Origin of the sequence: Streptomyces sp. NPDC102441, assembly GCF_044765585.1 — a bacterium.
Taxonomy (GTDB): Bacteria; Actinomycetota; Actinomycetes; order Streptomycetales; family Streptomycetaceae; genus Streptomyces.
This window is the reverse complement of the sequence record NZ_JBIWKH010000023.1, coordinates 1-56906: the sequence shown is the minus strand read 5'-3', so window position 1 is coordinate 56906 and position 56906 is coordinate 1. Positions and strand designations below refer to the sequence as shown.

The window sequence follows — 56906 nt, the reverse complement described above, 5'->3', positions numbered from 1 at the left end:
TCGCGGTCCCCGGCCTCGGGCACCCAGGGGTCGGTGCGGTCGTGGTCGGTGAGGTGCAGGACCTCTGCGCCGACGGTGTACGGGCCGGTCGGGCGGGGCAGTTCGAGCGTGGCGGAGGCGGGCGTGGCAGGTGCGGGTGCCGGGCCGGATAACGCCTGGGCGGTGGCGACGGGTGTGGCCAGCAGGAGTGTGGCTGCGAGGGCGGCGACGGCCGTCCGTCTGCGGAGTCTGATGGTCATGCCAGGGACACTAGGCGGCGGGATCGGGCGCAGGCATCGGACTCAGGGCTGACCCCTTGGGCTACCAGGGTCGTACGCGGGCTCCCCCGGAGGTCTCTGGACGACTACCGGCCACCGTGGCCGGGTCGCGTTCCGTCCGTACGACGGCGGGCCGGGCCGCGCCGTAGTCTTACCGAGGAGTAGCGCATTGGGGGCGGGAGGGATGTCTGACGTGAGTGCAGTGAAGAGCAAACGGATGCCGCGCGCGGTGCGTGAGCAGCAGATGATGGACGCGGCTGTCCGGACCTTCGCCCAGCGGGGATACCGGGCCGCCTCGATGGACGAGATCGCGGAACTGGCCGGTGTGTCCAAGCCCTTGGTCTATCTGTATCTGAACTCCAAGGAGGAGCTCTTCACCGCCTGCATCCGCCGCGAGTCGAAAGCGCTGGTGGAAGCCGTGCAGGCGGGTGTGGAGCCGGGGATTCCGGCTGACCGGCAACTGTGGTCGGGGCTGCGGGCGTTCTTCACGCACACCGCGGAGAACCCGGACGGCTGGGCGGTGCTGCACCAGCAGGCGAGCTCGCACGGGGAGCCGTTCGTCAGCGAGGTGGGGGCGCTGCGCGAGGAGATCGTTGCGTTCGTGACGGGTCTGATCGGTGCGGCGGCGCGTGAGGCGCACAGCGACCCCGCGCTGCCCGACCGGGATGTGGCGGGGCTCGCTCAGGCGCTGGTGGGGGCGGCGGAGGCGCTCGCCGGGTGGGCGAACGTCACTCCCGGCGTCTCGGCCAAGGAGGCCGCCTCCACCCTGATGAACTTCTCGTGGGCGGGCCTGGAGAACCTCATGCACGGGCGCGGCTGGCAGTCCCGGGGGGCCTGAGCGCGAGCAGAGGTCACTCAGCCGTCCCGGTGAGGTGGACGCGGCTGCCACGGCGCACCTGGAAGGCGGTGCCGTCGGCGGCGTACGTGACGGTGGAGGGAAGCAGGACGGGCGCCTTGAAGTCCGCCCGTACGGACCGGATCCGGCCCGGTCCGCCCGCCTCACCCCTGCCGCCGGCCTCCGCCAGGCAGCGGGCGACGGTCCACATGCCGTGCGCGATGTGCCGGGGGAAGCCGAAGAGCCGGGCCGTCACGGGGTGGAGGTGAATGGGGTTCCGGTCGCCCGAAGCGGCTCCGTAGCGTCGTCCGAGGTCGCCGGGCAGTCGCCATTCGGCCACGGCGGGCAGCTCCTGGGCCGTGTCCCGGGAAGTGGCCGGGCCGGCCGGCGCTCCGGTCGCGTGCCGCGACAGGTAGCCGCTGCGCGACTCCCAGACCAGCTCGCCCGCGAGCCGCGCCTCGGTCACCATCGTGACCTCCGTGCCACGTCGATGGGGCGTCAGTTCACTGGCGTACACGGTGAGTTCGAGCTCGTCCGTCGGTTGCATCGGCCGGTGGCCGGTGATCTCGATCCAGGTGTGGACGAGCCCCAGCACCGGCAGCGGGAAGTCGCGGCCCGTCATCAGCCGCATGGCCGACGGGAAGCCCAGGACATGCGGGTAGGTGAGCGGCAGCGTGCCCGATTCGGCGAAGCCGCAGACCCTGCTGTACGCGGCGAGGGGTCCGGGGGCGATGCGCTCGGGCGGCACCACCTCACGGGTGCCGGGCAGGGTGGCGTCGGGGCGCCCGGCCCGTTTGAAGGGTGAGGTGACGGCCCCGCGGACGAGGGACAGGCTCAGGCCGGTCATGGGTCAGGCCCCCAGCAGGCTCTGGCCGCAGACCCGCACGATCTGGCCGTTGACCGCGCCGGACGCGGGCTGGGCGAACCAGGCGGTGGTCTCGGCGACGTCGACCGGAAGGCCGCCCTGGGACAGGGAGTTCATCCGGCGTCCGGCCTCCCGGATGAGGAGGGGCACTGCGGCGGTCATCTTCGTCTCGATGAAGCCGGGCGCCACGGCGTTGACGGTGACGCCGTGCTCGGCGGCGGCGCGCGGGGCCAGGGAGCGGACCAGGCCGATGATGCCCGCCTTGCTTGCCGCGTAGTTGGTCTGGCCGTTGTTACCCGCGATCCCGGCGATGGACGCGGTGGCGACGATACGGCCGCCGCGGTTCAGGGTGCCCGTCTCCAGCAGGGCGTCCGTGGTGCGCAGGACGCTGTCGAGGTTGACGTCGATGACCGAGGCCCAGCGGTCGGCCGGCATGTTGGCGAGCCGGCGGTCCCGGGTGATGCCCGCGTTGTGGACGAGGATGTCGAGACCGTCGGGGACGGCCGCGGCGATCAGGCCGGCGGCATCGGGTGCGGTGATGTCCAGCGGCAGAGCGGTGGCTCCGAGGCGGTCGGCGGTGCGGGTGAGCTCCTCCTGGGCCTGCGGGACGTCCAGGCAGATCACGTGGGCCCCGTCCCTGGCGAGGACGGAGGCGACGGCCGCGCCGATGCCGCGTGCCGAGCCGGTGACCAGCGCGGTGCGCCCGGACAGAGGGGCGGCCCAGTCGGCGACCTTGCCGGGCGCGTCGGCGGTGAGCTCGACGACCTGGCCGCTGACGTAGGCGGAGCGTGGGGACAGCAGGAAGCGGAGTGTGGACTCGGCCGAGGCGGCGTCAGCTCCGGGGGTGAGCCGGAGCAACTGTGCCGTGACGCCCCGCCCGATCTCCTTGCCGAGCGAGCGTACGAACCCTTCGAGGGCCTGCTGGGCCGCCGCCTGGTGGTGGTCGTCGGGGGACGGCACGGTGCCGAGGACGACGATGCGCCCGCCGCCGGCCAGCGACCGTACGACGGGGTGGAGCGCCGCGTGTACGTCGGCGAGTCCGGCGGCCGTGGTGATGCCGGTGGCGTCCAGGACGACGGCGGCCGGGTGTCCGGCCTGGCCGGTGACCTTCAGGCCGGTCGTGGCGAGCACCGGGCCGAGCGTGCCGGAGAGCGCGGAGCTGCCGGCGGTGAGGTGGAGCAAGGGGCCGTCGAGGGACGGGGTTTCCAGTGTCCAGCGGCGCAGCGGCGCGGGCTGCGGCAGGCCGAGCCTGCGAGTCAGGAACCGGCCGGGAGCCGTGCCGGTGAAGTGCAGATAGCGGTCGGCCATTGTCTGGACTCCTGCTCGGTCGTAGATTTACTCCAGAGTAAGGTTACTCTGGAGTCAGGAGTTGTCGAGATGAGCTGGTCGAGTTGATTCCCCTCGCACTTCCGCAGCCGCGCAGGGTCGCGGTCATCGGTGGCAGTCGTATTCCGTTCGCCCGCTCCGACGGCCCGTACGCGCAGGCGTCGAACCAGGACATGCTGACCGCCGCGCTGGACGGGCTCGTCGAGCGTTTCGGCCTGCGGGGACAGCAGGTCGGCGAGTTCGTCGCCGGTGCGGTCCTCAAGCACAGCCGGGACTTCAACCTGGCCCGCGAGACCGTCCTGGGCTCTGCGCTGGACCCGCGCACGCCCGCGTACGACATCCAGCAGGCCTGCGGCACCGGGCTGCAGGCCGTCGTCGCCGCGGCCAACAAGATCGCGCTCGGAGCGGTCGACTCGGCGATCGCGGGCGGCGCGGACACCACCAGCGACGCGCCCCTGGGCGTCAACGACCGGCTGCGCCGGATCCTGCTGGAGGCGCGCCGGGCCAGGTCCACGGGCGCCAGGATCAAGGCGCTCGCCGCCGTACGCCCCGGGCACCTCGTCCCGGACATCCCCCGCAACGCCGAGCCCCGTACCGGCCTTTCGATGGGTGAGCACGCGGCGGTCACCGCCCGGAAGTGGGGGGTGGCCCGCGAGGACCAGGACCTGCTCGCAGCAACCAGCCACCAGCGGCTCGCCGCGGCGTACGAACGCGGCTTCCTGGACGACCTCGTCGTCCCGTATCTCGGTCTGGACCGTGACCAGAACCTGCGCCCCGGCTCCACCGTGGAGAAACTCGCCACGCTGAAGCCGGTGTTCGGCGCCGGTCACCCCGACGCGACGATGACCGCGGGTAATTCGACCCCGCTCACCGACGGTGCGGCCACCGTGCTGCTCGCGAGCGAGGAGTGGGCCGAGGCGCGTGGTCTGGAACCACTGGCGTATCTGTCGCTGTACGAGACGGCCGCCGTGGACTACGTGAACGGCGAGGACGGGCTGTTGATGGCGCCCGCGTACGCCGTGCCCCGCATGCTGGAGCGCGCCGGGCTGACCACGGAGGACTTCGACCTCTTCGAGATCCACGAGGCCTTCGCCTCCCAGGTGCTCGCCACCCTGGCGTCCTGGGAGAAGCAGGGCCTCGGGCCCGTCGACAGGGACAAGCTGAATGTGGTCGGATCGTCCCTCGCCACCGGCCACCCCTTCGCCGCGACCGGTGCCCGGATCGTGGCGACCCTGGCCAAGCTCCTCGCGGAGCGGGACGCGCCCGGCCGGGGGCTGATCTCGGTCTGCGCCGCCGGCGGCCAGGGGGTCACCGCCATCCTGGAGCGCGCCTGACCTTCCGGGACAGAGACAACTCCGCCCATCCGTACGTGAACGACCCCGCGCACCCAGCAGCCGCCTCGGCACCGGGCCCCAGGGACGGGCCCGGTGCCGGACCCCATGTCGAGGAGCCGCCCGTGTCCACGCCCGCACCCGCCGCCGCATCCGCCGCACCCACCGTTCCGGTCCTGGTCGAGCCGACCAAGGTCAGGGCGGCCGACGGCTCCGTACGGGAAGTCTCCGTGCCGCCGCTCGCCCCGACCGTGCGACGGGGCTCGCTCGCCGAGATCCCCTTCGACAACGCCAGGGAGGCCCCGTCCGAGGCGGTCCTCAGCCGCAAGCAGGCCGACGGCAGCTGGCAGGACGTGACCGCCGCCGAGTTCGCCGCCGAGGTCCTGGCCGTCGCCAAGGGCCTGATGGCGGAGGGCCTCCAGAGCGGCGACCGGGTCGCGATCATGGCCCGTACGACCTACGAGTGGACGCTCTTCGACTTCGCCTCCTGGGCGGCCGGGCTGGTCACCGTGCCCATCTACCCCACCTCGTCGGCCTTCCAGACGCGCTGGATCCTCCAGGACTCCGGAGCCGTCGCCTGCGCCGTGGAGACGAAGGAGCAGGGCCGGCTGGTCAGCCAGGAGCGGCAGCAGCTCGGGGATCTCGACCATCTGTGGCAGTTCGACACGGGTGCGACAGGCCGGCTGAAGTCGCTCGGCAGGGACATACCCGACGCGGCCGTCGCGGCCCGTCGCGACGCCCTGGAGCCGGACAGCCCCGCCACCCTCATCTACACCTCCGGCACCACGGGCCGGCCCAAGGGCTGCGTCCTGACCCACGGGAACTTCTTCGCCGAGGTCGACAACGCCATCGAGCTGCTCCACCCGGTCTTCAAGTCGGTCTCCAAGTACCCCGCGTCCACCCTCCTCTTCCTCCCCCTCTCGCATGTCTTCGGCCGGATGGTGGCGATCGGCTGTCTGCGCGCCCGGGTACGGCTGGGGCACGCTCCGTCCATCCGGACCGAGGACCTGCTCGCGGACCTGGCCGGCTTCAAGCCGTCGTTCCTGCTGGCGATCCCGTACGTCCTGGAGAAGGTCTTCAACACCGGCCGGGCCACCGCCGAGAAGATGGGCCGCGCCTCGTCCTTCGACCGCGCGGCCCGGATCGCCCGGCGTTACGGCGAGGCGGTCGAGGCCGCCGAACACGGCACGGGCCCCGGCCCCGGCCTGGGGCTCCGCGCGGCCCGCGCCCTCTACGACCCGCTGGTCTACCGGCGTATCCGGGCCGCGCTGGGCGGCCACGTCCGTTACGCGATCTGCGGCGGCTCACCCCTGGGACGCAGGCTCGCAGCGTTCTACGCCGGGGCCGGCATGCAGATCTTCGAGGGTTACGGCCTGACCGAGACCACCGCAGCCGCCACGGTCACCCCGCCCCTCAAGCCCCGCCTGGGCACGGTGGGCTGGCCGCTTCCGGGCACCGCCGTGCGGATCGCGGACGACGGAGAGGTGCTGCTCGGCGGGGGCCAGGTCTTCCGGGGCTACTGGGACACCGAGCGCGGCGAGGCCACGCCCCATCTGGTGGACGGCTGGTTCGCGACGGGGGACCTGGGAGCTCTGGACGAGGACGGCTACCTCACGATCACCGGCCGCAAGAAGGACATCATCATCACGTCGGGCGGCAAGAACGTCGCACCCGCACCGCTGGAGGACTGGCTGCGCGCCCATCCGCTGGTCAGCCAGTGCATGGTGGTGGGGGACAACCGGTCGTTCATCAGCGCCCTGATCACCCTGGAGCCCGACGGCCTAGCCCACTGGCGCCGGATGCGGAAGAAGGAAGGCGTCCCTCTGCGTGAGCTCGTCCACGACGAGGAGCTCCGGGCGGCGCTGCAGCGCGCGGTCGACGAGGCCAACCGGCTCGTCTCGCGCGCCGAGTCCATCCGTAAGTTCACCGTCCTGCCGAAGGACTTCACGGAGGGGAGCGGTCACCTCACCCCGTCGCTGAAGCTGAAGCGCGACGCGATCATCCGGGACTTCGACGCGGAGATCGAGGAGCTGTACCGCAAGCAGTAGCGAGGGCCCGCGCACGGGCCGGTAGTCGCTTCCGGAGACGGACCGCCGGGCGGGGCTGTCCCGACCGTACGGACGGACCGGAACACCCGTGGAGCGGAGGCATCATGGCGGTGCTCAAGGGCAGGACGGCGCCACGCACACGACGGGAAAATTTTGAACCGTCGCAAAGTGGACAGGGGTGCGATTCCCGTACGACCCTCCACTCCACCCTCAGACGTCGATCGCAAGGTTCATGTGCTCTGGAGCCTTCGATCGATGGCCCTGAATTCCGCATAGGTAGGACAATTCAAGGGTGAGACGTCGGAGTCTCATCCTCCGGATGTGGAAATCGCAGCGCATAGCGTCCTCTCCATGACTGAGCTGGACGCGCGGCCACAGGCCGGAGAGACGGTACGGGGAAGCACCCCGGCCGACGGCGGCGTACGCGAGAAGGGCCTCGGCGGAAACTCCGTGGGCCTGATGGGCAGCGCCGTCCTCGGGATCTCCACCGTCGCCCCGGTGTACTGCCTGACCTCCACCCTCGGCTCCACCGCCGGTGAGGTCGGGGTGCAGATGCCCGCCGTGTTCCTGGCCGGGTTCCTGCCGATGCTGCTGGTCGCCTTCGCGTACCGGGAGCTCAACAAGGCCGTGCCGGACTGCGGCACCTCGTTCACCTGGACGGTGAAGGCCTTCGGGCCGCGCCTGGGCTGGATGTGCGGCTGGGGTCTGGTGATCGCCACGATCATCGTCCTGTCGAACCTCGCGGGCGTCGCCACCTCCTACTTCTGGCTGCTCGCCGGCGAGATCACCGGCAGCGAACCGGTGGCCGCCCTGGACGACAGCAAACCGGTCCACATCCTCACGTGCCTTCTGCTGATCGCCGCCGCCACGGCGATCAGCTACCGGGGGATGACGGCCACCAAGGGCATCCAGTACACCCTCGTGGCGCTCCAGCTCGTGGTCCTCGCGGTGTTCGTCGCGATGGCCGTGCAGAAGGCGGGCAGCGGCGACTTCGCCACGACGGCCACGGACTTCTCCTGGTCCTGGCTGAACCCCTTCGCCGTCCGGTCCTTCGCCGCCTTCACGGCCGGACTGTCCCTCTCGATCTTCATGTTCTGGGGCTGGGACACCTGTCTCACCGCCAACGAGGAGACCACCGGAGCCGACAGGACGCCCGGCCGGGCCGCACTCATCGCCATGGTCGTCCTCGTCGGCTCCTACCTCGCCACCGGCATCGCCGCCCAGATGGCCGTCGGTACCGGCGGCTCAGGGCTCGGCCTCGCCAACCCGGACACGTCCGACAACGTCTTCGCCGCCCTGGCCGGACCGGTCATGGGCCCCGGCCTCGGCATCCTGCTCTTCCTGGCGGTGCTGGCCTCGGCCGCCGCGAGCCTGCAGACCACCTTCATCCCGGTGGCGCGCACGGTCCTGGCCATGGCGGCGTACGAGGCCCTGCCCGCCTCCTACGCCAAGGTCCATCCCCGCTTCCGGACGCCCGGCAGGGCCACGGTCGTCGCCGGTGTCGCGACCGGGGTGTTCTACACGGTGATGACCCTGGTCAGCGAGCACGTCCTGGTCGACACGATCTACGCGCTCGGCCTGATGATCTGCTTCTACTACGCGCTGACGGCCTTCGCCTGCGCCTGGTACTTCCGCGCCGACCTCACCCGGTCCGCCCGCGACCTCGTCTTCAAGGGGCTGTTCCCCGTGGTCGGCGGCGCCCTGCTCACGGCGGTCTTCGGCAAGACCCTGTACGACATGTGGGATCCGGCGTACGGCTCCGGTTCGTCCGTGCTCGGCGTCGGATCCGTCTTCGTCATCGGTGTCGGGCTGCTGCTGCTCGGTGTGGTGCTGATGGAGGCCATGCGGCGCCGGGGCCCGGCGTTCTTCCGCGGTGAGGTGCTGACGAAGGAGACCCCGGCGCTGGTCGTGCAGGACTGAATCGCCCGGCGAGGCTCCGATCCACCCGCCGCACGGCATACGTTGGGACCGTCACGGACGACGACGGAGGTGCCTCGCATGCGGATCGCCACAACGATCTTCCTCACCGACGAGACGATCACGCCGGTCCGGCTCGCACGTGAGCTGGAGCAGCGCGGATTCGCCGGGCTGTATCTGCCCGAGCACACCCACATCCCGGTGAGCCGGGAGAGCCCCTATCCGGCGGGCGGCGAGCTGCCGGCCGAATACGGCCGCACCCTCGACCCCTTCGTCGCCCTCGGGCAGGCCGCCGCCGTCACCGAGCGGCTGTCCCTCGGCACGGGCATCACGCTGATCGCCCAGCACGACCCCATCGACCTGGCGAAGCAGGCCGCCACGCTCGACCACCTCTCCGGCGGCCGGTTCACGCTCGGCATCGGCTTCGGCTGGAATGTGGAGGAGGCCGCCGACCACGGCGTGGAGTGGTCGACACGGCGCGCGCTCGGCAGTGACCGGCTGGCCCTGATGCGAGCCCTGTGGGCGGACGAACCGACGGCCTACGAGGGCAGGTTCGGCTCGGTCCGGGCGAGCGACGCCTACCCGAAGCCGGTGCGGAGGCCGCGCGGCCCGGTCAGCGGCCCGCGCACCCTGATCGGCGGGGCGGCAGGGCCGAAGCTGTTCGCGCAGATCGCTAAGGACGCGGACGGCTGGCTGCCGATCGGCGGTCGCGGCCTGTCGGAGTCCGTGCCGAAGCTGCGCGCCGCCTGGGAGGAGGCGGGCCGCGACCCGAAGCAGCTCCAGGTGGTGCCCTACGCCGTCCGGCCCTCCCCGGGAAAGCTGGCGTACTACGCGGATCTCGGCGTGGACGAGGTCGTCCTGCAACTGCCCCCGGCCGGGGAGGCCGAGGTGCTGCGCGCGCTGGACGCGTACGCGGCCCATTTGTGAGAGGACCGTGGTGGGAAGCCGCCGGGTGCAATTCCGGTGCAACCATCGACGCTAAAATCGCATCTATCACCTCCGGACATCGATGGTGCGGCCCGTGTGCGTGTGTGCTCGGCTGCCTGGGAGCGGGAGCACGATGAACAGGCCTTTGCGGCACATAGCCATCTTCTGTGGGCTGCTGATGCTGGCTCTGCTGGTACGCGCCAACTGGGTCCAGTACGCCCAGCGCGAGGAACTGGCCACGCACGAGCACAACCGGCGGGTGAAGATCACCCAGTTCGCCACCCCGCGCGGCGACATCATCGTCGACGGCAAGGCGATCACGGGATCGAAGGCGGTCGATGGGACCGACTTCAAGTACCAGCGCACGTTCAAGCAGGGCGCGATGTACGCCCCCGTCACCGGCTACGCCTCCCAGGCGCAGGGCATGTCCCTCCTGGAGAACACGTACGACAGCATCCTCAGCGGCCAGGACGAGCGCTTCGCCTTCCAGCAGGCCAAGGACATGCTCACCGGTGAGAAGCGGCGCGCCGGCGATGTGATCACCACCATCGACCCGAAGGCGCAGGAGGCGGCCTACAAGGGCCTGACCGAGCTGGACGCCCGGGGCGCCGTGGTCGCCCTCGACCCGGCGACCGGCAAGGTCCTCGCCCTGGTCTCGACCCCCTCGTACGACCCCTCGGCCTTCGCCGGAAACTCCTTCAAGGAGGGCGACAAGTTCCAGGCCCTGGTCGACGACAAGGGCAAGCCGCTGGCCAACCGCCCACTGCGCGAGACCTTCCCGCCCGGCTCCACCTTCAAGATCCTCACGGCCGCGGCGGCCCTGGAACACGGCGTCGTCACGGACGTCGACGCCAAGACCGACGCGGTCTCCCCGTACCCCCTGCCGCTGTCGTCGAGCAAGATCAGCAGCGAGGCCGGAGACGCGACGTGCAACAAGGCGTCGATGAAGACGGCCATGCAGTTCTCCTGCAACAACGTCTTCCTGGACGCCGCCGTCAAGGTGGGTGACAAGGGGATGCGCGAGACGGCCGAGAAGTTCGGCTTCAACGCGGACGTCTACTCGGAGGACTTCGGCGACATGCTCGCCTCGAAGAGCCTCTACCCCGAGAAGCTCGACAAGCCCGGCACCGCCCTCACCGGTATGGGCCAGGGCAGCCTCACGAGCACCCCGATGCAGATGGCGATGATCACGGCGGCCCTCGCCAACGACGGCAAGCTGATGCAGCCGTACATCGTCGACAAGCTGCAGGGCCCGGACCTGTCGGTCCTGGAGGAGCACGAGCCGCAGCTCAAGAGCCAGGCCGTCTCCGAGGAGACGGCGAAGAAGGTCCAGGAAATGATGGAGTTCACCGCCACCGACGGCAGTGCCAAGCGCGCGCTGATCGACGGCGTGACGGTGGGCGGCAAGACGGGTACGGCGCAGCGCGGTGACGACGTGAGCAAGGAAGTCCCGTACGGCTGGTTCGTCTCGTACGGCAAGAAGTCCGACGGCAAGTCGGTGGCGGTCGCGGTCTTCATCGACCCGACGGCCATGGACATCTCGCGCTCGGACATCTCCGGCGGTGGCCTCGGCGGGCCGATCGCCAAGGATGTGATGAAGGCGGTGCTGGGGAAGTAAGCAGTTCCGCACTCCTGGCGCAACCGCAGCCCCCGCCCCGGCTTTCCGCCGGGCGGGGGCTGCGGCTGTCACGCCGCAGTGGTGATCTCCGCCGGCGCGGGCTCGGGGGCCTCCGTGCCGCCTCCGGCCAGTCGTAGGGTCACGGCGGCGGTGAGGCCCGCAAGGAGGCCCCAGGTCAGGGCGGCCGGGACGTGGCTGCCCAGGGCGCCGTGCAGGTACTGCCAGCCCCACCGCAGGCCCGAGTCGGCCCCGGTCACCGCGAACTGGAACAGCTGGCCGGCCAGCAGCCCGACGACGGTCGCGCAGACCCCGCCGGCCGCCGTCGCCGGCACGGTGGTCCGGGTCAGGAGGACGGGCAGCAGCCGCAGTGCCCACCACACCACGGCGAGCAGCAGCGCATCGGCGAGTCTGTACAGGAGCCAGCGGCCGAGGGAACCGTCCGTCGGCGCGTTCCAGCCACCGAGCAGCAGCCATGTGCGCAGCAGGTCGCCCGGCTCGGAGAGCAGCCGGCCGGACAGGGAGGCCGTCTGGAGGGAAGCGGCCACGGACTCGTACGAGAGGACCACCAGGGACACCGAGACCACGGCGGTCCCGGCGGTCGCCGCCAGGCGGGCCGCCCGCACCGGAACGGCCCCCAGCGGCAGCGGGCCCGCGCCCTTGGCGGTGACCCGGGCGGCGAGCACGGTGACCACCGCCGCGACGAGCGCGGTCACCACGATGATCTGCTGCCCGGAGGACGCCATGCCCGCCAGCTGGGGCAGGAACCGGTAGCTGCCGCGCCCGGTCGAGGCGATGATCCACGGCGCGGAGACAGCCGATGCCAGCATTCCGGCCACCATGCCCCAGGCCCACACCGCCAGGAGCGTGGCCGGCATCCGGCGGTTCACCGGAGGCAGCCTGCGCACCAGGAGCAGCGCGCCCGGTACGAAGAGGGCGAAGACGGCGGCGAACCGGATCTGCATGCCCGTCTCGTGCAGCGAGAGATAGCGGGCGGGGTCGGCCGAGGCCGGGTCCCCGATGTCTCCCAGCACCCCGGTGCCGAAGCGGACGGAGTCCGGGGGATCGTACGACCATGGCGAGAGCCAGCTCTGGAGATCGGCGACCACCCGGCCCCCGAGCGCGCTGGTCGCGCCCTGGAGACGCAGTGCGTCCACGCTCGCCCCCGCCCACCACAGCAGCGCCGTGAGCAGCAGTCCCCCGGCCAGTGCCGGTATCGCCGCGCGTCTGTATGTCATGTGCCGTCCGCCCCCATGTGATCGCACCCCGCGATTCCCCTGCGGTGGGAGATTACGGGCTGTCGATCACGTGGGGATCACGGTCGCTGGGGAGTTCCGGACCACGACGGCGAGCGGCAGATGTCCGTCGCGGTGAACCTGCAGAGGTGGAACAGGCTCTATGCCACGGGCAACCCGCAGCCCCATCCCATCGACGGCGCGCTCGCGGAGCTCTACCGCGTCGCCATGTACAGCTGACCGGCCGGGCGTTGAGGGCTTTCACCGGACTTAGAGTGCGGGGCATGTCTTTCTCTGCCGATCCGAGGCAACCCAGGTCCGGCGCCGTGGTCACGTCGTCGGCACGGCACTTCACCCGCCGACGGCGGGTCCTCACGGCTGTTGGGGCCGGTCTCGTCGTGATCGCCGTAGGCATCTGGCTCCTGTTGGGCACGGGGCCCGGACCGGGCGGTCATGCGCCCATGGCCATATGCGCGGTCGACAGCAGTACCCTTCGCGCCGACGTGGACGCGGACGGGCGACTGGACGAGATCCGCGACCCGGGACGCGACGGCAGCAGCTCGGTCGTCGTCCGGGGAGACGATCACCGCGTGACCGTCGGCGTCGGCGATGCCCGCGGGTTCTGGCAGAAGCTGCGAGGCGCACCGAAAGAGGATATGGAGACACGGGGAACCTTCGGCGACTTCGACGGCGACGGGTACCTCGATCTGGCTCTCTTCTACAGTCAGGACGACGCGGGCGACAGCCCGCGGGACAACATGGTGGTGCATGAGGTGCGCTACGGGCCTCTCGCCAGTGACCTGAGCAGTGACCGGACCGGCACCATCCGTATGCCGAGCCCGGCGTTCGTGGGCGGGGTGCGGGCCACCGACACCGATCACGACGGCCGCGCCGAGCTCCAGGTCTTCCAGTCGACCGGGGACGGTGTCATTGCCCGCCATGCCGGGAGGCAGCACAAGGGCGGGATCTCTGTGAGCGGTGAGGAGCCCGACTCCTACGGGAACGGGGACTGGTCCGGATTCGAGCGCGGATGGCCGGACTTCGGCGCTTGTGGCGACAGCCCTTAGGGTCTCCGGTTCTTTGGAACCACGACATGCGAACGGGCCGGGCTCTCCACCCCTGATGGAGAGCCCGGCCCGTCCTCGAAGGAGAACCGAGCGGCGATGCCGGTGTCAGGACCGGGTCAGCGCTTGATCTCCTTGATCTTGAGCATCCGCGTGATGACCTTGTCGAGCTCGTCGTCCTTGAAGACGTTCTTCCAGTCGTCGCGGACGATCGACTCGCGGCCGTAGTCCATCGCGATCAGGCAGGCGTCGGAGAACGGGTTCGAGCCCTTGAGGGTGTTGGCCAGCGCGACCTGGGTGTGGCCGAGGAGCATCGCGCGGGCCGCCTTCTCCGGTACGCCCACCGTGTGGACGGTCTCGTGGAGGGCCTCCGTCAGCAGGGCGCCGACCATGCAGGCGATCGTCTCGACGAGCGTCGGCTCCAGGACCGCGAGCTGCTTGACGGTCACCCAGTGCACCTCGACGACCGGGGCGTACATGGTGGAGATGACGGCCTCGGCCAGCTCCTGGGCCGCCGGGTCCGCGGACTCGGCGGCGGGCTCGAAGGAGGCGACGACCTCCTGCGGGGCGGCGATGCCGCCGAAGGTGTCCGCCCACTCCTCCTTCGTCGTGCGCTCCAGGAACACCGACGGGTGACAGGGATGCGCCACGGCGTTGTGCACGTCCGCGCGCCGGGTCAGCAGGCCGGCGTACGCGGCTGCCGGGTCCAGGGTCAGCAGGATCGCGCCGGGCTTCATGACCGGGACGAGCTGCTCGGAGACCGTGCCGAGGACGACGTCGGGGACGGCGAGGATCACGACGTCGGCCTGCGCGGCGGCGTCGGCGCTGTCCGTCAGCTCGCGGCCGAGCTCACGGACCAGCTCCTGGCCCTTGGGGGAGTTCTCGGCGAAGAGGGTGGTGAAGTCGCTCTTGACCAGGTTGTCGGAGACGCGCCGGCCCATCTTGCCTGCGGCCCCGATGACGGCGACGGTCCTGGATTCGGTGGCCATTACTTGCTCCTCAGAAGGGTGTTGATGCTGTGCCGGGTCCATTGGTCCTCCAGGCGGGCGGTCTCCTCGAAATCGCCCTGCCAGGGGAGCCAGTGCTCCACGATCTGGTTGATGCCACGCTCGTCGGGACCGACCTTGCGGATCATGTCGCCGTAGTCGAGGAGGCCCTCGCCGAGAGGGCAGCCGGCGAAGGTGAAGCCGACCCAGCCGTCGCGGCGGGAGAAGGAGAAGTCCTTGACGTGGATGTTCACCACGTGGGAGGCGGTGGCGTCGACGACGTCCACCGGGCGTTCCAGCCGGGCGACGCTGTTGCCCGGGTCGAGGACGACGCCGAGGTACGGGCTGTCCACGCCGCGTACGACGGACAGCAGGTCGTCGGTGGAGACCTGTTCGTAGGTCTCCAGGCCGAGCGTGACGCCTGCCGCCGCGTAGGCGGGGACGGTTTCGCGCAGGAGCGCGGTGGCCTCCGCGACCGTCGGGCGGTGGCCCGCCGTGTTCAGCATGGAGCGGACCAGGGTGACGCCCAGGCGCCGCGCGATGCGGAGGTAGGTGGCCAGGTGCTCCGTGCGTACGCCTCTGGTGCCCAGCTCCAGCGCGATGCCGTGGCCGGCGGCCGTGGCGCGCAGGGCGTCGAGCTGCTCGTCGTCGTATGTCTCGATCGGCGCGTAGTCGCAGATCTGGAGGACCTCGCCGCCCAGTTCATGGGTCTCGGCGAGCATCTCGTCGAGGGTGAGAGGGCGGGGGGCCCTGTCCGAGATGCGCCAGAAGAAGGCGTAGGTGCTCAGGCCGTACACGCGGCGGCTCCTTCCAGGGCCTCGTCGAGGATGCTTTCCACCGCTGCCGGATCGTGGGCGAAGCGGCCGAGGAACAGTCCGTCGACGCACGGGCCCAGTTCGGTCAGCAGGCCGGGGCCCGCGCTTCCGCCGTAGATGACGCGGCTGCCGGACAGGGAGGGCTGGGTGGCGAGCCAGGCCGTCAGGGCTTCGCAGACCGTGCGGATGTGCTCGGCCGAGGCGGGCCGGGGGGCGCCGATGGCCCACTGCGGTTCGTATGCGAGGACGACCGGGGCGAGGGGGCCTTCGTGGGCCGCCGTGGCCAGGACGCGTTCGGCCTCGGCGACCGTGCGGGAGGCGGCCTCGGAGGGGGACACCTGGTCGAGTTCGCCGACACAGAGCACCGGGGTCAGGCCGTTGCGCAGGGCGGCGGCCGTCTTGGCGGCGACGACCGTGTCGCCCTCGCCGAAGAGACGGCGGCGCTCGGCGTGCCCGACCTCGGCGTAGCGGGCACCGATCTCGTGCAGGTGCGCGCCGCTGACCTCGCCGGTGTACGGACCGGAGTCGTCGGTCGCCAGGTCCTGCGCCCCGGTCCGTACCTCCGTACCGGCGAGGATGCCGGTGACCGGGACGAGGGCGGGGAAGGCGGGCAGCACGAACAGCTCGGCCTCGCCGCTGGTGACGGCCGGGTGCCGGGCGGCCAGATCTGCGATGCTGCGGGCCCAGTTGAGGGTGTCGTGGTGGCCGAAGTACATTTTCAGGCTCACCCCGATCGTGACCCGGGGGCGGTTCTGCGCGGGCATCAGGCTGCGGCTTCCTGCTGGTTCTCGTAGTCGTCCATCAGCGCGACCTTGGCGGCGGAGGCCGATGCCTCGTCGAAGCGGTACGTCAGCCACTCGGAGGCCAGCCGGCGGGCCAGCTCCAGGCCGACGACGCGCTGTCCGAAGGTGAGGACCTGGGCGTTGTTGGAGAGGACCGCGCGCTCCACGGAGAAGGAGTCGTGGGCGGTGACGGCCCGGATCCCCTTGACCTTGTTCGCGGCGATGGCCACCCCGAGGCCCGTGCCGCAGACCAGCAGGGCGCGGTCGGCCTCGCCGCGCGCGACCATCTCGGCCGCGGCGATGGCGACCTTCGGGTAGGCGGTGTGCCCGTCCGCGTCGACACCGACATCGGTGACGGCTTCGACGAGACCGCTGGCCTCCAGGTCCTTCCTGAGGGCTTCCTTGTACGCGTAGCCGGCGTCGTCGGAGCCGACGACGACGCGGAGCTTCTCGGACCGCTTCTCGGACCGCTTCTCGGACATCAGTGGTTCTCCATGGTGGGTACGAACACGCCGTGCACGGCACGGACGATCAGGGCGAGCGAGTGGGCTCCGGCGTCCGGGGTGCCGAGGCTCTTCTCGGCGTGCGGGCGGGCGCGGCCCATCCGGGGGAGCAGGTCCGCAGTGGCCTCGGCGGCGGCGGACGCGGAGTGCGCGGCCGTGTCCCAGGCGGTGGCCAGGGGCTGCCCCGCCTCGGCGGCGGCCGTGAGCGCGTAGGAGAAGGGGACGAGGACGTCGACCATCGTCTTGTCGCCGACCTCCGCCTTCCCCAGCTCCATCACACCCTCCGCCGCCCGGGCGACTCCTGCGGCGACCACGGGGGCCGAGGGCCGCTCGGTGTCGCCGAGCGCGGTGCCGAGCGCGCGGAGCATGACGCCCCACAGGGCGCCGGACGTGCCGCCGGCCCGGTCCGCCCAGGCGTCGGCGGCCCGGTGCAGGAGCGTCTCTGCACCGGCGCCGAGCGCTTCGGCGCGGGCCGCCGCCTCGTACGCCCCGGTGGAGCCGCGCTGCATGCCGATGCCGTGGTCGCCGTCGCCGGCGACCGCGTCGATCCGGCCGAGCTCCTCGGCGTGGACGCCGACGGTGTCCTTGAGGACGCGCAGCGCCCCGAGGACCGTGCGGGCGGCCTCGCGGGAGGCGTCGGTGGCGGGCGGGACCGTCTCCTCGACGGTCTCCGCCGAGGGGGCCGGGACGAACAGGTCCGCGGCTTCGACGGCGCCCTTGCGGTAGGCGGGGGCGTCGGCCGGGGCCGTCCACAGGGGCTCCAGCTCGTCGGTGAGCCAGCACAGGGTGAGCGAGACGCCGGCCATGTCGAAGCTGGTGACCAGCTCGCCGACCTCGGGGTCGACGGCCTCCACGCCCGCGTCGGCCAGCAGCTGGGCGACCCGTCGGTAGACGACGAACAGCTCCTCGTACTTCACGGAGCCGAGGCCGTTGAGGATCACGGCGGCCCGTTGCCCGTGCGGGGATCCGACGCCTTCGGGGAGCTCGCCGAGGACGGTGGCGACCAGGAGTTCGGCCGCCTCGTCGGCGGTCGGTACGGGCTGCTCGCCCATGCCGGGTTCGCCGTGGATGCCCAGGCCGACGGCCATCCGGCCCTCGGGGACGCTGAACAGGGGGTGGTCGGCGCCCGGCAGGGTGCAGCCGGAGAACGCGACTCCGAAGGAGCGGGTGCGGGCGTTCGCCAGCTCGGCGATCCTGGTCACCTCGTCCAGCGGCTGCCCGGCCTCGGCCGCCGCCGCGGCCGTCTTGAAGACGACCAGGTCGCCGGCGACACCGCGGCGCTTGTGGGCCTCTGTGGGCGAGGCGCTGGACATGTCGTCCGTGACGCCGAGGGTTCGGGTGGGGACGCCCTCCGCGGTGAGCCGGGCTGCGGCCTGGCCGAAGTGCAGGACGTCGCCCGCGTAGTTCCCGTACGCGAGAAGGACGCCGCCGCCGGTCTCGGCGGCCCGTGCGACCTGGCGCACCTGGTGTGCGGAGGGGGAGGCGAAGACGTTCCCGACCGCCGCGCCGTGGGCGAGGCCCTGGCCGACAAGACCGGAAAAGGCCGGGTAGTGGCCGGAGCCGCCGCCGACCACCACGGCGACCTGGCCGGGGGCGGTGCGGGTGGCCCGGACCACGCCGCCGGGGACCTGGCGGACCCTGCGGGGGTGGGCGGCGACGAAGCCTTCGAGTGCCTCGTCGGCGAAGGCGGCGGGATCGTTGGACAGGCGGGTCATCAGCGGACCTCTGCGAGGGGCCGGCCCTGGTTCGCGCCCCGGCCGTTCGTCCGGTTGGCGAGCCACAGCATCAGCGCGGCGGACATGAGCATGAAGGCCCCGACGAGGAACAGCGGCAGGTAGTAGGCACCGCTGAAGTCCTTCAGCCAGCCGGTGACGTAACCGGCGGCGAAGCCGGCCACGTTGCCCGCGGTGTTGATCAGGGCGATACCGGCCGCGGCGGCGGCGCCGGTCAGGAACTGGGTGGGGACGGACCAGAAGACCGGCAGCGCGGCGAAGATCGCACAGGCGGTGACGGTGATGACGGCGATCGTGGCGGCCGGCGACCCCATGTAGAGGGCGACCGGGATGGAGATGCCGCCGACGACGGCTGGTCCCGCGATGTGCCAGGTGCGGACACCGTGTCTGGAGGCGTGACGCGACCAGAAGTAGAGGACGATCGCGGCCGGGAGATACGGGATGGCGGTGATCAGGGCCTTGTCCATCACGCTGAACGTCGTGCCGAACTGGTCCTGGAAGCCGTTGATGATCGTCGGCAGGAAGAAGGCGAGGGCGTACAGGCCGTAGATGAAGCCGAAGTAGATGAGCGCGAGGATCCAGACGCGGCTGTTGGTGAAGGCGGCCTTCAGGGCTGCCTTGCCGTGGGCGGCCTTCTCGTCCGCTCCGGTCTTGCCGGCGTTCTCGGCTGCGAGCTCCTTCGTCAGCCAGTCCTGCTCCTCGGAGGTCAGCCACTTCGCGTCGGCCGGCTTGTCCTTCAGGTAGAACCAGGCGATGACGCCCAGCAGGATCGCCGGGATCGATACGCCGAGGAACATCACGCGCCAGCCCTCGAGGCCCAGGAGCCCGTGCTGGTTGATGAACCAGCCGGCCAGCGGGGCGCCGATGACGGTGGTCAGGGGCTGCGCCAGGTAGAAGAGGCCGAGCACCTTCGTACGGTGCCGCGAGGGCACCCACTGGCTGAGGAAGAGGATCGCGCCGGGGAAGAAGCCCGCCTCGGCGACACCGAGAAGGAAGCGGAGCGTGTACAGCTGCTCGCTGTTCTGCACCCAGGTGAAGAGGAGGGCGACGACGCCCCAGCTCACCATGATCCTGGCCAGCCAGCGCCGGGCGCCGAACTTGTGCAGTGCCATGTTGCTCGGCACTTCGAGAATGATGTAGCCGATGAAGAAGACGCCGGAGGCGAAGCCGAACTGCGCCGCGGTGAGGGCGAGGTCCTGTCCCATGCCGTTGGGCTCGGCGAAGGAGACGGCCGTCCGGTCCAGGTAGTTCACGAAGAACATCAGGGCCACGAAGGGGACGAGCCGGACCGAGACCTTCTTGATCGCTGATCTCTCGATCGCTGAATGCGCAGTGGCGCCCATGGAGACTCCTCGCTTGCGGACCGCTTTGTCCGATTCCGTGTCTGCTCCGGCAGGCGAAGGCGAACCGTGGAAGGTTGTGTTTCCGGCCGGTGAACAACTCCAAGCTAGCTCTGGATCCTAAATTGGTCACCAATTTACCAAAGTGATGTAGGTCGCTCCCCTGAGCCCTTCTCCTGGCCCGATGAGCGCGTTATCTTCTGCCCGCTCCGGGGTTCCGCCGCCCCGTCTGATGTACTGGTCAGCGTGTCCACGCAGCCCGAAGCGCCCGATTTCACGTCACTTCTGCGCCCTGTCGTACGGGAGTCCTCGGTCAGTGAGGTGGCCAAGCGGCTCCTTGATCATCTGTCCGAGGGGAACCTGAAGCCGGGCACACGCCTGCCCGCGGAGCGCCAGCTCGCCGACGCCCTCGGCGTCGCACGGTCCAGCGTGCGCGGGGCGCTGTCCGCGCTGGACGTCCTGGGCATCATCGAGATCAGGCCCGGCTCGGGCTCGTACGTCCGGGACGGGACCTCGGAGTTCCTGCCGCGCGCCATCAACTGGGGCCTGATGCTCGGTCAGCGCCGCACCCAGGATCTGGTCGAGGTCCGCACCTTCATGGAGGGCATGTCGGCGCGGCTCGCCGCCGACCGGGCGTCCGAGGCGGACGTCGAGCGCCTGGAGGAGCACCTGGAGCGGATGCGGGAGGCGGGGACGGACGTCAAGGCCTTCATCGACGCCGATATCGCCTTCCATCTGGAGACCGCGAACATCGCCCGCAACACGGTGCTCAGCGACATCCTGCACTCCATCCGGGCGCTGCTCCAGGTGTGGATGGAGCGGGCGGGAGACATCGAGGGCACGGTCAGCGGGACGCTGCACGAGCACGGGGCCGTGCTCGACGCGATCCGGGCGCGGGACCCGGAGGGGGCGGACGCGGCGATGGCCGAGCACATGAGGCTCGCGAGCGACCGGCTGAGGCTCTCGCTGAGCGGGTCCGACGAGTAGGGGCGGGCAGGGCTCAGGTCCGCACCTGCTCGGGAGGGGTGAGCTCCCCGGAAGGGGCGGCCTCCTCGGGGACGGTGGCCTCCTCGGGGGCGGCCGGTTCCTCCTGGCGGGCCGGGGGCGTCTTCCGCCGCGCGGCTCCGCCCAGCAGGGCCGGCAGTTCGGTCAGGGCGCTGACGCGCCAGTCCGCCGTCTCCATGACGTCAGGGTGGTCCGCCCACCAATGTCCGTACGGGCCACGGCGGATGTGGGCCGCCCGTAGCCCGGAGGACTTCGCGGGGAACAGGTCGTCGGCGGGGTGGTCCCCCACGTACAGGGTGGACTCCGGTGCGGCGCCCGAGACCTCGATCACGCGGGCGAAGAACTCCCGGTCCGGTTTGGTGACGCCCCACTCCTCCGAGGTGACGACCAGGTCGGCCGGCAGATCCAGGGCCCGCAGCAGCTCTCCGGCCCGCGCCGTCCGGTCGCCCGCGACGACGACCCGCAGGCCGAGCGAGCGCAGTTCGGCCAGGGCGGGGCGGACGTCGGGGTAGAGGTCCGTCTCGTCCAGGTGCTCGCCACGCCCGGCCGCCGCCCGCGCGTGGTACGCCTCGGCGACGTCCATGCCGGGGCGCAGGATGCGCAGTGCGTCGGTGCCGTCGCGGCCCTGGGCGACGGCGGCGCCGACCAGCGCGCTGACGGTGTGCGGAGGGACCCCGAGCCAGTCGGCCCACGAGGCCCAGTGGCGGTCGTCGCGGACGAGGGTTTCTCCGATGTCGAAGACGATCGTTTCCATCACCCCTCCGAGCCTACGGGGCAAGCGGGACATAACGGCCAAGGCGCCAGTGGGGGCGGGGCGGTTACGGGAGGAAGAGGCCCTGGTCCGGACGGAGTGACGCGCTCGTATGCTCGGATCATGACCGTTCCTCAGCGCCCCACGACCAACGCCATGCGGCGTGCCCTCCGGCGGGCCCGCGACGGTGTCGCCCTCGACGTGGCGGAGGCCGCCGTCCTGCTCCAGGCGCGGGGGGAGGACCTGACCGATCTCGCCGCGTCCGCCGCCCGGGTCCGGGACGCGGGCCTCGAATCCGCGGGCCGGCCGGGAGTGATCACGTACTCCCGCAAGGTCTTCATCCCGCTGACCCGGCTCTGCCGTGACACCTGTCACTACTGCACGTTCGTCACCGTGCCCGGGAAGCTCAAGCGTGCGGGCCACGGGATGTTCCTGTCGCCGGACGAGGTCCTCGACATCGCCCGCAAGGGCGCCGAAATGGGCTGCAAGGAAGCCCTGTTCACGCTCGGCGACCGGCCCGAGGACCGGTGGCCCGAGGCGCGGGAGTGGCTGGAGGCCGAGGGCTACGACGACACCCTGGCGTATGTGCGGGCCATGGCGGTGCGGGTGCTGGAGGAGACGGGGCTGCTGCCGCACCTGAACCCCGGTGTGATGACGTGGACGGACCTGCAGCGGCTGAAGCCCGTCGCGCCGTCCATGGGCATGATGCTGGAGACGACGGCGACCCGGCTGTGGTCCGAGAAGGGTGGCCCGCACTACGGCTCCCCCGACAAGGAGCCCGCCGTCCGGCTGCGGGTGCTGGAGGACGCCGGCCGGTCCAACGTGCCGTTCACCACGGGCATCCTGATCGGGATCGGCGAGTCGTACGAGGAGCGCGCCGACTCCCTGTTCGCGCTGCGCAAGACGGCCCGTGCCTATCACGGCATCCAGGAGGTCATCGTCCAGAACTTCCGCGCCAAGCCGGACACCGCGATGCGCGGGATGCCGGACGCGGAACTGGAGGAGCTGGCGGCCGCGATCGCCGTAGCCCGCCACATCCTGGGCCCCTCGGCGCGTATCCAGGCCCCGCCGAATCTCGTCGACGCGGAGTACGCCCTGCTGATCGGCGCGGGCATCGACGACTGGGGCGGCGTATCGCCCCTCACCCCGGACCATGTGAACCCCGAGCGCCCCTGGCCGCACATCGACGAACTCGCGGCCCGTACCGCTGAGTCCGGCTTCCAGCTGCGCGAACGCCTCACCATCTACCCGGAGTTCATCCAGCGCGGTGAGCCCTGGCTCGACCCCCGCCTCCTGCCGCACGTGCGCGCGCTCGCCGACCCGGAGACGGGCCTCGCCAAGGAGGGCGCGATCCCGGCCGGACTGCCCTGGCAGGAACCCGACCAGGGCTTCGACGCGACCGGCCGCACCGACCTGCACCGCACCATCGACACCGAGGGCCGCACCGGCGACCGGCGCGACGACTTCGACGAGGTGTACGGCGACTGGGAGGCCCTGCGCGAGGCCGCCGCCCCGGGCATGGTCCCGTCCCGCATCGACACCGACGTACGCCAGGCTCTGAGCCAGGCCGCCGACGACCCCACGAAGCTCACCGACGACCAGGCGCTCGCCCTGCTCCACGCGGACGGGCCGGCACTGGACGAGCTGTGCCGGATCGCGGACACTCTGCGCCGTGACGTGGTCGGTGACGACGTCACCTACATCGTCACCAGGAACATCAACTTCACCAACGTCTGCTACACCGGCTGCCGTTTCTGCGCCTTCGCCCAGCGGCGTACGGACGCCGACGCCTACACCCTCTCCCTGGACCAGGTCGCCGACCGCGCGGCGCAGGCCTGGGACGTCGGCGCGGTCGAGGTCTGCATGCAGGGCGGGATCCACCCGGACCTGCCCGGCACCGCGTACTTCGACATCGCGCGGGCGGTGAAGGAACGCGTCCCCGGGATGCACGTCCACGCCTTCTCGCCGATGGAGGTCGTCAACGGCGCGAGCCGCACCGGCATGTCCATCCGCGACTGGCTGGCCGCGGCCAAGGAGGCCGGGCTCGACTCGATCCCCGGCACGGCTGCGGAGATCCTCGACGACGAGGTCCGCTGGATCCTCACCAAGGGCAAGCTGCCGACGGCCGACTGGCTGGAGGTCATCAAAACGGCCCACGAGACGGGTCTGCGCTCCTCGTCCACGATGATGTACGGCCATGTCGACCAGCCCCGCCACTGGCTCGGCCACTTCAGGACGCTGGCCCGCCTCCAGCAGGAGACCGGCGGCTTCACGGAGTTCGTGACCCTGCCGTTCATCCACACCAACGCCCCGGTCTACCTGGCGGGCATCGCCCGCCCCGGGCCCACCGACCGCGACAACCGGGCGGTCACCGCGATGGCCCGTCTGCTGCTGCACCCGCACATCACCAACATCCAGACCAGCTGGGTGAAGCTCGGCGCGGAGGGTGCGGCGGAGATGCTGCGCTCGGGCGCGAACGACCTCGGCGGGACGCTGATGGAGGAGACCATCTCCCGTATGGCGGGCTCCAGTTACGGCTCGTACCGCTCGATCCAGGAGCTCGTCGCCATCGCCGACCTCGCGGGCCGCCCGGCGAAGCCGCGTACGACGCTGTACGGCGAGGTCCCGGAGGAGCGCGTCACGGCCGCGGCAGCCTCGGACGGCCACCTGCCGGAACTGCTGCCGGTGCTGCCGCAGTAGCGGAGCAGGGTCGGCTCCCGGAGCCCGGCCGGCCGGGCTCCGGAAACAGGTGCGCGCAACTGCCGTTCTGCATACGTCACTCACATGGGTGAGCTGACTCTTTCGGGCGGGTCCGGGCGACACTGCGGACATATGCTCCCGGCAAGTACGAAATCCGGTGCTCGGGGGTGCTTCGAGCATCACGCCACTCGCAGGAGTCCCGCATGGTCAGTTCGCCCCATGAGGCGATGCACCGCATCTTCCAGGAACACCCGGGTCTGTTCTCCCGTGTCTCGGAAGTACTGGGGATCACGATCTCCCCGCCCGTCTCGGTCACCGTGATGCCTACCGACCTGACCGAGAACCGTCCACTCGAACGACGTGTGGACACCTTGCTGCGGCTGGACACGGAGAGCGATGAGCCGCTTCTCCTGGCCATCGAGGCCCAAGGAAAGAAGGACACGGACAAGCCGGCGAGCTGGGCCTATTACCTGTCCTACCTGTACACGAAGTACCGGCTCCCGCCGCTGCTGCTGGTCGTCTGCCAGGACCGTGCAACCGCGGAATGGGCCTCCCGTCCGGTCCCCATCGGCCCCCGCCAGTGGCCCGCGCTCACCCTGCGCCCACTCGTCGCGGGCCCGCACAACATGCCGGTGATCACCAATGTCGCCGAGGCCCGCAAGGACCTGGCGCTCACCACGCTGGCGGCGATCACACATGCCGCTGATCCGGACATCGGTGCCATACTGAAAACGCTGTCCACCGCTCTGCGGGACGTACCGGAAGTCATCGCCGATCCCCTTGTCGAACTCACCGCCCAAGGCCTGGGCAACCGCCCGGCCGCACAACAGTGGAGGAACCTGGTGGCCGTGGACCTCTCTTTCTACAAGTCCTTCATGGCAGAGGAAATCCGGGACGAGGGCCGGACGGAAGGCCGGACGGAAGGCATCGCGCAGGGCATCCTGCTCTTCCTCGCGCAAGCGGGCGTCGACGTGTCGGACGAGGCGCGTGAACGGATCACCACCTGCGGCGATCTCGACACCCTGAACCGCTGGCTTCTGCGGGCCCCCACCGCCCGGTCGGCCGAGGACGTCTTCGCCGAGGAGTAGGCGGCTCCTCAACCGAAGCGACCGCCCGCACGGCCCCTACGCCCTGACCCTCACCGGTACCCCGTCGTGTCCGCCGGCTTCCCGGCGGCATCGACCTCGACCAGGTAACGCCAGCAGTCGGGGCGGGAACCGTCGAGGTCGGTGAAGCCGTACTCCTGGGCGAGCTGCCCGCTGGACAGCGACTGTCCGTTCCAGCGCGCGAGGTCGGCGTCACCGGCCAGAGCGGCGACCGCGCGCCCGACGTACGACGGGCTTTCCGAGATACCGAAGTGCGGCACCTCGGTCAGCGCGTCACGCCAGTTCTCCTCGGCCACGCCGAAGTTGTCGAGCATCATCTCGGAGCGGAGCCAGCCCGGAGTGAGCGCCACCGCTGTCCCGCCGTGCGGCTTCAGCTCATGGGCGAGTACGAAGGCCATGCGCAGCACGCTGTTCTTGACCAGGTCGTAGAAGTAGGAGTTGCGATAGTTAGCCGCGTTGTACGCGGCTGTCCCGTCGGTCATCTCGACCACGAGCCCGCCCGGCCGCCGCACCAGCAGCGGCAGCACGAAGTGACTGGTGATCGCGTGCGTCTCCACGCCCAGCCGGAGCAGCCGCAGCCCGTCGTCGAGGTCGTGCTCCCAGACCGGCTTGTCGAACGCGAAGAGCCGCTCGCCGCCCCAGATGTCGTTGACGAGCACGTCTAGCCGCCCCTGCTCGGCATCGATGCGCCCGGCCAGCGCACGGACCTGCTCGGGCACCAGGTGATCGGTCGGCACGGCGATGCCGGTTCCACCGGCGACGGTGACGAGTTCGGCGGTCTCCTCGATCGTCTCGGGCCGGTCGTACTCCGAGCGCTGTTCCCGGGTCGTGCGCCCGGTGACGTACACGGTCGCACCCGCCGCGCCGAGCTGAACGGCGATACCGCGCCCGGCGCCCCGGGTGGCGCCTGCGACCAGGGCGATCTTTCCGTGGAGTGCGGGTGTCGAAGTGCTCGATGCGTCGGACATGAATCCCCTTGAGGTCCTGATCTGTCTGTACGACCCGGTTCACGAATGTCATCGAAGACGACCGGTGAAACCATGCTCGACGCGAAACCCGACGCGTTGTGTCCTGTTTCTTCACCCGGTTCGCGGCCGGGCCCCCGGGTCGCTCGCAGGCGGAGACGAAGTGGATCGCCTGGTGGTACACAAGCTGTACTATCGACCTATGGCTCTCAAGCGGACAAATGTGTACGCGGACGACGAGGATCTCGCTCTGATCAAGGAGGCGGCGGCCCGGATCGGTGTGTCCGAGGCGGAATTGATCCGTGAAGGCATCCATCGCATAGCTCTCGCCCGGCGGGTCTGGGATCAGCCATTCGTGGAGGACGGGGAGACCTTCGACCTCGGCGGGTCACTCACCCGGGAGGCTGTCCGCGAGGCCGTGGCCGAGGGGTTCGACGAGCGTGAGACCCGTAACCGGGGGCACGCGGCTTGATCGCCATTGTTGATACATCCGGGCTCCTGGTCCTGTACAACCGCGCGGACCCCGACCATCTCGCTGCCCGTAAGGCTGCCGACCAGTGCGGGCTCCTCGTGGCCAGTCCGCTCGCGCTCACCGAGGTTCACCAGGTGGCCACAAGCCGGGCCGGACGCCGTGCCGCCGACGGCATTCTCCGCTCGCTGTCAGCCCGCATCAGAGAGCTGCGGCTGGTGCTGGCGTCCCCGACACCGGACGTTCTCGACGCGGCGCTGGCTGTACGGGCCCGGTACGACTCGCTGAACCTCGATCTTGTGGACGCCGTTAACGTGGCGCTGGCAGCGGAGTACGACACCGATGCCGTCCTCACGAGAGACCTTCGGGACTTTCGTGCTCTGCGTCCGCTGGCCGGGCGATACGCCCACTTCCGCATCCTGCCCGACGATCTCTGAGAGGCGCCCAGCGCGACGTGCTCCTGTTCGCGAGTTCCTCATGCCCGCCGTGGCGTCGCGCAGGCATCTGCCGGTAGCGCCGCGCCGGACCGAGATTTTCGCGCGCACGTTCAGCTTCCGGTCGTGCTCTCGCCCGCCGCCGTGGCGATCACGTCGTCCAGTACCTCGCGGGAGCGGAGCAGCTCGTCGATCTTCCGGTCGATGCGGTCGCGCTCCACGGAGAGGTCGCTGACCAGGCGCGGGGTGGCGATCTCCGAGGGGCCGCCGTCCGCGTCCCGTACGCAGGGCAGCAGCTCGGCGATCTTCGCGCTGCACAGCCCGGCGGCGTAGAACTCCTGGATGCGGATCACGCGGTCGACCGCGCCCGCCGCGTAGTCGCGGTGGCCGCCCGGGGTGCGGTCGGCCGTCAGGAGGTTCTGGGCCTCGTAGTAGCGCAGGGAGCGTTCGCTCACTCCCGTACGCGCCGCCAGCTCGCCGATCCGCATGGTTTCCTCGCCTCCGGACTTGAACCTGACACCAATGTCAATTCTTACCGTTTCGGCATGACGAATGCAGCCACTTCCCCCGCGAAGCTCTTCGAACCCGTCGCACTCGGCCCCCTCACCCTTCCCCACCGCCTCGTGATGGCGCCGCTGACCCGGAACCGTGCCACCGCCGAGGGCGTCCCGACGCCGCTCATGGCCACGTACTACGCCCAGCGTGCCTCGGCGGGGCTGATCATCGCGGAGGCGTCCACGCCGAACGCCGTGGGGCAGACCTATCCGAACATCACCGCGATCCACGGCCCGGCCCACGTCGAGGGGTGGCGCCGGGTCACCGACGCGGTGCGGGCGGAGGGCGGGCGGATGTTCCTCCAGATCCAGCACGGCGGGCGCGCCGGCCATCCCGACACCAGCGGACTGCGGCCGGTCGCCCCATCGCCGATCGCGCTGCCGGAGACGATCCACACCCCGGCCGGGCGCGTGCCCTCGGTCGTCCCGCGCGAGATGACAGAGGAGGACATCCGTACGACCGTGGCGGACTTCGCCTCCGCTGCCCGCAACGCCATCGAGGCGGGCTTCGAAGGGGTCGAGGTGCACAGCGCCAACGGCTATCTCCTCCACCAGTTCCTCGGCCATGGGACGAATCAGAGGACCGACGCCTACGGCGGCTCCGTGGCCCACCGCATCCGCTTCGTCGTGGAGGTGACCGAGGCCGTGGCGGCGGCGATCGGCCCCGAGCGGGTCGGTCTGCGCATCTCGCCGCGGAGCACGGTCAACGGCATGGTGGAGGGCGACACGGAGGAGATCTACCCGGCGCTCCTCGCGGCCCTGGCGGGGACAGGCCTCGCCTATCTGCACGTGGGATACGCCGACCCGGAGGATCCCGTCTTCCAGCGGATCCGGAAGGACTGGCAGGGCACGCTGATCGCCAACCCCGTACTGCCGAAGGACCGCATCCCGGAGGACGGCGGCATAGCCCACGGCGAGCGGCTGCTGGCCGCCGGAGCCGACGTGATCGCGCTGGGCCGCCCATTCCTCGCCAACCCCGACCTGATCCGCCGGATGCGCACGGGCGCGTCGGTGAACCAGGTCCGGGACGCGTACCTGATGTACGTGGGCGGGGAGACGGGTTACACGGACTATCCGGCCCTGGATGCCGTGGGGTGAGCCGTGGGGGCGACACACGCATGAGAACCAGGCCACACGGAGCCGTGTCACATCCCGCCGGGGCTGATCCGTCGAGGGGGTGTAAGCAACGGCGACACCTCAGGAGCTGATCATGAACGCTCGTATCGACCTCTTCGGCAACAAGGCCGCGGCCTCCTTCCTGAAGCACATCAACTCGGCCGGGAAGATGGTCACCGACTCGGGCCTGCCCGCCGCGACGCAGGAACTGGTCAAGATCCGGGCCAGCCAGATCAACGGCTGCGGCTTCTGCCTGGACATGCACACCAAGGAGGCCATGGAGGCGGGCGAGACGACGCTCCGGCTCAACCTGGTCGCGGCGTGGCGCGAGGCCACCGTCTTCACCGACGCCGAGCGTGCCGCCCTGGAGCTGGCGGAGCAGGGCACCCGCATCGCCGACGCGGCCGGCGGCGTGCCGGACGAGGTGTGGGCTAACGCCGTCAAGTACTACGACGAGGACCAGCTCATCGCCCTGGTGGCGCTGATCGCCGTCATCAACGCGTACAACCGCCTGAACGTCATCGTCCAGCAGCCGGCGGGCGACTACCGGCCCGGCATGTTCGGCTGACCTTCCGGCCCGGTGGAAGCCGGGCCGGAAACCATCAGGAATGCCGCGCACAAGTGCTCTCGCGTACCAGTCCGTACATTCCGTTCCACCCCCTGAACCGCTCCTTCCGTTCGATTACAGTGCTTGCGCAGTCGCACACGGTAGGTCGGACGGAAGGGGCACGGTGAACACAGGGACCACAGCTGTCTGGGGCCGTGCCCAGCAGCAGGACTTCCGTGGCCGGGTGCGGGGGGCCATGCTCGGCGGTGCCATCGGGGACGCGCTCGGGGCCGGTGTCTCGGGGCTCACGCTGGAGGCGATACGCGAGGCCCACGGTGTGGACGGGGTGTCCGACTTCGTCCCCGCGCACGGCAGGCGGGGCGCCGTCACCGCCGTCACGCAGCTGACCCTCTTCACCGTCGACGGCCTGATCCGGGCTCAGGTCCGCCGTGACACCGGCGCCTGGCATCCGCCGACCGATGTGCACCGGGCCCATCTGCGCTGGGCGGCCACCCAGAGTGCCTGGGGGCCCGACGAACGCCGTAAGGACAACGGCTGGCTGGCCAGGGAGGAGTGGCTGTACACCCGCCGCGCCCCGACCAGGGAGTGCCTCGTCGGCTTCGGTGACGCCACGATGGGCACCCTCGCCGTGCCGAAGAACCCCGCGGCGCGGGACTCGGCCGCGCTCACCCGTTCCGCGCCCTTCGGGCTGCTGGTCGGCTGGGAGCCGCAGCTGGTCCTCCAGCTGGCCGTCGAGTGCGCCGCCCACACCCATGGCCACGCCACCGCGCAGCTCGCCGCCGGAGCCTTCGCCGTCATCGTGCACGGGCTGGCCCGAGGCGAGACCCTGGACGGCTCGGTCCAGCAGGTTCTCGCCCTGCTCGCCGAGCGTCCGGGCAGCGAGCAGGTCTGCGAGGCGCTCCGGCAGGCCCTCGGCTCCGTCCGCCAGGGGATCCCCGGGCCCGCGCTCATCGAGGCGCTCGGCGACACCGACTCCGCGGAGGAGGTCCTCGCCGTGGCGCTGTACTGCGCGCTGGTAGGCGAGGACGTACGCAACGGACTGCGGCTCGCCGTGAACCACTCCGGGCCGTCCACGGCCACCGGGGCCGTCTGCGGGGCCCTTCTCGGCGCGCTGCACGGAGAGACGGCGCTGCCGCCGGCCTGGCTGGCGGAGCTGGAGGGGCGCTCGACGCTCCTCGAACTCTCCGACGACTTCGCGATGGAGATGACCCAGGGGCCCGCCCTGCACAGCCCGGCAGCGGTCGCCCCGGGCTGGCTGGCCCGCTATCCGAGGGACTGAGCGGGACGTGGCCGGCAGGTGAGCGTGCGCGTCCGGGAAGACAGGGGTGGGCGGACGCCGCCGCGTCCGCCCACCGTTCATATGCCCCCTCGTGAGGGCAGGTCAGTCCTTCACGCCCTCCGGAACTCCCGTGTTCTCCGGGCCGGGCTTCTGCAGGGGAACGGCCGCCGCGGCGGCACCGCCCGCCGGGCCCCCGTCGTCCGTGTTGATCATTTCGATGACCGCGTCGCGCTCCGGGGTGTCCTCGGGCTTGATGAACCCGATGACGATGTAGAGCACCAGCGAGATCGCGAGCGGCAGCGCCACCTGGTACTGGAGGGCGACATTTGTCTTCACCGAACCGTCGAAGTTGTAGTTGGTGAGGTAGAAGGCGAGCAGTCCCGCCGCCCAGCTGGTGAGGGCCGCCGTCGGGCCGGAGCGGCGGAACCTGCGCAGCAGGCCCAGCATGAACGGGATCGCGATCGGACCCATCAGGCCGGCCACCCACTTGATGACGACCGAGATGATGTCCTTGAACGTCGGCGAGTTGATCTGGGTCGCCAGCGCCATGGACAGGCCCAGGAAGCCGAGCGTGGAGAGCCGCGCGGCCAGCAGGCCGGCCCGGGTGCTCCAGGTGCGGGCCGCCTTGGAGAAGACCGGGGCGATGTCGCGGGTGAAGACCGCCGCGATGGCGTTGGCGTCCGAGGAGCACATCGCCATCGTGTGCGAGAAGAAGCCGACGACCACCAGGCCCAGGAGCCCGTGCGGCAGCAGCTGCTCGGTCATCAGGGCGTAACTGTCCGAGGCGTCGGGCTTCTTGGCGTCGACGAGCAGCGGAGCGACCCACATCGGGAAGAAGAGCACCGTCGGCCAGACCAGCCACAGAATGGCGGAGAGGCGGGCCGAACGGGTCGCGGAGCGTGCGGAGTCCGTGGCCATGTAGCGCTGGGCCTGGTTCCACATGCCGCCGTTGTACTCGAAGGTCTTGATGAAGAGGTACGCGAGCAGGAACGTCACCGTGTACGGGCCGGCCGTCGGGTCCGTGTGGCCCTCCGGCAGCTTGTCCCAGACCGTCCACAGGGTGCTGAAGCCGTCGAGCTTGCTCATCGCGGTGACGAGCATCGCGATACCGGCGAACAGCTGGATGACGAACTGGCCGAGCTCGGTGAGCGCGTCGGCCCACAGTCCGCCGACCGTGCAGTAGATGGCCGTGATGATGCCGGTGATGAAGATGCCCTGCGTCAGGGTGATGCCCGTGAAGACGGACAGCAGGGTCGCGATGGCCGCCCACTTGGCGCCGACGTCCACGATCTTCAGCAGCAGACCGGACCAGGCCAGGGCCTGCTGGGTCTGGATGTTGTAGCGGTTCTTCAGGTACTCGAGCGGCGAGGCGACGTGCAGCCGCGAACGCAGCCGGTTGAGCCGGGGTGCGAAGAGCTTCGCGCCGATGCCGATACCGATCGCGATCGGCAGGGACCAGGTCACGAAGGACGTGACGCCGTACTGGTACGCGATGCCCGCGTAGCCGGTGAACATCACCGCGCTGTAACCGGACATGTGGTGCGAGATGCCCGACAGCCACCACGGCATCTTGCCGCCGGCCGTGAAGAAGTCGCTGACATTGTCCACGCGCTTGTGCGACCAGAGTCCGATCGCGATCATCACACCGAAGTAGCCGATGAGCACGGCCCAGTCGAGACTGTTCATGTGCCCCCTCCAGGGGTCCGCCTTGTGAACGGGAACGCACTTCGCCAGTACGGCCGTTCAGCGGGGCCCCGTGCGGGAACGGGGGCTTCGGGGATTGAACCGCCTGTCCGGGTCCACGGTCAAGGTTTTCTCGATCAGAGATGTGAACGCGGATCAGCAAGACGAACGATTTTGCTTGTTCTTGACTCTTCGGGGCGTTGTCGTGAACGTGACCGCGGCCACACGATGAGCGGGCACTTCGTCAGGCTGTGCAGAGATCGACGCAAGGCAGGAACGCCCGAGAACGCAGAACGACCGCACGGGATGCGGGTCCCGTGCGGCCGGAGAAGGGGGAAAGCTGCACGACGTGAGGCTTACGCACTGATGGCACCGGGCGTGCTTTCGGTGCCGACTGCTGACGTTCGTGATGTGTGCGGTACGTCCATGGGTGGCGCCGGTTCCGATGGCGGGTCGAGCCCCCTCGGCCAGGACGGCGGGCCAGTCGAGAGGGCTCCTGGCGGTCGTGTGCGGTGACCGGCCATGGTGTGGCGCGTGAGGACCGGCGTGCCGGTCAGGTGTGGAGCCGGTCAGGCGTTGATCGAACCCGACGCGACGTCACGCACGAAGGTGTTCCACGCTCCGGACACGAAGGAGAGTGCGGGGCCTTCGGGAGCCTTCGAGTCACGCACGGCGATGGCCTGCGTGACGGGCGACTTCACTTCGACGCACGCCCCGTTTCCGCCGGAGTACGACGACTTCGTCCAGTTATCCGTAGCACCCTGAAGAATAGCCATGTTCACTCCGGTTCAGAGAGTTGATGTGAGTGGCACCAACTTCGTTCCTGTTGGCGTGATCGACGCTACTCGCCAACATCGCCTGGTGGTGAGGCCGTTCACTCGACCGGATGGCATATTCCATGCGGGTCTTCCGCTGGGAGGTGGTGGCGGTGTATCGTCCCGCCCCCACCTTCCTTACATCGCACTATTTCCCGCACAACGGGAGGTGTGGGGCCGGCCTGTTCCAGCCGTGCCCGGAGGGTGTCAGCGGGTGTAGCTCTTGGCGATGTCACCGATGAACTGGCGGGTCTGGTCCACGTTCAGCGCCTGTGCCCTCAGGTGCTCGTACATGACGCTGTAGCGCTGTACGTCGTTCGCCTTCTCCAGGTAGAGGTCGCTGGTGACCCCCTCGATGTACACGACGCTGGAGTCCGCGGCGTCGGGGAACTCCAGAACGGCGTACTGGCCGTTGATGCCGGGGTGCGCCCCCATGTCGAAGGGCAGTACCTGCACGGTCACATGCGGCAGCTGGGACTGCTCGATGAGGTGCTCGAGCTGTTCGAGCATGACCTGTTTGCCGCCGACGAGCCGGCGCAGGGCGGACTCGTCGATGACGGCCCACAGGCGCAGGGGGTGCTCCGGGGCGTTGACGCGGTCCTGGCGGCGGGCCCGGACGCTCACCCGCTTCTCGATGTCGGACGGCGGCGCCTCGGGCAGGGCGCCGGTGATCAGGGCCTCCGCGTAGCCCCGGGTCTGCAGTAGTCCGGGGACCACCTGGGGCTCGTACACCCGGAGGGACTCGGCATCGGTTTCCAGCCCGATGTACACGCTGTACGGGATGTCGCCGAAGGCGTGCCACCAGCCCTGCTGGCGGGAGTCCTTGGCCATCTGCATCAGCGAGTCCACGATGCGGTGGTCCTCGACCTCGTACACCCCGCACAGATCGCGTACGTCGCGCTGACTGATCGAGCGGCGGCCGTTCTCCAGGCGGCTGATCTTCGACTGCGAGACCAGCAGCCGCTCCGCCACCTCCTCGGCCGTCATGCCCTTGATCTCGCGGAGGCGGCGCAGTTCCTGACCCAGCCGGCGTCGCCTGACAGTGGGATTGACGTTGGTCGGCACGGGAACGGCACCTCCGGCTATGCAGCTTTTGTAGCTGTGCGTATCTGCTTGCTCAGCAGATTGCCACCCGGGGGCCCGGCCGCGCTGGGAAATGGCCACACGTAATGACCGCACGCAGGAGCGCGGGGCAGCTGGTGGATCCGGCTGCCCCGCGCCTGGTGCGGCTCCCGAACCGGGTCTTGGGGACGTCGGCGCGGCGGTATTCGGTGCTCCGCGCAAGTGTCCGCGCGGTCGTGCTGTCAGTGGACGGAGGTGTGCGCCATGCCGCCGCGACGCGCTTGTGCTTGCGGCTGCAACGGCACGCCTGCCGTCTGCTGATTACGGCGCGGCTGGACGGCCACGCCGTTCTGGACGTCCATCACGGCATGCGCCACGAGACCGCCCATCGGGTCGTGTCTGATCAGGTCCCGGAGCCGGGAGCGCGATGAGCGCCCCTCGTTCCCGGGGTACAGGTGCTTGCCGAGTCCGACCGCATGGGCCAGCGCGGCGAGCGCCGCGGTCCGCGGGTCCGGCGGTACGCCGGTGCGGATCGCGTTGTCCAGCCGGTTCTTGATGTCCCGGCTGATTGCCGTGTCCGTCGCCTGGTAGCGAGTCGTCGGCAGCACTCCGCACATCTGGCCCGCCACGGCATGAACCATGCCGCACCGCTCCAGATGAGCGAGGTAGATCTGGCGAAGTCCCAGCCGGGGTCCGCCGATCCAGTGGACCGCCCGAACCGGACTGCCACGACGGCGCAGCAGTTCCAGTGCGGAGTCCAGAGTCGGATCTCCTGTCGGCCGTGGCATCACCACGGCGATACGATCCCCGTCAGGGGCTATCCGTCCTGCCAGAGCCAGCTCCACTAGCTGAGCCCCGGCCAGGCCGAGGTCGAGCGACTGCGGCTGCGCTGTGGTACCCGTGGTCGGGTCCAGAGCGAGCAACAGAAGCTCTTCCGGAATTGTTCTGCGGCTCCTGCCCATCCATGCCTCCCCGCGTGGATGAATGACAGGGTGACCCCTCTCACATTGGTCTGTCGAGGGTGCCTGGGTGCTTTGTGAGGGAACCGTTAGGTATGTCGTTCTCGTCTAGCGGCTCGGACAAGGGTTCACACAGGACACTGGTAGATGGTTCGGACAGTGCGGGCATGTCCCCGCGGCTCATCAAGGAGGTATCGGTGGCGGGCGAGTCCCCCGACAGGTCGGAACAGCGGAAGTCGTCGGGGACGGCTTCGGGGACGGCTGAGGAACGCGATCCGCGTCTCGCCGTGTTCCGTGAACCGGTCGCTGCGGCGGGCGGGAGTACGGCGGGCGGGACGACAGGCAGCGCGACGGACAGCGAGACGGCTGTCTTCCGCCTGCCGCGCTCCGCGGAGTCAGGCGCGTCCGAGGACGCCCCTGCCCCTCAGGAGGGCTCTGAGGGCGCCTCTGGGCCCCGTGCGGTGTCCGAGGGGTCGCGGGAGACGGAGGGCGCGGCAGGAGAGTCCAGGACGGCGCCTGCGGACACGGCCTCCTCGTCGTCCCGGGGCGTGACGGTGCCGGATCCGGACGCCGATGCGGAGGGCGGCGCCGAAGAGGCCGGCCCGGAAGCGGAGGCCGAAGCCGACCCGGACGCCGAGGCCGAGGCTGAGCCCGAGCCCGCGTCCGGAGACGAGCCTGGGCCCGCGTCCGGCGACGAGCGTGCGGAGACTCCCGAAGCTGCTCCGGAGGCTCCGGCCGCAATCGACGTCGACGCTGGTACGGATGTGGATGCCGAGACCGACGGGCGTCCCGAGGCCGGCTCCGAGCCGCCCTCCGACGACGGACCGGCGCCGACCGACGCCCGGCTGCGTGCCGCCGTGGCGGCGTGGGTGACGACCGGGCCGGACGAGGAAACCGCAGATCAGAGCGGTGCCGTCGAGGGCGACGACAAGCCGTCCCGGAGTGCCGAGGACACGACCGACGGTGTCGGCGACAGTCCTGACCCGGCCGACGGCAAGGCGCCGGCCGCCGACGAGACCCCGGGTGACGGCGAGACCCCGGGTGACGCCGAGCGTGACGCCGACGGCTCGGACACGGACAGCGGCGCCGACGCTCCGGCCGCCGAGGCCGCGAAGGCCGCGAAGGCCGCGAAGGACGCGAAGGACGCCAGGACCTCCGAGGACGCCAAGACCTCGAAGTCCGCCGACGCCGACGCCGAGTCCGAGGCCGACGCCCCGGAGGCCGCCGGTGACGCAGCTGCCGCCGGCCCCTCCGACGGTGCTCCCCGCGTCCCGAAGTCCCGCGAGGAGGCCTCCACGGCAGAGGAGGCGGAACCCGCGCCCGACGGGCGAGGAATCGATCATCCGACCGCCGTCTTCAAGGCGCCGCGGGCCGGACAGATCGACCGGCCGACGACCGCGCTGAAGCTCCCGCCGAAGGAGAAGGAGGCCGCGCGGAAGCCCGCCACCTGGGCCGCCAAGCCCTCCGAAGCCCCCGGGCCCTCCGCAGCCTCCGGAACCCCCGAGGCTCCCGCCGAGCGGACCAGCACGTTCGTGCCGCTGCGCTCGGACGACGTACGCCCCGCGCCCGTGGTCGGTCCCACGGTCACCCCGGACGTCGCGGCCGGACCCGGCACGCCCGCGAGCCCCGGTGAGGGTCTCGCCGAGGCCGAGCGGACCAGGCAGCAGCCCATGCCGCCGAGGCCGCCGCTCGACCTGCTCGCCGAGCTGACGAACACCCCGCCACCCGCGGAGACCCCGGTCCGTACCGCGGTCCGGCGGGTCAAGATCTGGACGCCGCTCCTCGGCCTCGTCCTGATCATCTTTGCGATCGCGCAGGCGGTGCGTCCGCTGCCCGACCCCACGCTGACCCTCTCCGTCGACCCCACGTACACCTTCGGCGGCGAGAAGCTGGACATGCCGTGGCCGGAGGACGGACAGGGCGCCGTGGAGGTCGAGGGCGTCGGCACCATCGGGACGTACGGCAAGGAGAAGTCCGCGCCGATCGCGAGCGTCGCGAAGATCATGACGGCGTACGTGATCCTCCAGGGCCACCCGATCACCGGCAAGGAGGCGGGCGACCAGATCGTGGTCGACGCGAAGGCCGGCGAGGAGGCGGACCGGCTGGACGAGTCGACGGCGCCCATCAAGGAGGGTCAGAAGTACACGGAGCGTCAGATGCTCCAGCTCCTGATGATCCCCTCCGGCAACAACGTGGCGCGGCTGCTGGCGCGCTGGGACGCCACCACCGAGAAGGCGTTCGTCGAGAAGATGAACGCGGCGGCGAAGGACCTCGGGATGACGAACTCGGACTACACGGACCCGAGCGGTCTCGAGCCCGCCACCCGGTCCACTCCGGCCGACCAGCTCAAGCTGGCGAAGGCGGTCCTGCGGAACGACGTCTTCCGCGAGATCGTGAACATGCCGCAGGCTCAGATCCCGGGCATCGACAAGATGATCTACAACAACAACAACATCCTGCTGGAACCCGGCGTCAGCGGTATCAAGACCGGTTCGTCGACCCCCGCGGGCGGCAACCTCATCTGGACGGCCGACACGGTCATCGACGGCAAGACCCGGCGGATCGTCGGCGCTGTGATGGGCGCCGATGCCGACGGGATTCTGGACGCCAAGCTGCAGCGTGCCCTGCAGAGCAGCCTGGCGCTGATCCAGACCGCTCAGGACGGCGTGGACTCCACGACCGTCGTCAAGAAGGGGCAGGTCGTCGGTTACGTCGACAACGGCTTCGGCAGCCGGACCCCCGTGGTCGCGACCAAGGACCTGAAGGCCGTCGGCTGGGGCGGGCTCGAGGTCGAGCTCAAGCTGACCGACGGCGGCAAGGTGCCCGCCCAGACCGCGAAGCCGGGAACCGTCGTCGGCGAGGTGACGGTCGGGACCGGCACGGGCAAGGTCTCCGCCCCGGTCGCCCTGCAGAGCGAGATGACGGAGCCGGGCTTCGGCGACAAGCTGACCCGCATCACCTGACGGGCCCGGCCCCCTGCCCCCGCCCCGGCGGGGGCAGGGGGCCGCGAACAAGGGCAGCGCGGTGAAAATGCCGCGTGCTAGCGTCCCAAAAGCAACGGACGGATGCCGGGACGCGTCTTTCCGGGTACGGATGAGACCCGTGCAGTACATCGACGGTTCGGCAGGTCCGGGCAAGGACGGGGAGAGTCGCAGTGACGACCGCTGAGCCGACACGGGCCGACGCCGACGCGGGCTCGCCCGACGCGACCGCCTCCGTCCGGATCCCGGCGCAGGCCGCCGGGGGCGGCGACGGTACGGACGGCTCGATACGGAGCCGTCTCAGGCGCCACCCCGTCCTGCTGACCACCGCGGTCGCCGCGGCCGTACACCTTCTCTGGTTCTTCTTCTTCGCGAACAGCGGCGGTGACATCGCCGCTCAGGACGCCTGGGCCGAGTTCGTCGGCCGCCACCCCGGTACCGCGTACAACCTCGCCTGGTACGGGGGCATGCACCCGGTCTCGTACAGCGTGGTGTCGCCCTATCTGATGTCGGTGCTCGGCGTCCGGTCGACGATGATGGTCGCCGGCACCGTGTCCTCGGCGCTCACCGCCCTGATCCTGGTGCGGGTGCCCGCAGTCCGTAACCCTCTCGCGTGTGCGCTCGCCGGGGTCTTCGCGTACCTGTGCAACGCCCTGTCGGGCCGGGTGACGTTCGGGCTCGGCATGATGTTCGCGCTCGGTGCCGTCGCCGCCGTCTTCTGCTGGCCCCACCGCTGGCGCTACAAGCGGTGGGCGAAGGCCGGCGTCGCCGCGCCGCTGGCCGGGCTCGCGACGGCGGGCAGCCCGGTCGCCGGGCTCTTCCTCGGTGTGGTCGCCGCGGCGCTGTTCCTGAACAAACGGCGCCCCGGGGCGTACGCGCTGGGCCTGGCGCCCGTCGTGGTCGTGGTCCTGTCCGCGTGGCTGTTCCCGTTCTCGGGCACCCAGCCGATGGCCCTCGGCACCCTGTCGCTGCCCTTCCTGTACGCGGTCTTCGTCTTCTTCCTGGTGCCCCGCGACTGGCACACCGTGCGGACGGCCGCCGCGGTCTACGGCGCCGGGACTCTGCTGACCTATGTGGTCGACTCGCAGATCGGCTCGAACGTGTCACGCATGGCGATGCTGTTCGCCGGTGTCGTCCTGCTCGCCGCGCTCCCGTACACGGCGCCACGCACCCGGCGCTGGTACGCGCTGCTCATCGTGTTCGCGGGGCTGAACTTCTGGATCGGTTTCAAGGGCGTCGACGACATCGTCCGTACGGCGCCCACCGCGTCCTGGAACCGTGAACTGGCCCCGCTGGTCAACCAGCTGCAGAAGGCCGGGGCCGAGCGCGGCCGGGTCGAGGTCGTGCCCGCCAGCAGCCACCGTGAGGCCTCGGCGCTCGCGCCGTACGTGAATCTGGCGCGCGGCTGGAACCGGCAGGCCGACATGAAGCGCAACCCGCTCTTCTACGACGACACCCTCGACGCCGTGAACTACCGCGAGTGGCTGGACCGCTGGGCCGTGCACTATGTGGTGCTGCCGAACGGGAAGCCGGACTCCGGGGGCGAGCAGGAGGCGGGGCTCGTCGAGAAGGGGCAGCCGTATCTGAAGGCGGTCTGGAGCGACGCCAACTGGAAGCTGTTCCGGGTCCTGGACCCGGTGCCCCTCGCCGACCCGCCCGCGATGGTGGAGCGGGCCGGCGACGACAAGCTGACGATCCGCGTGCAGTCGGCGGGCCGTGTCCTGATCCGGATCCCGTACTCCCGGTGGCTGGCCGTCGTCGACGACGAGGGCAAGAGCGTGGAGCGGCCGCAGGAGACGGACGCGTCCAAGGAGCGGGCGGAGAAGGACGAGAACGCTCCGAAGGACTTCACCAACGACCACGGCTGCCTGATCAAGGTCGAGGAGGACGGGGACGGCGACGAGTGGACCGAGCTCCTCGCCCCCCGCCCCGGGGTCTACCGCCTGGCGGCGCCGTACCAGTTCCAGCCGGGCACGCCGTGCCCCGAGGAACTGCGCCAGTAGGGCGGGAACCCACCGGATTTCGTTCGACAGCTCCTGCCGAGCTCTTACCGGCTCAGGCTCGCGGCCTTGACGGCGCGTCGGGCGAGGACGTCCTCGCGGTGGGCCTCCATCTGCCGCAGCGCGTCCTTGCGGTCCCGCCTGGAGAGCCGGTCGAGATATGTGTGGCCGGAGAGGTGATCGGTCTCGTGTTGCAGGCACCGGGCGAAGTAGCCCGTTCCTTCGACGACGAGGGTGTTGCCGTCCTTGTCGAGCCCGCGGGCGACGGCGCGATCGGTGCGGGGGACGGCCATGCCCGCACCGGGGACGGACAGGCAGCCTTCGAAGTCGTCGACGAGCCGGCGGCTTCCCGGACCGGGCAGCTCCAGGACCGGGTTGATGATGTGGCCGACATGCCGGACCCCGTGGTCGTCCGGGCAGTCGTAGACGAAGAGCCGCAGGTCGACGTCCACCTGGTTGGCGGCCAGGCCGGCGCCGTCGGCAACGTACATCGTCAGGAACATGTCGTCGATCAGCGCCGACAGCTCGGGGGAGCCGAACTCGGTCACCGCCTGGCAGGAACGGTTCAGGATCTGCTCACCCACCACCGTGATCCGGCGAACCGAACCCCGTCCAGCCTCCGGCGGCAGAACCGGATACGAGTCCACCGGGTGGCCTTGCAGACGGACGCGCCGGTCGGCGGGACGGGACTGTTCGTGATGAACAGACATAGCTGTCTCCCCTCAGGTGCACGTACAAGCACTGGTTGCCAAGCTCTTTGCAAAGTAGCAGAATTTGCAAAGTGACCGAAGATGATGTCAGCACACCGAACGACCGGACGAGCGGCACCGGCGAAGAGCTGCGCGAGCACGAGGTCCGTACACGACTGCTGGACCTGCTCGCCGAAGTCGGTGCCGTCACGGCGACCGAAGCCGCCTCCCGGCTGGGCTACAGCTCCGGTCTCTGCTCGTTCCACCTGCGGCAGCTCGCACGCCACGGATACATCGAGGAAGCCCCCCGCAGCGGGGGCCGCGCCCGCCCCTGGAGGGTGAGGCAGCACACCCCCACGGCCGAGGGGGCCGGGGGAGACCGGTTCGGCGACCTGGCCCGGGGGCTGGAGGACGAGAGCTGGCAACGATGGCTGACCCGACGGGACGAGGCGCCGGCCGCGTGGAGGCACGACGAAGCCTTCAGCGCGGTCTCCTATCTGACGCCTGAGGAGATGACCCGGGTCGCGGACGCGATCCAACAGGTACTCGCGCCCTACCGGGCCCGCGAACAACGCCCCCTGGCCCGGCCGGACGGTGCCCGGCCGGTGGCCCTCATCACCCGGCTGTTCCCCCTGCTTCCCCACACGGCTGACGACGCGGACCAGGGCTGAGAAGCCGCCTCCCGCGCACCGGATTCCATCGTGCCGTGCAAGCCCCGGCCGGGGCACCGAGCTGGTGCGTGCACGGGCCCGCCGTGCTGTACTGGCGACGTGGAGCGAAAGCACGCACTGGCATCGGTCACCCACCTGAGGCGGCCCGGCAAGGCGGCTTCGGACAGTGTGATCGACCGGCGGGCCGAGCAGGTACGCACCCGGGTCCGGCTCATGATCGAGATCACGGCGCAGGCAGGGGCCTACCGGAAAGGGCTGGTCGCGGCCGCTCGCCGCCTCAGCCCGGAGGAAGCGGCGATCCTCTCGGATCTTGAGCGCCACGGACTGCAGGTGCCCCAGTTGCACGACGTGCTGTGCGGCGGCCATGTGCTGGTGGACGAACCGCGGCTGTACGAGGACTGGCGGTTCGCCGAGGTGAGTCACGAGCGTCTGTCCAGCCACCACCGTGACATCGACAAGGCGCTGTATCCCGACATCGGGATGCGCGGGGCCGTGGTGCGGGAGAAGCTGCACGGGCGCACCGCCCAGGGCACCTGGGTGCAGTTGGAGAAGACACCGGCCGCTTTCGGCGCGCGGAAACTGCCCAGTGTGAGCGACCTCCGCCACCTCATGGACTATGTCGTCTACCGGGTCACACGCAGCAACGTCGGGCCCTGGGGGCTGTCCCGGATGACCGAACGACGGCCGCTGTACCTGGCGCCGTTCCTCGCCGTGCCGACGTCCCTGACTCCTCCGGTCGCGCGGGTGCTGACCCAGGCGCTGCGCCGGATCGAGGAGGGCGACGACGTCACCGCCGTCTCCACCGACCTGGCGGTCCGGTTCCCGCCCCCGGACCGGGAGGACCTGGCCGGCGAGCTGGGACAGTCGCTGTCCGGCAGGGCGGGCCGTGGACTGTTCGGCAATTCCGAGGTGTGGGTGACCGAGACCCTCTCACGCAGCGCCGCCGCGGTGCTCCGTGAGAGTCGCGTACCGCCTGCGGTGCCACTGCTGCAACCGGGAGGGCCGTCATGAGCGACGACGCCTGCCGCGACGTTCCCGCTGCGGAGCCGCCGGACGCGGGTGCGGCGTCCGCTCCGCCGGGGCTGGTGTCGGCCGTGGTGAACCTGGTCGACACAGGACCGGTGCTGCTCGGTGCGTACACCGTCGCGGAGCTCACCGCCGTGGACGCGATCGTGGACTTCCTGGAGACCAGGCCGTCGAACGAGGTGATCGCCGAGGCCGTCCGCTCGCTGGCGGCCCGGCAGCTGCTGCTGGCGGGTGACACGGGCGAGGAGGTCCGGGTCCAGGGAGACCTGGGCATCGCCGTGGCGTTCCAGCAGAGGGCCCGCAAGGTGCTCGACGCCCGTACGACCGGGTCGGGTCCGGGTGAGCCGTGGCGGATCCTGTTGCTTCCCCAGCCCGAGCGGATCTGTCTCATGGTCCGCATCGACGCGCTCGGCGTCCATCAGATGGGGCTGTACAAGATCGAGGAAGCCCTGGACACGCTCACCGAGTGGCTGCCGCGAGGCTCGTCGGCGGACCCCGATGAGGCGATGGACACCGAGGCCGTGCTCGCCGCCTCGGAGCGCTCCGCGCTGGTCACCGTCACCGACTACACGGCGCAGGGATCGGCCGAGACCGCGGGCAGCAGCAGGGATCTGGTGCTGGCCCGCAGTGGCGGACGGCTGCATGTCCTTGCCCGTGACCTCGACGACCGGGAGAAGCTGGTGCCGGACCCCGGGGCGGGCAAGGACGACGTCCGTGAACGGCTCGTCGGGCTGCTGACGTGAACCGTCAGTGGACGGTGGGAAGTCCGGGCGTGCGGTCGTCGGCCGGCCGCTCCTCCATGCCGGCCACCTGGCTGCCGGCAATTCTGCGGGAGCGTATTCCGAAGCCGCTGATGAGCGTCGCGAGCACGGCCGCGGCGAGTGGGACCCACAGTGCCGCCCGGTAGCCGTCGAGCAACGCGGCGGGTGACTCCGACGCGGTTGCGGCGACGTTGACGGTTGCCGCTGCCGAGAGCCCCAGCGCCGCGCCGAATTGGAACGAGGTGTAGAGCAGCGCGCCGGCCAGGCCCTGCTCATCGTCCTTGACACCTTCGGTCGCGACGATGGTGAGCGGACCGTAGGCCAGCGCGAAGGCGATGCCGAGCAGCAGCAGGCTCGGGAGCATGGTCAAGTAGGCCCAGTCGGCGCCGACGGGCAGGAACAGGGCGTACGACAAGGAAGCGAGCAGCAGCCCAGCGAGGATCAGCCTGGCGTTGCCGAAGCGGGCGACGAGCCCGGGCACGAGGGTCGGCGAGAGAATCGCGTCGACCCCGACGACGATCAACGCGAAGCTGGTCTCCAGGACGGACCAGCCGCGCAGCTCCTGGAGATAGAGGACGACCAGGAACTGGAAGCCGAAGAAGGCCGCTGCGAAGAGCAGCCCGGCGGCGTTGGCGCGCACCAGAGCGCCGCTGCGGAAGATGCCGAGGCGGACCAGGGGCGCTGTCGAGCGACGTTCGACGGCGATGAACGCGGCGAGGGCGGCGAGGCCCGCCCCGAGCGTGCCGACGGTCCAGGCGAGCGACGTGTGGCCGGCGCGTTCGACGCCGAGGACCAGGAGCAGAACGGCGGCGGTGATGGTGAGGCCGCCGATGAGGTCGAGGCTCTGGCCGGCACGGTCGGGCCGTGGCGACCTGGGGACGAAGGCGAGCGCGGCGAGCAGGATCAGGGCCGAGAACACGACCGGGGCGAAGAACACCCAGCGCCAGTCGAACGAAGCGAGCAGGCCGCCCACGACCAGTCCGACGGAGAATCCGCCCGCTGCGGTGCCGGAGTAGAAGAGCAGAGCCTTGTTGCGCTGCGGCCCCTCCTCGAAGCCGGTGGTGATGATGGACAGCCCTGCCGGGGTCATGAAGGCGGCCGCGACTCCTGTGACGAATCGGGCCGTGACCAGCATCCAGCCCTCGGTGGCGAACCCGCCGAATCCGGAGAAGACCAGGAAGACCGCGAGCCAGAGGACGAACATCTGGCGTCGCCCGAAGAGATCGGCTGCGCGTCCGCCGACCAGCATGAAGCCGCCGTATCCGAGGACGTAAGCGCTCATGACCCATTGCAACGAGCCGGTGGACAGGCCTAGATCGGCGCGGATGGAGGGCAGGGCCACATTGAGCATGGCCACATCGACGCCTTCCAGGAAGATCGCGCCGCACAGGACGAGCAGCACGGCCCAGTCACGGGCAGGGAGCTGGGCGACCGCTGCCTTCTGCGCACTCATGACGGTTCAACTCCTGGGTCATGGAGGGTGGTGAGAGGGGGCGCCGCGGTGCCGGAACGATCTCCGGACTCTCGTGGGCGGCTCACTCACCATCTGCCAGGGCGCATGACCGGAACAACGGCGAAGAGCTCGACGTTCGTTCAGTCAGGCTTACCGATCCGATCCGCCGGGGGATTCGATGGAACGCGACGAAGTCGAGTGCTTTCTGCTGCTCGCCCAGGAGCTTCACTTCGGCCGCACGGCCGACCGGATGCGGCTCTCCCGGGCCCGGGTGAGCCAGCTGGTGCAGCGCCTGGAGCGGCGCGTCGGCGCACCGTTGTTCGTACGCACCAGCCGCCGCGTCGGCCTCACCTCTCTGGGCAGGCAGCTGCGCGCGGACCTGGAACCACACCACCGCGCGATGGATGCCGCCCTCGCCCGTGCCGTCGCCACCGCGCGCGGCATCGACAGTGTGCTGCACGTCGGATTCTCCAGCCCGCTGACCGGCGAGATCGTGTTCAAAGCGGCGGAGGCACTGCGGGCGAGCCACCCCGGACTCGCTGTGGAGATATGCGAGGTCCCGCTGTCCGATCCGTACGGGCAGCTGAGAAGCGGCTACTTCGACGTCCAGCTCCAGGAGTTCCCCGTACGGGAGGACGACCTGGGCAGCGGACCGGCGCTGATCTCGGAGGGGCGCGTCCTCGCCCTCTCATCGGCGCACCCGCTCTGCGCGCGGGACTCGGTGTCCCTGGAGGACCTCGCCGACGTACCCCTGCTCATGATCGAGGGGGAGCTGCCGGACTACTGGCTGGAGCGGCACGTCCCCTCACACACCCCGAGCGGGCAGCCGATCGCGCGCGGGCCGGCGGTGACCAATATGCAGGAGGCGTTGATACTGGTCGCGGGCGGCAGAGGCGCACTGCTCGCCGCCGCGCACACAACGACGTACTACGCGCGGCCGGGCGTCGTGTACCTCCCCTTCGCCGATGCGGAACCTGTCGGATACGGCCTGGTGTGGCGGGCCGGGGACCACATCGGTGCGGTGGGGACTTTCGCCGGCGCGGCCCGCGAGGCGGCGCGGGAGGTGACGCGGGACATCCGCGGACGGCGTGCTGCCGGCCGACTCCTCGACGGCCAGGACGGTGCGGGTGACCGCGCGCCCGCGAGGCGACAGACGCTGGTACAGCGGTCCCACGATCGTCCTGGACTCTCCGCATCGCGTACGTGAGGGGGCGGGTGAGACCGCGTCATGCCGCCTGGAGCACTGCACAGGGGCAGTGGCGGAATTCCAGACCGAGTTCGTGGTCCACGGCCGCGCTCGAACGCGTGGCGGCTTCGGCGACCTTCCCCCAGGAGCCGTACTTCACGTAGAGCTGGTCCGCTGTCGGGCCGAGCGGATTGCCGTACTTCTTCTGGTTGCGCGCCTCCAGTTCCGCGACCTGTTCCCGGGTCATGCCGGCGCGGACGACGTCCTTGGCGTCGTTGCGCATCTGGACCAGAGCGCGGGCGATGTCCTCCTCCGAGCGCCCCTCGGCGCGCATGGCGCACTCCTCGCGCTCCATGTCCTCGAGGAGGTGGTGATAGCGCATCCGCTGATCGCGGGCGACCTCGCGCTGCTCCGGAGTCTCGCTCCGGATCAGGCACACGACCGGTTCCGGGCTGGTGCAGTCCCCGTGGTCCGGGGCCGCCTGGGAGACAGGGGCGACGACGACCGAACCGCAACCGGCGAACGACCGGCACGGCTGCGCCATGTGCTCGGCGGCAGAGGCGGGCTGAAGGGGGAGGAAGGCGGCTTGGGCGACCAGCAGCGTGGGAACCACGCGGCGGGCCAGCGAGCGCAGGCTGTTCAGTGACATGCGCTCATCGTTCGGCACACCACGACGAGACCGAGGCATGGCGAGGCCGATGTTCCCCCCGTGGGCGGCCGACTCCACTCCACGGAGTGAACCGGGTCAGGGGACGACGCCGCCCGGCGGGCAGGCGGGGAGATGGGCTGTCGCGCTGCTGACGGGGGTGCCGGCCGTCGGCATGGGAGTCGACGGTCAACGCCCGGCAGGTCAAGAACCTGCCCGGCCGCAAGACCGACGTCTCCTGGCCAAGCCCTGCGGGCCCCGTGTTCACACTCCAGCTCGAAGGACGTTCGTGCCGTCGCACGCGCCGCCGTCCCGGGTGCCTGTCGCCGGACAGATAGCATCAGGGCTCCGGCGTGGTTCTCAGCAGAAGGCGACGATCATGGATCCGGCCGAGACAGCTCCGCCTCTCGCGAGCATCAGCCTGCGCGAGTTACTGATGGCTCTGGGTGATTCGCTGGTAGAAGTGCAGTCCGCTCCCGCCGGATTGGACGTCGAGATCCGCAGCGTTGCCCTGCTCGATCCCGAGGACCCGCCGACCACTAAGCCTGGCGAGCTGGTTCTCGTCATCGGTGCCCGCGGCCGAGCCGCTTATCCCGCGCTGCGGGCCGCCGGACGCGACGGGGCCGCCGGCGTCGTGGTCAAACTGGATGGTCCCGGCCAGGCCGCGGCCCTCAGCGAGACCGCCGCCGAGGCCGGGGTTGCCCTGCTCTCGTTGCGCAGCGAAGCACGCTGGGAACACGTGAACGCGTTGGCCCGCGCCGCCCTGGACAGCGCGCCGCCGGGCCAGCCCGGCGAAGCCGAGGAGGGTGATCTGTTCTCTCTCGCCCAGACGACCGCCCTCCTCACCAGCGGCATCGTCAGCATCGAGGACGTCGCCAACCGGGTGCTGGCGTACTCCCGCTCCACCGACTCCGACGAGATCGACGACCTGCGGCGGCGCTCCATACTCGGCTGGCAGGGGCCGGAGGCGTATCTGGCGAAGCTGCGCGAGTGGGGTGTGTTCCAGCACCTGCGCTCCAGCGACGAGGTGATCAGTATCGACGGTCACCCCGAACTGGGGTTCCGCCGTCGGCTTGCGGTGGCCATCCGGTCCGGGGACCGGCATTTGGGGACCATCTGGGTGCAGGAGGGCTCGACACCACTGTCCGAACGTTCGAGCCAGGCAATGCTGGGTGCCGCCCGGGTCGCCGCGCTCCATCTGGCGCGCCGCCGCCGGGAGCTCTCGGCGGACCTGACGTTCACTCGGACCCTGCTGGCAGGACTTCTGGAGGGGAGCACCGGGCCGCAGCCGCTTGCCACTCACCTGGGATTCGACGCGACCCGACCGGCCGCTGTCCTGGGTTTCTCGTACGGGACCGCGGACGTCGTCGCCGCACCGGAGCTGACCCATGCCGAAGTCACCAACCTCGTCGCCGTGCACATAGCCGCTCGGCATCGCAGCGCGCTGGTCACGCAGGTCGATCCCCGCATTTACGTGCTCCTGCCCCACCTGCCACGCGGCATCGACATAGACACGCTGCGCGGCTGGGGCCAGGAGATAACCGACGCCGCACGCCGACACCTGGGTCTGCCACTGCGTGGCTCGGTCGGTTGCGTGGTGTCCGGGCTCGGCGACGTCCCGGAGTCACGCCGGGAGGCCGACCGCATCCTCGACGCCATGCTGGGGACCGATGTACCCACCGCGGTCGCCGCGCTGCCGGACATCCAGGCGGAAGTGCTGGTCAGCGAAGTACTGACGCTGCTTTCCATCCACCCCGAGATACGGGATCCACGGCTGACCGCCCTCGTCGCGCACGACAACCGACACCAGAGCCGTCTGGCGCAATCCCTTCTGACCTACCTGAATTCGTACGGTGACGTACGGGCTGCCGCTGCGCAGCTGCATGTTCACCCCAACACGCTGCGCTACCGCCTTCGCCGGGCTGAACAACTGACCGGTCTCGACCTGAGCCGTCCTGACCAGCGTCTGCTTGCCATGCTCCAGTTGCGGCTGCCGCCCGCCCCCTGATCCCGCTTCTCTTCCGCATTGGCGGGCCGTACAGCTTATGGGCGAAAAATTCATCGTGCTGCACAAGCCCACCGCCCGTTGCCCCCCATACGCTTGCGCAAACCAGTTTTCGCAAGTGAGTACGGACCGCCTCTCATCAGGAGGCAGAGCGCAGCGCAGACGTGTGGTGGCGACCCCATCACTCCCAGTGCATCCGGATACCGCGCCCCCGCGCCCTGAACGCTTTCGGGAATTGCCATGGCCGTGGCTGTCCCTCTGCCGTACCAGCCTGCTCGTCCCCGCCGCCGAGGTGATCCGGTGATCTGCGAACCGGTGCTCGGTGAAGAAGCGCCCCAGTAAACACGGCAGCCACTCCTCACCACGGCTCCCTAACCACTCAACGGATGGATGTCGACATGACTACACGTCCCCCTGATGTTCTGGCCGCCACCCCACCTCCCGGCGGTCAGCCCCCGGAGCCGGCAGGTCTGAAAACCGGTCTCAAGAGCCGCCATCTCTCCATGATCGCCATCGGTGGTGTGATCGGCGCCGGCCTTTTCGTGGGCTCCGCCTCCGGTATCGCCACCGCCGGGCCCGGCATCCTGCTGTCGTATGCGCTGGTCTCGATCTTGGTCGTCCTCGTGATGCGCATGCTCGGAGAGATGGCCGCGGCCAACCCGACCTCCGGCTCCTTCTCCGCTTACGCGGACCGGGCGCTGGGCCGCTGGGCCGGGTTCTCGATCGGCTGGCTGTACTGGTTCTTCTGGGTCGTCGTGCTCGCCGTGGAGGCGACCGCGGGTGCCGTGATCCTGCAAGGCTGGGTGCCGTCCATACCGCAGTGGGCCTGGGCACTGATCGTGATGGTGGTCCTCACCGCCACGAACCTGGTCTCGGTCGGTTCCTTCGGCGAGTTCGAGTTCTGGTTCGCAGGCATCAAGGTCGTCGCCATCGGGGCCTTCATCCTCCTCGGCATCCTGGCGATCTTCGGTGTGCTGCCCGGCTCCGACAAACCCGCGACGGGCTTCGGCAACCTCACCGAACACGGGGGCTTCCTGCCGAACGGGCCCGATACGATCCTCACCGGCATCCTGCTGGTCGTCTTCTCCTTCATGGGCAGCGAGATCGTCACCCTCGCCGCCGCTGAGTCCCCGAACGCACAGCAGGCGGTCGCGAAGGCCACCAGAAGCGTGATCTGGCGGGTCGGCATCTTCTATCTCGGCTCGATCCTCGTCGTGGTCTCCCTGCTGCCATGGAACGACCCCTCGATCGAGGAGAAGGGGTCGTACGTCGCGGCCCTGGATGTGATCGGCATCCCGCACGCCGGCGAGATCATGAACTTCATCGTGCTGACCGCCGTGCTGTCCTGTCTCAACTCCGGCCTCTACACCGCCTCCCGTATGGCCTTCTCTCTCGGGCAGCGTGGTGACGCCCCGCGGTCCTTCATACGGACGAACAAGGGAGGTGTCCCGCAGCCCGCGATCCTGGCCTCCGTAGCCTTTGGCTTCGTGGCGGTCGGTTTCAACTACCTGTGGCCGGACACGGTGTTCCGGTTCCTGCTGAACTCCTCGGGCGCGGTCGCGCTCTTCGTATGGCTGGTCGTCGCCGTCTCGCAACTGCGGATGCGGGGCATCATCCTGCGCGAGAACCCGGAAAAGCTCGTCATCCGGATGTGGCTGTTCCCGTATCTGACATGGGCGACGATCGCGATGATCTCCTTCGTGCTCGTCTACATGCTCACCGACGACAAGGAGGGCGGCGGACGGAGCCAGGTGTTGCTCTCCTTGCTCGTGGCCGCTCTGGTGATCGCGTTCGCGCTGGTCCGGGAGCGAATGCGCCCGAAAAGCCCCGCGGACGCGGCCCAGTAGCCGCCGCGGACTGCCACATGGCGTTCCGGGCTCCCCGACGTTCTCGTCGGGGAGCCTTCACCGTTCCGGGCGGGCACGCGCTCGGGCGCCGGTGAGCGGCCGAACGCTTCCAGGCCTTGCCCACCACGGCCCACTTGACGCCCTGGGCCGCGACTGCTCGGCTCTGCCTGGGTCGAAGGTGGTCGGGACGGGGGCCCCACGACGCTCACCACGAATCAGCCGGCACTCGCGAACGGCGCTATCGCCATCCCGGTGCCGTAGCGCCCCCTCCGGAGGCATTCTTGAAGCCGCGGGCTTGTTTCTCGTCTCATGCCCTCCGGGCCTATCCACTGCGGGCGTGCGTCGGCGGCGGCAGCGCCGAGCGGGCCGAAGGCAGGAGCGCGGGAGCGGCCAGAGCCGGGAAGCGCGCCCGGCGGAGCGGAGCGCAGCCGGGTGTCTTGACGAAGTAGAGAAACCTGTAACAGCTCAGCGTTCAAAGGGGGCTGAGGGACTGGGCATTCATCATGGAGATCGTCGGCCACAGCCAGATCGGCATCACGATGGACGTCTGCACCCACGTCGTCCACGACACCCAGCGGGAGGCGATCAGTCACATGGACCGGCTGCTCAAGCACCGTCTGTCAAGCGCCTGAGAGACTGTCGGTGGAATCGCGGCGAGCCCAGGGGGTGGGAATGTTCGGGATGATCGTAGTGGGTGCCCTGTTTTTGGTGATGGCCCTGGCCGTCGTGTGGGCTGTCCTCGGAGTACATGCGCTGCTTCTCGGCCGGATGCCTGGACATTGGCTCCCCCGGCTAGTACGGCAGCCCAGAGTCTGGGGAGCGGGGGCCCTGCTCATGGTGGTGAGCTGGAACCAAGGATCCCCGTCGCTGCTGGTGATCGGCATTGGCCTTGTCGCATTGGGGCACGTGATGAAGCCCGCGAGGTGACGCGGCCTGCTCGACGCTGGGACGCGACTGCCGTCAAATGATGCCGTCAAAAAGGCCCGGACCTTGATCGGTCCGGGCCTTTTCCCTGTGTGCCCCCGGCAGGATTCGAACCTGCGACACCCGCTTTAGGAGAGCGGTGCTCTATCCCCTGAGCTACGAAGGCGGGGCTCCGGGAGCGGGTGTCGGGGTCCGGGTGAAGCGGGCGGACTCGGGCACTCGGTTCCAGTGAGCCGTGCGGTGCGGGGCCGTGGCCCTGCACCGGGATCAGTGTAGCGGGTGGGTGCGGCCGGCGACGGGGGTGTATGGCGGCGGTCGTGGCGGCCCGGGGGTGAGCCGGGGGGAGGGGGTGCTGTGGAAGGCCAGGGCGACCGAGTAACGGACAGGTTGGTCTGTTTTGAATTCCATTACTCATGGGGTCGTTCTTGGTTAATCCAGATCAAATATAGATCTTTGGGCCAAGTTGTCTGGTTCAGCTGGTAGGTGGCGAAGGGAGTTGTGCGAGAGGGTGGTCCCGGATACCGGCAGACTTGTATGATTCCGATTAAGGCAGAGGCGCCGGTAGGTTTCCCCGACCTGGCTGGGTGCCGTATCGAGGAAGAGGCAGGCGCAGGCCCATGTACAAGCGGTCCGAGCAGACGCGTGAGGCTCTCGTCAGTGCTGCGGCGGAGCTCATAGCCACCGGGCGGTTCGCCGATGCCGGGCTGGTGAACATCTGCAGAGTGGCCGGGGTGAGCCGGGGGGCGCTCTACCACCACTTCGCGTCCATCGCGGAGGTCGTGGCCGAGGTGTACGCCCAGGCGCGCGAGCGGGCGACCGCTCTCGTCGAGGATGCCTTCGCCGGGCCGGCTGCGGATGCCCCGGCGCGGTTCAGCCTCGCGCTCGGAGCCGCGATGGCCAAGGACCAGCTCATCTGCGCCGGAATGGGCCTGGGTGCCGACGGTACGGACAGCGCACCGCGACTTCGTGACGAAGTGCTGGGCATGGTCCGCGACCGGATGTTCGAAGAGGCCCGGGATGCCGCCGCCCCCGACTCGCTGGCGGATCTGGCCGTGGTGGTCACCGCGGGGCTGGAGTCGCTGGGCTACACCGACTCCGGGTGGTGGGATCCCCGGCAGACCGAGCGGGTCTGGGGCATACTGCGGCCGCTCTTCGCCGACGTCCAGGAATCCGGGGTCAGGGCCGAGCGGTAGCCACGGCCGAGGGCTCCTCCTCAGGGGCGGGCTCGTCGGACCGCTCCGGGGGCGCGGTGATCCGCAGATGACTGATCATGCCGGGGTTGGCCAGCCCCGGCAGCAGGAACCGCCACAGCGTGCTGATGCGTTCCGGCAGGTCCCTCCGGTCGGTGTACATCTGCGACATCACCTGCATACCGGTGAACGCGCCGACGATGACCGAGGTCGCCTCCGCCAGGTCCACTCCCGGCAGGATCTCGCCCTGCTGCTGTGCCTGCTTCAGCAGTTCGAGGATGGCCGCGCCCGACTGCTCGTACGGCGTGGTCACGGGGCGGGGGAAGGACGTCTGCTCCACGGCCAGGCGCACGCTCGCCCGCAGCACCGGATCGCGCTGGAGGCGGAAGCCGAACTCGAAGGTGAGGTCGATGACCGACTGGAGCTTCACCTGCCGGTCCGGGATGACGAGCGCCTCGTCGTGCGCGGCCAGCAGGGCGACGGCGATGGCTTCCTTGGACGGGAAGTGGTGGTACAGCGCGCCTCTGGTCAGGCCGGTGCTCGCCAGAATCTCGTTGGTGCTCGCGGCGTCGAAGCCGCGGGCGTCGAACACCCGGGCGGCGGCTTCCAGGATCGAGAGTCGCGACCTTGTTCCGCGTTCCTGCTTACCCATCCCGGATCCTTGCGCTCGCCACTGGATATCAAACCGACTTGTCTGCATCCTATGACGAAGTCCGCGCGGCGTCATCACCCGGGAGCGGACCTTCCGGGAAGGCGCTGGTCCCGCGAGCGCCGAGGGCGCCGGGCCTGCGGCTGTGCCGCTCCCCGGTGCCCCGGCCCCGTCGGGACACCTCAGGGGTGCCCGAGACGGAAGCCGACCCCCCGGACGGTGATGATCCAACTGCTCGAGCCCAACTTCCCGCGCAGGCTGCTCACATGGGTGTCGATCGTGCGGCCGCGCTGCGACCAGGTGTCCTCCCAGACCTGGGTCATCAGCTGGCGCCGGGAGATGACCGCTCCCGGCTGCGAGGCGAGCAGGTGCAGGAGGTCGAACTCCTTGCGGGTGAGGTCCACCTGCCGCCCGTCCAGGGTGGCCTCGCGGGTGGTGGCGTCGATGCGGAGCGGGCCGTGGTCGACGGTCCTGGCGATCTCCTGGCGGGGACGTGACCGGCGCATCACCGCCTCGATCCTGGCCAGTAGTTCGCGGAAACCGTACGGCTTGACCATGTAGTCGTCCGAGCCGGCCTGGAGTCCCAGCACACGGTCGAGTTCGCTGCCGCGCGCGGTCACGGTGATGATCGGGGTGTCGCTGACGGCTCTGATGCCGCGGCACACCTCCAGGCCGTCCAGGTCGGGAAGGTCGAGGTCGAGCAGGATCAGGTCGGCGTGGTGGTGTCCCTGTAACGCCTTGCCGCCGGTGGCCACGCTCTCGGCGTTGTAGCCCTGCCGGAGCAGTGCCTGGACCAGTGTGTCGGCGGCGCGTTCCTCGTTCTCGACCACCAGGACGCGCAGTACGTCACGTTCTCCGGCAGAGGGTGGGTGGGGCAGGGCTGCGATGCGGTGCGGCTGGGAAACCAAAGGGCGATGCTGAGTGGTCCGGGGTTCGAGTAGATCTGAGGCCTGCCGGTTCATCTGCTCCTCCTGAGGCACAGGCGTGACATCAAGGACTGCTGAATGCTCACGCCTACCGAAGATAGCAAACAGACTTGTCTGATTGTCAACGGAAAGCAAGGTGTGCGGCGTCGGTCGAATCCGGGCCATTTGACCTGCAACTCTGCTGATTTTATGGCGAATTGATCGGCGATTCGCGACGTGTCGGCGATGTGGTTCGCGAGTGGCTTGATGCCTGCTCAGGCGACTTTTCAGGCTGACCTGCCTGTTTTTTTGCCCCTCGGTGGCGAGGGGCTCGAAGTCACCGAATGTCCGGCGTGCATGTTGTGTATGTCACCGGGAGTCCACTTTCGCCCAAAGTGGGTGAGGTGCTTCCGCTTGGCCGGAGCCCGGCATGCGCCCGGAGCGTCCAATTCCGGACGTGTGCAGACCAAGTTTTTACTTGATATTACGAACCGACCTGTCTGTATCTTGGGACCCAGCACGAATCGTCGGCCACGGGGGTGGCTGCCGACGTCCGGCTCGCTCACCCCTGTCCAGAGTCATAGATCGGGAGTGCCACGCATGCCGTCCCTTGCCTCAGCACCGTACGAGTCCAGCAGAAACGTCGTCCTGACGCCGCGCCCGGCCGCGCCCTGCCCGCAGCTCACCACGACCGTGCCGCGCCAGTACGTACACCGCGCCTCCGTCTCCGAGGTGCTGCTCACCGGCTGGGAGGCGGCCGCGGACCGCGTTGCCGGCGGAGCCGAATCCTTCGTCGTCCGGGCCGAGTGGCCCCGCGGGCACTCGCTCTTCTCGCAGGTCGCCGGGTACCAGGACCCGATGCTGCTGATCGAGTCGGTCCGCCAGATCGGATCGCTGCTGTCCCACGCCGAGTTCGGGGCACCGTTCGGCCACCAGTTCCTGATGTGGGGCATGTCCTTCGCCACCACCGCGGAAATGCTCGTGGCCGGCCCCGCGCCGACCGAGGTCGAGCTGCACACGGTCTGCAGCGACGTGGTCCGCAGGGGAAAAACCCTCAGCAGCATGCGCTACGACGTCACCGCGGTCGTCGACGGAGCGGCCCTGGCCACCGGGCGTGCCGGCTTCAGCTGCACCAGCCCCGCCGTCCACCGGCGTCTGCGCGGCGACCGCCCCACCAGTACCGGGTATCTCCCGGGCCGCCCGATCGACCCGGCCCGCGTCGGACGCAACGACGCCGGGCACGTGGTCCTGGCCGAGGACCGCACGGGTGCGGGACCGCACCGGTGGGGCCTGCGCGTCGACACCACGCACCCGATCTTCTTCGACCACCCGGTCGACCATGTGCCCGGCATGGTGCTGCTGGAGGCGGCCCGGCAGGCCGCGCACGCCTCCACCGGGATGCCCGACGCGCTCGTCGTCGCGCTCGACAGCACCTTCACGCGCTACGTCGAACTCGACGCACCCTGCCTGATCGAGGCGAGCCCGAGCCGTCCCGACGCCTCCGGCGGCGTCCGCGTGACGGTGGAAGGCACCCAGCAGGGCCAGGCCGTCTACTCCGCCGAGCTCGTTCTCCGACCCCGCGACTGCTGAATCCCGCCCTCGTCGAGCTGACTGGAGAGTGCCGCGTGCACACCACCATGATCACCGGGGCGACCGGGTTCATCGGCCGCCATGTCGTCGAGGAGGCCCGCGGCAGGGGCGTCCCGCTCCGGCTGATGTCGCGTCACCGTCCACCGGTCCCGGCCGGGGCGGTCGCATCGGGGAACGCCGGGCCCCGGGCCCTTCCCGCGCAGGCCGTCGTGGCCGACCTCGCCCGCCCGGAGTCCCTCCGGGGAGTCTGCGACGGCGTGGACGTCCTGCTGCACTGCGCCTCGCAGGTCGGGGGCCCGGCCGATGTCAACGAGGCGGTCAACGCACGGGGGACCTCTGCCCTGGTCGCGGAGGCGGAGCGGGCGGGAGTACGGCGCATCGTGTATCTCAGCACCGCTTCCGTGTACGGCCGAGGGACCTTCCGGAGCGCCCGTGCCGAGGGGCTCGACCGGCGTCCGGGCTCGGCGACGTCCAGGACCCGGGCCGCCGCGGAGGACGCCGTCCGTGGAGCGGGAGGGATCGTGCTCCGGCCCCATCTTGTGTACGGGGTGGGGGACACCTGGGTCGTTCCGGCGCTGGCCCGTTTGCTCCAGGCCCTGTCCGGTGCCTCGGCGGGATGGCACGCCCGTATGTCGGCCGTCGCCGCTCCCGAGCTGGCCCGGATCGTGCTGGGGGTGGGGTCCGCGCCGGCGGGAAGCCTGACCGCGTCCGTCTACCATGCCGCGCATCCACGGCCGGTCACCGCGGCGGAACTGCTGTGCGCCGTCGCCGACTGCATGGAAATCCCCGCGTCGCGGCGCGAGATGACGGTGTCGCAGGCACGGGAGCGGCTCGTCGACGCGAGCCTGCCGCAGCACGCACTGGACATGCTCGCCACCGATCACTGGTTCGACAGTGCTCCGCTGTGGGCCGATCTCGGCCAGGCCCCGGGCCCCGGATTCGACAGTGATTTCACCGAGACGCGGGAGTGGTACGGAAGCCTGGTCCAGGCGGCCTGAAGCGTCACCGTCCTGTCCGGGTGCGGCAGCCAGGCCGGCTGCCGCACCCGCCATTTTCCGGAAGAACCCCAGGCCGCCGGAGAGTTTTGACGGGCGCCTGACCATTCTTTACAGGTCTCTCGACACAGCTGGACGACTCCTGGGAATGTGAACCCAGTCCTGTATCCACACGCGTTGCACATATGGGCGGCGATCGAACAGTCTGGTGACTCCGAGCGAGTCAGGAGACGTTCATCGTGCGTAAAGTGCTCATCGCCAACCGTGGTGAAATCGCTGTTCGTGTTGCTCGGGCTTGCCGGGATGCCGGGATCGGGAGCGTAGCCGTCTACGCGGATCCGGA

Annotated in this window: 49 protein-coding genes, 1 tRNA gene and 2 pseudogenes (1 of these 52 running past the window's edge); 29 read left to right on the top strand and 23 right to left on the bottom strand. The window is 70.0% G+C overall.

All coding sequences use genetic code 11. The features are described from left to right. Window positions 1–239, bottom strand: the 5' end (the start) of a protein-coding gene (locus tag ACIREO_RS36630; RefSeq protein ID WP_404118559.1) for an alpha/beta hydrolase family protein. Its footprint begins 967 nt before the window's first position; only the first 239 of its 1206 coding nucleotides appear in the window; it begins with the start codon at window positions 237–239; the stop codon falls past the left edge of the window. A gap of 235 nt (window positions 240–474) precedes the next feature. Between ACIREO_RS36630 and ACIREO_RS36625 the strand changes: the two genes are divergently transcribed. Continuing rightward, window positions 475–1095: a TetR/AcrR family transcriptional regulator gene (locus ACIREO_RS36625; RefSeq protein WP_404118703.1), complete on the top strand. Its 621-nt coding sequence runs from the start codon at window positions 475–477 to the stop codon at window positions 1093–1095. A gap of 13 nt (window positions 1096–1108) precedes the next feature. On the opposite strand, the gene ACIREO_RS36620 is transcribed toward ACIREO_RS36625, so the two are convergent. Then, complete coding sequence (locus ACIREO_RS36620; RefSeq protein ID WP_404118556.1) at window positions 1109–1939, bottom strand: MaoC family dehydratase; 831 nt, start codon at window positions 1937–1939, stop codon at window positions 1109–1111. A 3-nt stretch (window positions 1940–1942) separates the two neighbouring features. Further along, window positions 1943–3265, bottom strand: a complete 1323-nt coding sequence (locus ACIREO_RS36615) for a 3-oxoacyl-ACP reductase (RefSeq protein ID WP_404118553.1) — start codon at window positions 3263–3265, stop codon at window positions 1943–1945. A 74-nt stretch (window positions 3266–3339) separates the two neighbouring features. Here ACIREO_RS36615 and ACIREO_RS36610 point away from each other — a divergent pair, with 74 nt between their 5' ends. From ACIREO_RS36610 to ACIREO_RS36590, 5 genes are all read left to right on the top strand, one after another. After that, a complete protein-coding gene (locus tag ACIREO_RS36610; RefSeq protein WP_404118702.1) occupies window positions 3340–4617 on the top strand; it encodes an acetyl-CoA C-acetyltransferase in 1278 nt (425 codons plus the stop codon). Between the two features lie 122 nt (window positions 4618–4739). Then, complete coding sequence (locus tag ACIREO_RS36605) at window positions 4740–6662, top strand: AMP-dependent synthetase/ligase (RefSeq protein ID WP_404118551.1); 1923 nt, start codon at window positions 4740–4742, stop codon at window positions 6660–6662. A gap of 351 nt (window positions 6663–7013) precedes the next feature. Continuing rightward, the gene (locus ACIREO_RS36600) at window positions 7014–8582 is read left to right on the top strand and encodes an APC family permease (RefSeq protein ID WP_404118550.1); all 1569 of its coding nucleotides are present in this window, start codon (window positions 7014–7016) and stop codon (window positions 8580–8582) included. Window positions 8583–8660: 78 nt separating this feature from the next. Next, a complete protein-coding gene (locus ACIREO_RS36595; RefSeq protein WP_404118548.1) occupies window positions 8661–9506 on the top strand; it encodes an LLM class F420-dependent oxidoreductase in 846 nt (281 codons plus the stop codon). Window positions 9507–9639: 133 nt separating this feature from the next. Beyond that, the gene (locus ACIREO_RS36590) at window positions 9640–11124 is read left to right on the top strand and encodes a peptidoglycan D,D-transpeptidase FtsI family protein (protein WP_404118545.1); all 1485 of its coding nucleotides are present in this window, start codon (window positions 9640–9642) and stop codon (window positions 11122–11124) included. 68 nt (window positions 11125–11192) lie between these two features. Here the strand turns inward: ACIREO_RS36590 and ACIREO_RS36585 are convergent, their stop codons facing one another. Next, window positions 11193–12359, bottom strand: a complete 1167-nt coding sequence (locus tag ACIREO_RS36585) for a hypothetical protein (RefSeq protein WP_404118543.1) — start codon at window positions 12357–12359, stop codon at window positions 11193–11195. A 105-nt stretch (window positions 12360–12464) separates the two neighbouring features. Here ACIREO_RS36585 and ACIREO_RS36580 point away from each other — a divergent pair. Together ACIREO_RS36580 and ACIREO_RS36575 are read left to right on the top strand one after the other, a co-directional pair. Next, window positions 12465–12596: pseudogene (locus ACIREO_RS36580) on the top strand (hydrolase); the annotation flags it as partial. Window positions 12597–12640: 44 nt separating this feature from the next. After that, on the top strand, window positions 12641–13423 hold the full coding sequence (locus ACIREO_RS36575) for a hypothetical protein (RefSeq protein ID WP_404118541.1): 783 nt from the start codon (window positions 12641–12643) through the stop codon (window positions 13421–13423). A 116-nt stretch (window positions 13424–13539) separates the two neighbouring features. On the opposite strand, the gene ACIREO_RS36570 is transcribed toward ACIREO_RS36575, so the two are convergent. Genes ACIREO_RS36570 through ACIREO_RS36545 form a run of 6 tightly spaced genes read right to left on the bottom strand, consistent with a single transcriptional unit; the run spans window position 13540 to window position 19582 of the window. Then, the gene (locus ACIREO_RS36570) at window positions 13540–14409 is read right to left on the bottom strand and encodes a phosphogluconate dehydrogenase C-terminal domain-containing protein (RefSeq protein ID WP_404118538.1); all 870 of its coding nucleotides are present in this window, start codon (window positions 14407–14409) and stop codon (window positions 13540–13542) included. Further along, window positions 14409–15203, bottom strand: coding sequence for a sugar phosphate isomerase/epimerase family protein (locus ACIREO_RS36565; protein WP_404118536.1), 795 nt, complete (start codon window positions 15201–15203; stop codon window positions 14409–14411). The genes ACIREO_RS36570 and ACIREO_RS36565 overlap by 1 nt, the downstream gene beginning before the upstream one ends. Then, window positions 15191–15985 (bottom strand): triose-phosphate isomerase family protein, encoded by a 795-nt coding sequence (locus ACIREO_RS36560; RefSeq protein WP_404118534.1) that lies wholly within the window; start codon window positions 15983–15985, stop codon window positions 15191–15193. The genes ACIREO_RS36565 and ACIREO_RS36560 overlap by 13 nt, the downstream gene beginning before the upstream one ends. Then, window positions 15985–16485, bottom strand: coding sequence for a ribose-5-phosphate isomerase (locus tag ACIREO_RS36555; protein WP_404118532.1), 501 nt, complete (start codon window positions 16483–16485; stop codon window positions 15985–15987). Before ACIREO_RS36555 ends, ACIREO_RS36560 begins: the two co-directional genes overlap by 1 nt. Further along, window positions 16485–18221, bottom strand: coding sequence for a dihydroxyacetone kinase family protein (locus ACIREO_RS36550; RefSeq protein ID WP_404118530.1), 1737 nt, complete (start codon window positions 18219–18221; stop codon window positions 16485–16487). The genes ACIREO_RS36555 and ACIREO_RS36550 overlap by 1 nt, the downstream gene beginning before the upstream one ends. Continuing rightward, window positions 18221–19582, bottom strand: coding sequence for an MFS transporter (locus ACIREO_RS36545; protein ID WP_404118528.1), 1362 nt, complete (start codon window positions 19580–19582; stop codon window positions 18221–18223). The genes ACIREO_RS36550 and ACIREO_RS36545 overlap by 1 nt, the downstream gene beginning before the upstream one ends. A 243-nt stretch (window positions 19583–19825) precedes the next feature. Here ACIREO_RS36545 and ACIREO_RS36540 point away from each other — a divergent pair, with 243 nt between their 5' ends. Next, window positions 19826–20566: a FadR/GntR family transcriptional regulator gene (locus tag ACIREO_RS36540; protein ID WP_404118525.1), complete on the top strand. Its 741-nt coding sequence runs from the start codon at window positions 19826–19828 to the stop codon at window positions 20564–20566. Window positions 20567–20579: 13 nt separating this feature from the next. Here ACIREO_RS36540 and ACIREO_RS36535 read toward each other — a convergent pair whose 3' ends face one another. Further along, window positions 20580–21338, bottom strand: coding sequence for an HAD family hydrolase (locus ACIREO_RS36535; protein ID WP_404118699.1), 759 nt, complete (start codon window positions 21336–21338; stop codon window positions 20580–20582). 120 nt (window positions 21339–21458) lie between these two features. Here ACIREO_RS36535 and ACIREO_RS36530 point away from each other — a divergent pair, with 120 nt between their 5' ends. Both ACIREO_RS36530 and ACIREO_RS36525 read left to right on the top strand, forming a co-directional pair. Continuing rightward, window positions 21459–24035, top strand: coding sequence for a bifunctional FO biosynthesis protein CofGH (locus tag ACIREO_RS36530; RefSeq protein ID WP_404118523.1), 2577 nt, complete (start codon window positions 21459–21461; stop codon window positions 24033–24035). 203 nt (window positions 24036–24238) lie between these two features. Beyond that, window positions 24239–25123: a hypothetical protein gene (locus tag ACIREO_RS36525; RefSeq protein WP_404118520.1), complete on the top strand. Its 885-nt coding sequence runs from the start codon at window positions 24239–24241 to the stop codon at window positions 25121–25123. A gap of 50 nt (window positions 25124–25173) precedes the next feature. Here the strand turns inward: ACIREO_RS36525 and ACIREO_RS36520 are convergent, their stop codons facing one another. Then, on the bottom strand, window positions 25174–26109 hold the full coding sequence (locus tag ACIREO_RS36520) for an SDR family oxidoreductase (protein WP_404118518.1): 936 nt from the start codon (window positions 26107–26109) through the stop codon (window positions 25174–25176). Between the two features lie 199 nt (window positions 26110–26308). Between ACIREO_RS36520 and ACIREO_RS36515 the strand changes: the two genes are divergently transcribed. Beyond that, window positions 26309–26578, top strand: a complete 270-nt coding sequence (locus ACIREO_RS36515) for a CopG family transcriptional regulator (protein WP_404118515.1) — start codon at window positions 26309–26311, stop codon at window positions 26576–26578. After that, a complete protein-coding gene (locus ACIREO_RS36510) occupies window positions 26575–27012 on the top strand; it encodes a type II toxin-antitoxin system VapC family toxin (protein WP_404118513.1) in 438 nt (145 codons plus the stop codon). Before ACIREO_RS36515 ends, ACIREO_RS36510 begins: the two co-directional genes overlap by 4 nt. Window positions 27013–27122: 110 nt before the next feature. On the opposite strand, the gene ACIREO_RS36505 is transcribed toward ACIREO_RS36510, so the two are convergent. Beyond that, window positions 27123–27497, bottom strand: a complete 375-nt coding sequence (locus ACIREO_RS36505; RefSeq protein WP_404118511.1) for a MerR family transcriptional regulator — start codon at window positions 27495–27497, stop codon at window positions 27123–27125. 57 nt (window positions 27498–27554) lie between these two features. Between ACIREO_RS36505 and ACIREO_RS36500 the strand changes: the two genes are divergently transcribed. From ACIREO_RS36500 to ACIREO_RS36490, 3 genes are all read left to right on the top strand, one after another. Further along, window positions 27555–28661, top strand: coding sequence for an alkene reductase (locus ACIREO_RS36500; RefSeq protein ID WP_404118509.1), 1107 nt, complete (start codon window positions 27555–27557; stop codon window positions 28659–28661). Window positions 28662–28773: 112 nt separating this feature from the next. Beyond that, window positions 28774–29247, top strand: a complete 474-nt coding sequence (locus ACIREO_RS36495) for a carboxymuconolactone decarboxylase family protein (protein ID WP_404118507.1) — start codon at window positions 28774–28776, stop codon at window positions 29245–29247. 163 nt (window positions 29248–29410) lie between these two features. Then, window positions 29411–30526, top strand: a complete 1116-nt coding sequence (locus ACIREO_RS36490; protein ID WP_404118505.1) for an ADP-ribosylglycohydrolase family protein — start codon at window positions 29411–29413, stop codon at window positions 30524–30526. A 102-nt stretch (window positions 30527–30628) separates the two neighbouring features. Here ACIREO_RS36490 and ACIREO_RS36485 read toward each other — a convergent pair whose 3' ends face one another. From ACIREO_RS36485 to ACIREO_RS36470, 4 genes are all read right to left on the bottom strand, one after another. Beyond that, window positions 30629–32212: a sodium:solute symporter family protein gene (locus tag ACIREO_RS36485; protein WP_404118502.1), complete on the bottom strand. Its 1584-nt coding sequence runs from the start codon at window positions 32210–32212 to the stop codon at window positions 30629–30631. 566 nt (window positions 32213–32778) lie between these two features. Continuing rightward, window positions 32779–32985, bottom strand: a complete 207-nt coding sequence (locus ACIREO_RS36480; protein ID WP_404118500.1) for a DUF397 domain-containing protein — start codon at window positions 32983–32985, stop codon at window positions 32779–32781. A gap of 246 nt (window positions 32986–33231) precedes the next feature. Beyond that, complete coding sequence (locus ACIREO_RS36475; RefSeq protein ID WP_404118498.1) at window positions 33232–34089, bottom strand: helix-turn-helix domain-containing protein; 858 nt, start codon at window positions 34087–34089, stop codon at window positions 33232–33234. Window positions 34090–34328: 239 nt separating this feature from the next. Beyond that, the gene (locus ACIREO_RS36470) at window positions 34329–35048 is read right to left on the bottom strand and encodes a GPP34 family phosphoprotein (protein ID WP_404118495.1); all 720 of its coding nucleotides are present in this window, start codon (window positions 35046–35048) and stop codon (window positions 34329–34331) included. Window positions 35049–35212: 164 nt separating this feature from the next. Here ACIREO_RS36470 and ACIREO_RS36465 point away from each other — a divergent pair, with 164 nt between their 5' ends. Continuing rightward, complete coding sequence (locus ACIREO_RS36465) at window positions 35213–38008, top strand: D-alanyl-D-alanine carboxypeptidase (RefSeq protein ID WP_404118493.1); 2796 nt, start codon at window positions 35213–35215, stop codon at window positions 38006–38008. Window positions 38009–38199: 191 nt separating this feature from the next. Further along, window positions 38200–40029 carry an MFS transporter gene (locus ACIREO_RS36460; RefSeq protein ID WP_404118490.1) on the top strand — a complete coding sequence of 610 codons (1830 nt, stop codon included), beginning with the start codon at window positions 38200–38202 and terminating at the stop codon, window positions 40027–40029. A gap of 44 nt (window positions 40030–40073) precedes the next feature. Here ACIREO_RS36460 and def read toward each other — a convergent pair whose 3' ends face one another. Further along, window positions 40074–40736, bottom strand: a complete 663-nt coding sequence (def, locus tag ACIREO_RS36455; RefSeq protein WP_404118487.1) for a peptide deformylase — start codon at window positions 40734–40736, stop codon at window positions 40074–40076. Window positions 40737–40807: 71 nt separating this feature from the next. On the opposite strand from def, the gene ACIREO_RS36450 reads away from it, so the two are divergent. The 3 genes from ACIREO_RS36450 (at window position 40808) to ACIREO_RS36440 (ending at window position 43155) form a co-directional block, all read left to right on the top strand. Further along, window positions 40808–41386, top strand: a complete 579-nt coding sequence (locus ACIREO_RS36450; RefSeq protein WP_404118485.1) for a helix-turn-helix domain-containing protein — start codon at window positions 40808–40810, stop codon at window positions 41384–41386. A 99-nt stretch (window positions 41387–41485) separates the two neighbouring features. Then, window positions 41486–42397: a hypothetical protein gene (locus ACIREO_RS36445; protein WP_404118484.1), complete on the top strand. Its 912-nt coding sequence runs from the start codon at window positions 41486–41488 to the stop codon at window positions 42395–42397. Then, window positions 42394–43155, top strand: a complete 762-nt coding sequence (locus tag ACIREO_RS36440; RefSeq protein WP_404118481.1) for a hypothetical protein — start codon at window positions 42394–42396, stop codon at window positions 43153–43155. The genes ACIREO_RS36445 and ACIREO_RS36440 overlap by 4 nt, the downstream gene beginning before the upstream one ends. A 4-nt stretch (window positions 43156–43159) precedes the next feature. Here the strand turns inward: ACIREO_RS36440 and ACIREO_RS36435 are convergent, their stop codons facing one another. Then, a complete protein-coding gene (locus ACIREO_RS36435; protein ID WP_404118479.1) occupies window positions 43160–44626 on the bottom strand; it encodes an MFS transporter in 1467 nt (488 codons plus the stop codon). Window positions 44627–44804: 178 nt separating this feature from the next. Between ACIREO_RS36435 and ACIREO_RS36430 the strand changes: the two genes are divergently transcribed. Then, window positions 44805–45833, top strand: a complete 1029-nt coding sequence (locus ACIREO_RS36430) for a LysR family transcriptional regulator (protein ID WP_404118476.1) — start codon at window positions 44805–44807, stop codon at window positions 45831–45833. Between the two features lie 19 nt (window positions 45834–45852). Here ACIREO_RS36430 and ACIREO_RS36425 read toward each other — a convergent pair whose 3' ends face one another. Further along, window positions 45853–46461, bottom strand: a complete 609-nt coding sequence (locus ACIREO_RS36425) for a hypothetical protein (RefSeq protein ID WP_404118473.1) — start codon at window positions 46459–46461, stop codon at window positions 45853–45855. Between the two features lie 376 nt (window positions 46462–46837). Between ACIREO_RS36425 and ACIREO_RS36420 the strand changes: the two genes are divergently transcribed. From ACIREO_RS36420 to ACIREO_RS36410, 3 genes and pseudogenes are all read left to right on the top strand, one after another. Beyond that, window positions 46838–48466 carry a helix-turn-helix domain-containing protein gene (locus ACIREO_RS36420; RefSeq protein WP_404118470.1) on the top strand — a complete coding sequence of 543 codons (1629 nt, stop codon included), beginning with the start codon at window positions 46838–46840 and terminating at the stop codon, window positions 48464–48466. 395 nt (window positions 48467–48861) lie between these two features. Then, window positions 48862–50310, top strand: coding sequence for an amino acid permease (locus ACIREO_RS36415; RefSeq protein WP_404118468.1), 1449 nt, complete (start codon window positions 48862–48864; stop codon window positions 50308–50310). Window positions 50311–50810: 500 nt separating this feature from the next. Continuing rightward, window positions 50811–50942: pseudogene (locus ACIREO_RS36410) on the top strand (site-specific integrase); the annotation flags it as partial. A 385-nt stretch (window positions 50943–51327) separates the two neighbouring features. On the opposite strand, the gene ACIREO_RS36405 reads toward ACIREO_RS36410, so the two are convergent. Then, window positions 51328–51400 (bottom strand) — tRNA-Arg (locus ACIREO_RS36405). Between the two features lie 451 nt (window positions 51401–51851). Here ACIREO_RS36405 and ACIREO_RS36400 point away from each other — a divergent pair. Further along, window positions 51852–52427, top strand: a complete 576-nt coding sequence (locus tag ACIREO_RS36400; RefSeq protein ID WP_404118466.1) for a TetR family transcriptional regulator — start codon at window positions 51852–51854, stop codon at window positions 52425–52427. Here the strand turns inward: ACIREO_RS36400 and ACIREO_RS36395 are convergent. Then, window positions 52411–53076, bottom strand: a complete 666-nt coding sequence (locus ACIREO_RS36395; RefSeq protein WP_404118463.1) for a ScbR family autoregulator-binding transcription factor — start codon at window positions 53074–53076, stop codon at window positions 52411–52413. The genes ACIREO_RS36400 and ACIREO_RS36395 overlap by 17 nt on opposite strands. A 179-nt stretch (window positions 53077–53255) precedes the next feature. Further along, window positions 53256–54035 carry a response regulator transcription factor gene (locus ACIREO_RS36390; protein WP_404118461.1) on the bottom strand — a complete coding sequence of 260 codons (780 nt, stop codon included), beginning with the start codon at window positions 54033–54035 and terminating at the stop codon, window positions 53256–53258. A 543-nt stretch (window positions 54036–54578) separates the two neighbouring features. Here ACIREO_RS36390 and ACIREO_RS36385 point away from each other — a divergent pair. The 3 genes from ACIREO_RS36385 to ACIREO_RS36375 form a co-directional block, all read left to right on the top strand. Continuing rightward, window positions 54579–55568 (top strand): ScbA/BarX family gamma-butyrolactone biosynthesis protein, encoded by a 990-nt coding sequence (locus ACIREO_RS36385; protein ID WP_404118459.1) that lies wholly within the window; start codon window positions 54579–54581, stop codon window positions 55566–55568. A 35-nt stretch (window positions 55569–55603) separates the two neighbouring features. Next, window positions 55604–56566, top strand: coding sequence for an NAD-dependent epimerase/dehydratase family protein (locus ACIREO_RS36380; RefSeq protein ID WP_404118456.1), 963 nt, complete (start codon window positions 55604–55606; stop codon window positions 56564–56566). A gap of 236 nt (window positions 56567–56802) precedes the next feature. After that, on the top strand, window positions 56803–56906 hold a 104-nt coding region (locus tag ACIREO_RS36375; protein ID WP_184742946.1), incomplete at its 3' end, for a biotin carboxylase N-terminal domain-containing protein.

Bases quoted from the DNA above. Each gene is read 5' to 3' on its own strand.
- ACIREO_RS36590 (WP_404118545.1), top strand. From the start codon at position 9,640: ATGAACAGGCCTTTGCGGCACATAGCCATCTTCTGTGGGCTGCTGATG.
- ACIREO_RS36585 (WP_404118543.1), bottom strand. From the start codon at position 12,359: ATGACATACAGACGCGCGGCGATACCGGCACTGGCCGGGGGACTGCTG.
- ACIREO_RS36500 (WP_404118509.1), top strand. From the start codon at position 27,555: ATGACGAATGCAGCCACTTCCCCCGCGAAGCTCTTCGAACCCGTCGCA.
- ACIREO_RS36570 (WP_404118538.1), bottom strand. From the start codon at position 14,409: ATGGCCACCGAATCCAGGACCGTCGCCGTCATCGGGGCCGCAGGCAAG.
- ACIREO_RS36550 (WP_404118530.1), bottom strand. From the start codon at position 18,221: ATGACCCGCCTGTCCAACGATCCCGCCGCCTTCGCCGACGAGGCACTC.
- ACIREO_RS36535 (WP_404118699.1), bottom strand. From the start codon at position 21,338: ATGGAAACGATCGTCTTCGACATCGGAGAAACCCTCGTCCGCGACGAC.
- def (WP_404118487.1), bottom strand. From the start codon at position 40,736: ATGTCTGTTCATCACGAACAGTCCCGTCCCGCCGACCGGCGCGTCCGT.
- ACIREO_RS36440 (WP_404118481.1), top strand. From the start codon at position 42,394: ATGAGCGACGACGCCTGCCGCGACGTTCCCGCTGCGGAGCCGCCGGAC.
- ACIREO_RS36615 (WP_404118553.1), bottom strand. From the start codon at position 3,265: ATGGCCGACCGCTATCTGCACTTCACCGGCACGGCTCCCGGCCGGTTC.
- ACIREO_RS36625 (WP_404118703.1), top strand. From the start codon at position 475: ATGCCGCGCGCGGTGCGTGAGCAGCAGATGATGGACGCGGCTGTCCGG.
- ACIREO_RS36435 (WP_404118479.1), bottom strand. From the start codon at position 44,626: ATGAGTGCGCAGAAGGCAGCGGTCGCCCAGCTCCCTGCCCGTGACTGG.
- ACIREO_RS36560 (WP_404118534.1), bottom strand. From the start codon at position 15,985: ATGCCCGCGCAGAACCGCCCCCGGGTCACGATCGGGGTGAGCCTGAAA.
- ACIREO_RS36595 (WP_404118548.1), top strand. From the start codon at position 8,661: ATGCGGATCGCCACAACGATCTTCCTCACCGACGAGACGATCACGCCG.
- ACIREO_RS36530 (WP_404118523.1), top strand. From the start codon at position 21,459: ATGACCGTTCCTCAGCGCCCCACGACCAACGCCATGCGGCGTGCCCTC.
- ACIREO_RS36400 (WP_404118466.1), top strand. From the start codon at position 51,852: ATGTACAAGCGGTCCGAGCAGACGCGTGAGGCTCTCGTCAGTGCTGCG.
- ACIREO_RS36470 (WP_404118495.1), bottom strand. From the start codon at position 35,048: ATGGGCAGGAGCCGCAGAACAATTCCGGAAGAGCTTCTGTTGCTCGCT.
- ACIREO_RS36505 (WP_404118511.1), bottom strand. From the start codon at position 27,497: ATGCGGATCGGCGAGCTGGCGGCGCGTACGGGAGTGAGCGAACGCTCC.
- ACIREO_RS36620 (WP_404118556.1), bottom strand. From the start codon at position 1,939: ATGACCGGCCTGAGCCTGTCCCTCGTCCGCGGGGCCGTCACCTCACCC.
- ACIREO_RS36485 (WP_404118502.1), bottom strand. From the start codon at position 32,212: ATGAACAGTCTCGACTGGGCCGTGCTCATCGGCTACTTCGGTGTGATG.
- ACIREO_RS36480 (WP_404118500.1), bottom strand. From the start codon at position 32,985: ATGGCTATTCTTCAGGGTGCTACGGATAACTGGACGAAGTCGTCGTAC.
- ACIREO_RS36385 (WP_404118459.1), top strand. From the start codon at position 54,579: ATGCCGTCCCTTGCCTCAGCACCGTACGAGTCCAGCAGAAACGTCGTC.
- ACIREO_RS36420 (WP_404118470.1), top strand. From the start codon at position 46,838: ATGGATCCGGCCGAGACAGCTCCGCCTCTCGCGAGCATCAGCCTGCGC.
- ACIREO_RS36515 (WP_404118515.1), top strand. From the start codon at position 26,309: ATGGCTCTCAAGCGGACAAATGTGTACGCGGACGACGAGGATCTCGCT.
- ACIREO_RS36415 (WP_404118468.1), top strand. From the start codon at position 48,862: ATGACTACACGTCCCCCTGATGTTCTGGCCGCCACCCCACCTCCCGGC.
- ACIREO_RS36425 (WP_404118473.1), bottom strand. From the start codon at position 46,461: ATGTCACTGAACAGCCTGCGCTCGCTGGCCCGCCGCGTGGTTCCCACG.
- ACIREO_RS36390 (WP_404118461.1), bottom strand. From the start codon at position 54,035: ATGAACCGGCAGGCCTCAGATCTACTCGAACCCCGGACCACTCAGCAT.
- ACIREO_RS36395 (WP_404118463.1), bottom strand. From the start codon at position 53,076: ATGGGTAAGCAGGAACGCGGAACAAGGTCGCGACTCTCGATCCTGGAA.
- ACIREO_RS36575 (WP_404118541.1), top strand. From the start codon at position 12,641: ATGTCTTTCTCTGCCGATCCGAGGCAACCCAGGTCCGGCGCCGTGGTC.
- ACIREO_RS36495 (WP_404118507.1), top strand. From the start codon at position 28,774: ATGAACGCTCGTATCGACCTCTTCGGCAACAAGGCCGCGGCCTCCTTC.
- ACIREO_RS36545 (WP_404118528.1), bottom strand. From the start codon at position 19,582: ATGGGCGCCACTGCGCATTCAGCGATCGAGAGATCAGCGATCAAGAAG.
- ACIREO_RS36520 (WP_404118518.1), bottom strand. From the start codon at position 26,109: ATGTCCGACGCATCGAGCACTTCGACACCCGCACTCCACGGAAAGATC.
- ACIREO_RS36600 (WP_404118550.1), top strand. From the start codon at position 7,014: ATGACTGAGCTGGACGCGCGGCCACAGGCCGGAGAGACGGTACGGGGA.
- ACIREO_RS36465 (WP_404118493.1), top strand. From the start codon at position 35,213: ATGTCCCCGCGGCTCATCAAGGAGGTATCGGTGGCGGGCGAGTCCCCC.
- ACIREO_RS36525 (WP_404118520.1), top strand. From the start codon at position 24,239: ATGGTCAGTTCGCCCCATGAGGCGATGCACCGCATCTTCCAGGAACAC.
- ACIREO_RS36430 (WP_404118476.1), top strand. From the start codon at position 44,805: ATGGAACGCGACGAAGTCGAGTGCTTTCTGCTGCTCGCCCAGGAGCTT.
- ACIREO_RS36555 (WP_404118532.1), bottom strand. From the start codon at position 16,485: ATGTCCGAGAAGCGGTCCGAGAAGCGGTCCGAGAAGCTCCGCGTCGTC.